The organism is Dorea sp. 210702-DFI.3.125 (assembly GCF_020560945.1).
In the GTDB taxonomy this organism is placed as follows: domain Bacteria; phylum Bacillota; class Clostridia; order Lachnospirales; family Lachnospiraceae; genus Dorea; species Dorea formicigenerans.
On sequence record NZ_JAJCNF010000014.1, the window covers coordinates 1 to 57671 of the forward strand.

Here is a 57671-nt window from a genome sequence, read left to right on the forward strand (position 1 = left end):
CAATGCTTACAAGATCCTTAGTCTTGCTCGTCTGCCAGTTCCGACACTTCCGCATTTATGTAAATCATTTACATGATTACAAACAATATAAAATTTGAAAAGTTAATGCGGAAGATGGGACTTGAACCCACACAAGCGCAATGCTTACAAGATCCTTAGTCTTGCTCGTCTGCCAGTTCCGACACTTCCGCATAAAAGGCTTTTCTCGATTGCCCGAAGATTATATTACTACACTTTCAGGAAAAAAGCAACAACAATTTTTGCTTTTTTTCATCTTTTTTGTTCTTTTGCGAATTGTTTTGACTTCGTCCTTTCCTTCTTTCATTTGGATTGGCAATATCGAGTAAAACACTTGACACGAGTACGAAATCGGACTATACTGTAATAAGTACGAAATCGGACTTGAGGAGAAAAAATAATGGAGTCGAAACAAAAAACACTATACATGAGCCGTCAGCTCATAGAGTTTAATCACATTTATAAAGAGTTTAATGATGTATACCGTGAGGCTGCGACAAAGGTAGGACTGTCATTAAGCGGATTTGATATTCTATACGCCATTTGTGAGATGGGGGATGGATGTTTGCAGCGCGATATCAGTCAGATGTGCTGTATTCCAAAGCAGACAGTGAATTCATCGATCCGTAAGCTGGAACAGGATAGATATCTGATACTGGAAAAAGGAAAAGGCCGTGATATGCATATTCATCTGACGGAAAAGGGACAGAAACTTATGGAAGAGAAGATTTATCCAGTGATAGAGGCAGAGAATCAGGCATTTTCTGGTATGAGTAAGGAAGAATGCAAGAAAATGCTGGAACTTTACGAAAAATACAATATGGAATTAAAAGCGAATATCCATAAGCTTCAAATGTCTCGAGTATAGTTGAGGATTTTATAGAAGCAGAAGTGAATGCACTTCTGATATAGCATCCGGCAGGATTGCAGAGGTATTCTTGAAAAAGAGGAGTAGATTTTTTTTATGGAGATTCAGTTATCAGATCATTTTACTTATAAAAAATTAATAAAATTTGTATTACCGTCTATTGTGATGATGATCTTTACATCGATCTACGGAGTTGTAGACGGTCTGTTTGTGTCGAATTTTGCCGGAAAGACTGCATTTGCAGCAATCAATTTAATTATGCCGATTCTGATGGGACTTTCAGCTCTTGGATTTATGATCGGTACCGGAGGCAGCGCGATTGTAGCAACAACTCTTGGAGAAGGAAAAAAAGAAAAGGCAAATGAATATTTTTCCATGTTAGTCTATGTTACGATCATTGGCGGCATAGCAGTTAGTATTCTTGGAATGATTTTGATTCGTCCGGTAGCAGTGATGCTTGGCGCAGCTGGTGAACTGCTTTCAGACTGCGTGTTGTACGGGCGCATCACATTTATTTCTTTTCCGGCTTTTATGCTGCAGAATGTGTTTCAGAGCTTTTTTGTAGCAGCACAGAAACCAAAACTTGGGCTAAAAGTTATCATTGTGGCGGGTGTGACCAACATGGTTCTGGATTATTTGTTTGTGGGACGTCTTGGATTTGGAATTGCAGGGGCAGCAGTTGCGACAGTATGCGGAGAATTTATCGGCGGATTGTTCCCGATTTTTTATTTTGCACGAAAAAATTCAAGTCTTCTGAAACTTGGAAGACCAAGTTTTGACAGAAGAATTTTATTAAAGACATGCAGCAATGGTGCATCCGAGTTTATGACGAATCTGTCCAGTTCAGTGGTAAATTCTCTTTATAATCTGCAGCTTATGAAAGTGGCCGGTGAAAATGGAGTAGCGGCTTATGGATCTATTATGTATGCGAACTTTATATTTGTTGCTATTTTTATCGGATATTCTATTGGAAGTGCGCCGATCGTCAGCTATCATTATGGTGCCGGCAATCACAGTGAGCTGAAAAATATGTTTAAAAAGAGCCTGCGGCTGATTGGACTATGGGGGATTGGACTTTTCATGTTCTCTCAGGTGATTACAACACCGCTTGCAAAATTGTTTGTGGGATATGACGCAGAATTATTTGAGCTGACAAGACACGGATTCAGGATATATTTTATCAGTTTTCTGGTCAATGGATTCAATATTTATGGATCAGCATTCTTTACAGCATTGAACAATGGAATGATTTCGGCTGCGATTTCATTTCTTCGAACATTATTATTCCAGATGGCGGCAGTTCTGATACTGCCTGTATTCTTTGGAGTGAACGGAATCTGGAGTGCCGTTACAGTGGCAGAGCTTTGTACACTTTTTATGACAGCTGCATTTTTTATCAGACAGCGAAAGAAATATCATTATATGTCAGTTACATCAATCAGGTATTCTTGAATCTGTAAGAAAATATAATGTGAAAAACAGTACCAGCAGACGGAATTGTATTGTATAATGAAAGTATGATTATACAAGTGTGAAGATGGAGCGTGATTCTATGATGATTCGGGAGCAGATGGAAGAAAGAGAATTGGAGTATTTAAGTCCTTATGCGACATTGAGTAAGAATTCAAAAGGCAGAAAGATTAAGGAAGAGGAATGTGATATTCGTCCGGTCTTTCAGCGTGATCGTGACCGGATCGTGCACTGCAAGGCGTTCCGCAGACTGAAGCAGAAGACCCAGGTGTTTCTTCTTCCGAAAGGAGATCATTACCGTACAAGGCTGACACATACACTGGAGGTGTCACAAAATGCAAGAACAATCGCGAAAGCACTCCGGCTTAATGAGGAACTAGTAGAAGCAATTGCTCTGGGGCATGATCTGGGACATACACCTTTCGGACATGCAGGGGAGCGTGCGCTCAATGAACTTTGCCCGGGAGGTTTCAAACACAATGAGCAGAGTGTGCGAGTGGTGGAATCTATAGAAAAGGAAGGACGGGGACTGAATCTTACATGGGAAGTCATTGACGGGATCAGGAATCACAAAACAAGCGGACGCCCGTCAACACTGGAAGGACAGATCGTGCGCCTGTCAGATAAGATCGCCTATATTAATCATGATATTGATGATGCAATCCGTGGCGGTATTTTAAGAGAAAAAGATATTCCGAAGAAATATACGGATGTTTTGGGAACTTCGGTGAAAGGACGCCTGAACACACTCGTACATAATGTTATTATCAACAGTGTGGATCGTCCGGTGATTCAGATGTCTGAGGAAGTTCATGAGGCTATGCAGGGTCTTCGTGTATTTATGTTTGAAAATGTTTACCGTAACCCGGTTGCCAAGAAGGAAGAGGGCAAAGCAATCCATATGATTACCAATCTATATGAATTCTATATAAAGAATCCGGAGTTTCTTCCGGAGCAATCACAGAATATGTTAAAAAAGGGAGAAGAGCTGTCCCAGGTCGTGTGCGATTATATCGCAGGAATGACGGATACTTATGCAGTGAAGAAATTTACGGAATTTTTTATCCCAGAATCTTGGAAAAATTAAAGGAAATATAAAGTTTGTGTCGAATATTAATAATAGGGAAGTTTCTTCTTCTGGATTTGAGGAAGAGATGATGAAAAATGAAAGGACGCAGATATGTATTATCCAGAGGAATTAGTGGAAGAAATCCGGTCAAAAAATGATATCGTAGATGTAATTTCCAGTTATGTGAGACTTCAGAAAAAAGGAAGCTCCTACTTTGGATTATGTCCATTTCATAATGAAAAATCCCCGTCATTTTCAGTCAGCAGACAGAAGCAGATGTATTATTGCTTTGGCTGTGGTGCCGGAGGAAATGTATTCACATTTCTGATGGAATATGAAAATTATTCTTTTGTAGAGGCATTGAAATATCTGGCGGATCGTGCAGGCGTAGAGCTTCCGGAACCGGAGTACTCTGGGGAGGCGAAAAAGCGCGCAGATACAAAAGCTATATTACTGGAGATTAATAAGGCAGCAGCACAGTACTTTTATGTACAGCTTTTAAGGCCGCAAGGGGGACATGCCCTTACATACTTAAAAGATCGAAAGCTAAGTGACGATACGATCAAAGCATTTGGTCTGGGATATTCGAACAAGTACAGTGATGATTTGTACAAGTATCTGAAATCAAAAGGCTACAAAGACGATATGATCTCACAGGCAGGTCTGATCAGTATTGATGAAAAATACGGAGTTCACGATAAGTTCTGGAACAGGGTCATGTTTCCGATTATGGATGTAAACAGCCGTGTTATTGGATTTGGCGGCCGTGTCATGGGTGATGCAAAGCCAAAATATCTGAACTCACCGGAGACGATCATTTTTGACAAAAGCCGGAACCTGTATGGACTGAATCGAGCAAGAAAGTCGAGAAAGCCTTATTTTCTACTTTGTGAGGGCTATATGGATGTGATTTCCCTGCATCAGGCGGGATTTACCAATGCAGTAGCGTCACTTGGAACAGCCCTGACACCGGGACATGCAGCGCTTATCAAACGGTATGTCAATGAAGTCTACCTGACGTATGACAGTGACGAGGCAGGAACGAAAGCAGCTCTGAGGGCAGGACCGATTCTGCGTGAAGTTGGGATTACGGCAAAAATCATTCGGATGGAACCGTATAAAGATCCAGATGAATTTATTAAAAATCTCGGTGCAGAAGCCTTTGAAGAACGGATCCAGAAGGCAAGGAATGGATTTATGTTCAGTCTTGAAATTCTGGAACGGGATTATGATATGACGTCGCCGGAAGGCAGAACGGACTTTATGAAGGAAGCTGCGAGAAAGCTTACAGAGTTTGATGAAGAGATAGAGCGCAATAACTACATTGATGCAGTTGCAGGAACTTATCATGTCGGCAGTGAAGATCTGAGAAAACTGGTCGGACGAATGGCAGTTCAGACCGGACTTGCAAAGCCGGTGGAAAGACCGAGATCTACAAGGAGTCAGAACCTGGATAAGGAAGATGGTACACGAAAGTCACAGAAGATTCTGTTGACATGGATGGCATCGGATGAGAATGTATTTGCACAGATCCAGAAGTATATTCATCCGGAAGATTTTCAGGAAGGGATATATCGGACTGTAGCTGAGCTTTTATATGCGCAGCACGAACAGGGAAAGCTCAATCCGGCGCAGATCATGAATCATTTTACAGATGAAGAGGAACATCGTGAGGTGGCAGCGCTTTTTAATACAAGAATCCGGGAAATTAAAACAGCACATGAACAGGAAAAGGCATTAAAAGAGACAATTATCCGGGTAAAGAAGAATAGTATTGAAGAACACTCAGCAAAGCTTGATCCGACCGATATACAGGGATTGCAGAAGCTGATGGAAGCAAAACGGGCGTTGCAGGACCTTGAAAAATTGCATATTTCTATTAATTAAGGATAAAATAAAAACATATAATGGAGGATGGACACCACATGGAAGAAAACATAGCGAAATTTGGGGAAAAGTTAAAACAACTGGTTGCTCATGGAAAGAAGAATAAGAGTATCCTGGAACTTCAGGAAATCAATGATTTTTTCTCAGATATGGAGCTTGATGCAGAACAGATGGAGAAAGTTTATGAGTATCTGGAGGCCAATCATATTGATGTGCTTCGTGTAAGCGGAGATGGGGATGGAATTGAGGAATTAGATGATGTTGATGATTCCGATATTGTTCTGACAGATGAAGACGATGTTGATATGGAGAAAATCGACTTGTCTGTGCCAGATGGAATCAGTATAGAGGATCCGGTCCGTATGTATCTGAAAGAGATTGGAAAGGTACCGCTTCTTTCAGCAGATGAAGAAGTAGAGCTTGCAAAGCGTATGGCAGAGGGAGACGAGGATGCTAAGAAGCGTCTGGCAGAAGCAAACCTTCGTCTTGTTGTCAGTATTGCTAAGAGATATGTGGGACGTGGAATGCTGTTTCTGGATCTGATTCAGGAAGGCAATTTGGGTCTAATTAAAGCGGTTGAGAAGTTTGACTATCATAAAGGATTCAAATTCAGTACTTATGCAACATGGTGGATCCGCCAGGCAATTACAAGAGCAATTGCTGATCAGGCCAGAACTATCCGTATTCCGGTGCATATGGTAGAGACGATCAATAAACTGATCCGTGTTTCCAGACAATTACTGCAGGAGTTAGGACGTGAACCTACGCCGGAGGAAATTGCAGCAGAATTAGATATGCCAGTGGAACGTGTCCGTGAAATCTTAAAGATTTCTCAGGAACCGGTATCACTGGAGACACCAATCGGTGAAGAGGAAGACAGTCACCTGGGAGATTTTATTCAGGACGACAATGTTCCGGTACCTGCTGAAGCCGCAGCTCAGACACTTTTAAAAGAGCAGTTAGATGAAGTGTTAGATACTCTGACAGAGAGAGAGCAGAAAGTTTTAAGACTTCGTTTTGGTATGGATGATGGACGTGCACGTACACTGGAAGAAGTTGGTAAGGAGTTTGATGTAACGCGTGAGCGTATTCGTCAGATCGAGGCAAAAGCACTTAGAAAGCTTCGTCATCCGAGCCGCAGTAGAAAATTAAGAGATTATCTGGATTAAGAAAGAGGCGCCTATGGAACTATCAAAGAGACTTACTGCAGTAGCAGGTCTTGTGACAGAGGGCGCCTCTGTCGCAGATATAGGAACAGATCACGGATATATACCGATTCATTTGATAGAACAGAACTTATCACCGAAAGTGATAGCGATGGATATCAATAAGGGACCGTTGGAACGTGCGAGAATTCACATAGCAGGCTATGGAATGAGTGACCGGATTGAGACAAGGCTGTCGGATGGACTGGCAGCAGTAAAGCCGAAAGAAGTGGAGGAGATGATCGTTGCCGGAATGGGCGGCGGTCTTGTGATTCACATTCTGGAAGAAGGAAAACAAATCGTCAGCACATTAAAAGGCTGCATCTTACAGCCTCAGTCTGAGATACAGAAAGTACGGGAATATCTTGTAGAACATGGGTTTCGGTTCGAAGCAGAAGATATGGTAGAGGAAGACGGGAAATATTATCCTATGATGCGGGTGGTACCACCAGAATATTGTGAACATAAGACGGCCGACCGGCAGGAAGATTGTAAAAAAGAGGAATGGGAGTACCTTTATGGACCACTACTTTTAAAAAACAAAAATCCGATATTATATGAATATCTGAAGCGTGAAATCCGTATTCGTGAAGATATACTTCTCGGTCTTGCCGGAAAAGATGGTGAGCGGATAAAAGAGCGTATGACAGAAATTGAACATGAACTGGAAGTAGCAAAAAAAGCAATGTCTTACTATGAAGAGTAAGAAAAGCATTGTAAGAAAAACATTGTTGAATACTATGTGAATATTAGAGAGGAATGATTGCATGCTATGTAAAGATATTATCAAAATAATAGAACAGGACTATTCACCAAGATATGCTCTTTCCTGGGATAATGTCGGACTGCTGGCAGGAAGAGATGATAAAGAAGTTGCAAAGATATATGTGGCACTAGATGCTACAGATGAAGTGGTAGATGAGGCAATTTTGGCAGGTGCAGATATGCTGGTGACACATCATCCTTTGATTTTTAGCGGTATGAAACAAGTGAATAATCAGAATTTCATCGGCAGAAGATTAGTAAAACTGATTCAGCATGACATTTCTTATTATGCTATGCACACGAATTATGATGTCAAAGGTATGGCAGATCTGGCAGCAGATTATCTGAAACTTGAGAATTGTCAGATACTGGATGTCACCGGAGAAAATGAATCGGGAGAACCGGAAGGTATTGGCCGTGTCGGAGAGATATCATCTGCTTCTGATAATGATGAACAGAGAAATGAAATTTCACTGGCAGATTATTGTGAAGAAGTCAAGAAAGCATTTGCCCTTGATACAGTGAAAGTATTCGGCGATCTGAAGCAAAAGGTTCACCGAGTAGCAATCTGTCCGGGGTCTGGTAAAAGTGATATTGATCAGGCGATTGCAGCAGGGGCTGATGTTTATGTGACCGGAGATATCGGTCATCATGAAGGGATTGATGCACTGGCAAGAGGACTTAATATCATCGATGCAGGACATTATGGGGTGGAGCACATATTTATCGGCGATATGGGGAATTATTTACGAGCACACCTTTTGGGAGTCGAGGTCATAGAAGCCCCAGTGAGTCATCCGTTTACAGTAATATAGGGAAAGCTTTATAGAAGCAGTCATGATATAGGGAGGATCGGAAGATGGAAGAGAAAAGAATGTATCATGTAAAAATTAAAAATGAAGTGAAAGAATATGAAGCTGGTATCACATATCACGACATTGCAAAAGAATACCAGAAAGATTATGAGCATGAGATTGTTCTGGTGTTTGTAGATGGAAAACTTCAGGAACTGCACAAGCGTCTGAAAAAAGATTGTGAAATCAGTTTTGTTACAATAGCGGATCCCATTGGACATGAGGCATACAAACGAAGCATGAGTTTCCTTCTTGTAAAAGCAGTTTATGACGTGGCAGGACATAAGAATATTGACAAGGTTCGGATGCATTTTGCAATAGGACCGGGATATTATTGTACGATTACCGGCGAAACAAGAGTCGATGATGATTTTCTTGAGCGTGTCGAGTCGAGGATGCACGAACTTGTGGAGGCAGATCTATCAATCAAGAAAAGAACGGTTCATACAGATGAGGCAATCGGACTTTTTGGACAGTATGGAATGTATGATAAAGAAGAATTGTTCCGTTACCGCCGTGTATCCAAAGTAAACCTTTACAGCATCAATGAGTTTGAAGATTATTATTATGGATATATGCTTTACAGTACAGGGTATCTGAAATATTTTAAATTATATCGGTATGATGAAGGATTTGTACTTCAGATGCCAGAGATTGATAAGCCGGAGACCGTGCCACATTTTCAGGCGAGAACAAAGTTCTTTCAGGTCATGAAAGAATCTGTGAAATGGGGAGATATTCAGGAGATTGAGACGGTTGGCGGATTGAATCGCAATATTACCAGTGGAGATGTTCAGGAGACTGTGCTTGTGCAGGAAGCAATGCAGGAAAGAAGAATTGCAGAAATTGCACAGATGATTGCTTCCAGACCGGAAATCAGATTCGTATTGATTGCGGGACCGTCGTCTTCCGGAAAGACTACATTTTCACACAGACTGTCTGTACAGCTTCGTGCAAATGGAATGCGTCCTCATCCGATCGCAGTAGATAATTACTTTAAAGAAAGAGAAGAGACTCCGAAAGACGAGAAGGGAAATTATAATTTTGAAGGACTTTGTGCAGTGGATATTGATCTGTTCGAGAAACAAATGCAGGAACTGCTGGATGGAAAAGAAGTGATCATTCCAAATTTTGATTTTGTGAAGGGACATAAAGAATTTGTAGGAAGTCCATTGAAACTTGGAGAACACGATATTCTGGTTATTGAAGGCATTCACTGCCTGAATCCAAAGCTGACAAAAGCATTGGCAGATGAGAATAAGTTTAAAATTTATATCAGTGCACTGACACAGCTTAACATTGATGAGCATAACCGGATTCCGACCACAGATGGCCGGCTTCTTCGAAGAATTGTGCGAGATGCAAGAACAAGAGGTGCTTCTGCAAAAAAGACAATTCAGATGTGGCCTTCTGTACGGAAAGGCGAGGAAGAGAATATTTTCCCATTCCAGGAGGAAGCAGATGTCATGTTCAATTCTGCTCTGATCTATGAACTGGCAGTATTGAAACCATATGTAGAAGCTCAGTTATTCGGAGTTGAAAGAGAGTGCCCGGAATATATCGAGGCAAAGAGACTGCTTAAATTCCTGGATTACTTTGTTGGAATCGGAAGCGAAAAAGTACCGACGAACTCATTGCTTCGAGAGTTCATTGGTGGCGGCTGCTTCCGGGTTTAAAAAAATAAATCCAAACGATTCAAGATATCGTTTGGATTTATTTTTTTATGTAATAGGAAACTTCGTTTCCATTACATAAAAAAACGCTCCGCGAGGATCGCACTGCGGCGGATAAGAAACATGTCGCATATTGCGACCCGCCGCAGGCGGAGAATCTCGCAGGCGAGATTCTTTTTTATTTGGATTTTACCTGACGCCATAATTCATTGTATATGGCATCATTTTCATCTCCCAGGAATTTGAATGTTTCGCAATTTTCCAGTGCTTTATCATCTGGAAATACAATTGGATTATTACGGTATTCCGGATCGAGGAGTTTTCTTCCTTCCTCATTCGGGATGGAATAGGTGATATAGTCGAAGTTCATCTTAGCAATGTCCGGACGGCACATGAAATTGATAAAAGCTTCTGCGTTTTCTTTATTCTTTGCATTTTTCGGGATGACCCAGGAGTCAATCCACATGTTACTTCCTTCTTTTGGAATGACATATTCCAGGTTCGGATTTTCAAGCTGACAGGTGATAGCTTCTCCAGAGTAGATGACAGCGAGAGCAGCCTCATTTCCAATCATTTTATCACGGGCCTGATCGACAACATAGGCCTGGACAAGTGGCTTTTGTTCGATCAGTTTATTCTTAGCTTCAGTCAGTTCATCCAGATCGGTTGAGTTCAGTGAGTAGCCAAGGTATTTTAATGTGATGCCAAATGCATCACGGACACTATCCTGCATGAGGATACTATCTTTGTATTTTTCGTTCCACAGAATTCCCCAACTATCTACAGGATCGTCGACCATAGTTTTATTGTAAAGGATTCCTACAGTTCCCCAAAGGTGAGGAACAGAGTATTTATTCTCCGGGTCAAACTCTTTGGAATGTTCCATATAAGTGCTTCCAATATTCTTGATGTTCGGAATATTGTCAAAATTCAGTTCAGCCAGCAGATCATTTTCAATCATACGCTGGATCATGTAGTCGGACGGGCATACGACATCGTAGGCAATGGCGCCTGACTGTATTTTTGGATACATGATTTCGTTTGTTTCATATTCTTCGTAAACAACATTAATACCAGTTTCTTCTTCGAACATATCTAAAGTTTCCGGATCGATATATTCTCCCCAGTTATACACAATGACCTGTTTGTCACTGGAACTTTTTGAGCGGATACCATAGAAAATTCCACCTGCCAGAATGAGAACGATCATACAGACCGGAACCACTCTCGACATCATAACTTTGCGGAATTTGCGAAGCTTTGGATGCTGACTGGCAACTTTGGAAATTTTAGCATTTTTTGCACCGGCAGCTTTTTCATCTGGTTTCATGTTGATCAATAACAAAAGAATCATGACAACCAGGAACATCAATGTGGACAGTGCATACATGGAAGGATTGATTCCTTTTCGCACCTCACTGTAAATCTTGGTGGACAGAGTGTCGACGCCAGGTCCTTTTGTAAAATGTGTGATGATAAAGTCATCTAAGGACATGGTAAATGCCAGTAAGAAACCGGAGGACACACCTGGCAGAATATCCGGGAATACGACTTTGAAAAAAGCGTATAACGGAGAAGCGCCAAGATCCAGGGCGGCCTCGTAAGTGCTGACGTTCGTTTGCCGCAGCTTTGGCAGAACACTCAGGATTACATAGGGAATGTTAAAGGTAATATGTGCAATCAGGATTGTCTTAAATCCAAGGGAAAATCTACATGCGATGAATAACAGCATAAGAGAGATTCCTGTCACAATATCGGCATTTAACATAGGAATATTGGTTACACCAGTCACGACAGTACGCATTTTCTTTCGCATTGCCTGAATACCGATAGCGGCAGCAGTACCGAGAATCGTAGCAATCAGTGCAGATAACAATGCGATGATCAGTGTCGTATAAAGTGCGTTCATAATGGAATTATTTTTAAATAATTCCACATACCACTTTGTTGTAAAACCTCCCCATTTGGAACGGGATTTTGAGGAGTTAAAGGATAATACCATAAGGGTGATGATCGGTGCGTACAAAATGACGCATATCAGCACCAGATAAAACCGTTTAAAAAAATTCTTGATCAAAATGTAGTTCCCTCCCCGTCTTTATCGTATTTTGCAATCAATGCCATACTGATCAAAATGAAGATCATCAGTACAAGGGACATACCGCTGCCAGAGTGCCAGTTACTTCCTTGTTTAAATTCCTGCTCAATAACATTACCGATCAGGAGAATCTTACTTCCACCTAAGAGATCGGAGATGACAAAAGTTGTTAGTGACGGAACAAAGACCATGGTAATTCCGCTGATGATCCCTGGAACGCTCAGTGGCAGCAGGATTTTTGTAAATGTCTGCACACTGTTTGCACCAAGATCTCTGGCTGCTTCGATAACATTTGTGTCAATTTTGGACAGTACATTGTAAATTGGTAAGATCATAAATGGCAGAAAATCATAGACCATACCAAGTACGATGGCATATGGAGTGTTGATGATTTCCAGTGCCGGTAAATGGAAAAAATGAAGGAGACTGTTGATAACTCCGTTCTTTTCCAACAGGTTCTGCCATGCAATGATCCGAAGCAAAGAATTCATCCACATTGGCAGGATGAAAATCAGTACGATAAAGCTGGACTGATTGACGCCAAGTCCAGTCAGGATCATAGCCAGAGGGTATGCGAGAATCAGGCAGATAATCGTACTGACAAGGGATAACAAAAGTGCCAGTCCCAATGCCTTTAAATTCTCAGGTTCTGTGATCCTGGCAAGATTCATCAGGGTGAATCCACCGTCATTATTCGTCAGACCATAGTAGAATACCATGATAAGAGGAATGATGATAAATGCTGCTGACCAGAGAAGATACGGACCGGCAAGCATCTGTTTTAATAATTTACTATTCTTCAATTGGTACCGCCTCCTCATCTTCAGATTCTGGTTTTTTCATGATCTGAATATCAAATGGGTCTACGCGCAGTCCGACTTCTGCTCCGACTGGGAACATATCGGTGCTGTGCACGAGCCATTCGTAATTATTTGCCATGACTTCCATCTCATAGTGAACACCTTTGAAAATAACATGTGTAACAACGCCTCGGATAATTCCGTCTTCTGGTTTTACAAGGTCGATATCTTCCGGGCGGATTACTGCATCAACAGGCTTCTTCTGACCGAATCCTTCATCGACACACGGAAAGTTGGCGCCGAGGATATTGACGAGCCGGTCATGTACCATCGTGGCAGAAATAATGTTACTGTCACCGATAAAGTCTGCAACGAACGCATTCTTCGGTTCATTATAAATATCTTCCGGTGTTCCTACCTGCTGGATATATCCCTGGTTCATAACGACGATCGTATCGGACATAGTCAGGGCTTCCTCCTGATCATGAGTGACGTAAATAAATGTAATGCCAAGCTCATTTTTTAAGCGGATCAGTTCGTACTGCATATCCTGGCGCAGCTTTAAGTCAAGAGCACCAAGAGGTTCGTCAAGAAGCAGGACTTTCGGTTCATTTACAATGGCTCTTGCAATAGCGATACGCTGCTGTTGTCCGCCGCTTAAGGAAGCAGGAGTACGGTTTTCGAAGCCTTCAAGATTAACAAGTTTTAACGCATAACGAATCTTATCATTGATGTAATTCTGAGATTTTCCTTTAATCTTTAGCCCGAATGCAATATTTTCTGCAATGGTCATATGGGTAAAAAGTGCATATTTCTGGAATACGGTATTTAACTGTCGTTTGTTTGGAGCCAGGTTCGTGATATCCTGACCATCGAAGATGATTTTTCCAGAGTCAGGAGTCTCGAATCCACCAAGAATACGAAGCAGTGTTGTTTTTCCGCAACCGCTTGGTCCCAGAAGAGTTAAAAATTCATTTTCCCGGATATAAAGATTCAGTTCGTCCAGTACGACATTTTCATCAAATGCTTTGGATATATTTACAATATCGATTAATTTATTAGACATGTTCATTGTCCTCCAAAAATGTAATTATAATTTAGAACTTAAGGCCGGCTATCAAGGAAGTCCTGATAGATAAGAAGTCTGCTCAGCCTAAAAGTTCGGCGGGGTGCTGACCCATAAAATAACGGCACCGGATGTGCCAAAAGCTTCTATATAATGTTCAGAGTGAGGTGTGAAATAAAAAGATTCTCCTTTTTTCGCAGTGTAACTTTTATGTCCGATATGAATCTTGATACTTCCTTTTAATACATAACCAAATTCTTCACCTTCGTGTGGGAGATCCCGGTAAGTTAATCCGCCAGGCTTTAGAGTCAGACGGATCGGTTCCATCATATTTTTCTGAGCGTTCGGTATGATCCATTCGGTCTTGCTGCCAAGTTCAGAATCAATTTTCTCAAAATAGTCTTCATTTTGAAATACAATCTGATCTTCCGGCTCTTCCTGAAAAAATTCTGAGACGGTTGTGCCCAGGCACTGCAAAATGTCCATCAATGTCGCAATGGACGGGGAGGTGAGATCCCGTTCCAGCTGGGAAATAAATCCCTTGGACAGTTCACTGCGGTCTGCCAGCTCTTCCTGGGTGAGCCCCTTGGCGACGCGGAGTTCCTTAATCTTTTTGCCGATATCCATCAAAAATCCACCTTTCTGAAAGAATCATTATGGATTCCTTGTGTTGATTTAAAGTAAACATGATAAAAGCCGTCGCCAACAAAAATAAAATTAAACACAAAGTTTAGTATTTGTTAACAAACGACCTGGAAATCATTATACAGGAAAAATACTAAAAATCAACAGTTTAAATGAAAATAATTAAAAAATGAATGTAAAATTTCAGAATGTAAAAATGAGCAAAAAAATGAGCAAAAATGCAGATGAAGGCAGTTTTTTATGGACATGATAAATCATGAATGCTATAATAACTTAGTTTGACAATATGGCAGCTGAGAGGTATGTCATGCAATTGCATGACGCGCACCTCGCAGCAAGAATGCCGAGGCATTCTTGAATTATTTATGGACATAAAGATAAGAATGAAAAGGAACTGGATATGAGAAAAAATCGAAAGAATAATTCCCATACCTATAGGAAAAGAATTTGTATTATGGCAGTTCTTCTGGCTGGCAGTCTTATGCTGGGAGGGTGTGGAGTAAAGAAAGAGAAAGCGGCAGACAACGAACTGCCGGAGATTGTCATTGGAATGGATTATTTTGAACCTTACAGTTATCAGGTGAGTAATGGTGAATATAAAGGTATTGATGTGGAACTTGCCAAGGAAGCATTTCAGAGGCTGGGATACCAGCCTAAGTTCGAGAATATAGTCTGGGAAGATAAAGACGAACTTCTGGCAGATGGAACAATCGACTGTCTGTGGAGCAGTTATTCCATGAATGGAAGAGAAGATAAATATCAGTGGGCAGGTCCGTATCTGTACAGTCGTCAGATGGTGGCTGTAAGAAAAGAGAGTGAAATCAATACTATTCAGGATCTGGAAGGAAAGAAGATTGCGGTTCAGGCGACCACAAAGGCAGAGGATCTTTTCCTTCATAAGATTGCATCAGATCTTCCGCAAATGGGGCAGGTAAACTGTTTTTCTACGACGAATGAACTTTATGCTGCACTTAGAAAAAATTATGTTGATGCGATTGCAGGTCATGAGGCGATGCTGGGCAGTCTGGTGAGAGATGGAGAGGATGCATACCGTATGCTGGACGAGAGTATCTATACTTCAGAACTTGGAATTGCTTTTAAAAAAGGAACCCACGAAGAAGTAGCACAAGAGCTTACAGAAACTCTCGAAGAGATGCGAAATGAGGGCATTACAGAAGAAATAGTCAAAAAGTACGGATTGGATGCGGATGAGATCCTGCCAGGAGGAAAAAGCAAATGAGCAGACAGGTAAGAACGCAGATGCCGCAGACGCAGAAAAAAGATAAGAAGAGTAAAAGCAAAGGAAAGAAATTTGATAAAAATGCATGTTTATTGATGTTTATTCTGCTTTTTTCCGGAATCCTGATTTTTCTTCTGTTGACAGCGAGTGATAATAAAAAACTGAATAGTACGTTGAATGAGACATTTGACTTTGCAAAAACCAGGATTGAAAGGTATGAGAACTATAATACGAATGACCAGGTGAAAAGTCTGGTACGCCTGATGGACAAAACAACAGAATTAAGCCGGGTCATAGCACAAGAAGACAATCTTAGTGAGGAGATGCTGGATGAATATGCAAACGAACAACGTCTGACAGGAATCCTTGTGTTGGATCAGAACCAGAAAGTGACAGAACAGACTGCAAAAGATGGAGATACTATGCTATTATGGCAAAAGCTGATTGAAAGTGATTATGTGTGTGATATTGCCAAGCATCCCCAAAAGACTTATACGACCCGCCTGAGAAATGAAGGAAAGCTCTATGATTTTGCGGCAGTGGCAAGACAGGATGCAGCAGGGATAGTGATCACATATATGCAGAAAGAGGAAGTAAGTGAGTTAAACGGAGACCTGACGATGAAATCGTTATTTGCGGATTTTCCTTTTGAAATGAATGGAAGCATAGTGATCTGTGATGATGACAAGGTTGTCAGTACCAATAAACAGGAGCTTCTTTCGAGTTCTGTAGAAGAATCAAAGTCATTGTATAAAAATGAATTTAAGGCAGGGGGGAATGGAATTGTCTGCCTTCATTCAAAGGCCGGAAACTGGTATGGACGCAAGGAGAAAATCAAAGATTATGATGCATATATCTTTTTCCCGGAAAGCCAGGTTTACATCACACGAAATATCGTATGTGTGATGTATGTGTTACTTGCCTTACTTCTTTTCGCTCTTTATTGGGTGAGCAGGAACAGAACAGAAAAGAGAAGTATCCTTCAAGATCAGAAGAGACTTCGTGTGATCAATGCACTTGGCCATGCATATTCTTCTATTTCTCTTGTGAATATAAAAACAGAGAAAATCGAAATTGTAAAATCTTCAAGGAATATGAAGCCGGATCAGAAAGGGGATATTCTTTCCAAAGCGCACCTGGAAGAACTGATACAGCAGGTTATTACAGAGCCATTTCAGGAGAAATATCGTGAATTTATCAATATGAGTACGGTGACACAGCGTCTGGAAGAACGTGAGACGTTGAGCTTTACAGCTCAGACAGTAGAAGGAAGGTGGCTGACAATAATCATTGTGCCGCAGGGATATGATAAAACTGGGAAACTAAGTACAGTTCTGGTTGCGAACCGTGATGTAACAGAGGAAAAAGAACGAGAGATAGAGCGGGATAAGAATCTGAGAAATGCACTCGCAGCTGCGGAACATGCAAACAGGGCGAAAACAGCGTTCCTGAATAATATGTCCCATGATATCCGTACGCCGATGAATGCGATTATCGGATTTACAGCACTTGCGACAACGCATATTGGCAACACAGAACTTGTTCTGGATTATCTGAAAAAAATCCATACATCCAGTCAGCATTTGCTTAGCCTGATCAATGATGTGTTGGATATGAGCAGAATCGAGAGCGGTTCTGTTCGAATTGAATATACAACGGTACACCTGCCGGATATTTTGCATGATTTAAGAACGATCATTCAGGGATCTGTACATTCCAAACAGCAGGATCTTTATATTGATACACAGGATGTAATTCATGAAGATATCATTACCGACAAGCTGCGTCTGACACAGGTCCTTCTCAATATTTGCAGTAATGCTGTAAAATTCACACCGGTCGGCGGTATGATTAACATTCGTGTTTCGGAGAAGCCATGCAGAAGAGATGGATACATAACGGTTGTTTTCAGTGTGAAGGATAATGGAATCGGAATGTCTAGGGAGTTCCGAAAGCATGTGTTTGATTCTTTTTCAAGAGAGCATACTGTTACGGAGAATGGGATTGGAGGAACCGGTCTTGGAATGGCGATCACCAAAAACATTGTGGACATGATGGGCGGTACAATTCAGGTTGAAAGTGAAACCGGAAAAGGAACAGAATTTACAATTATGCTTGAATGCGAAACATCAGGAGAGACAGTGAAACGGGAACCTGTTCCAGAGCTAAAAGGTGCCAGAGCGCTTGTGGTGGATGATGATGCACAAACTTGTATGAGTGTGAGCAGAATGCTGCGTGAGATTGAAATGACGGCAGACTGGACAACTTCGGGAAAAGAAGCGGTACTTCGGGCAAAAGAAGCGTATGAACAGAATCAGGAATTTAAAGTGTATATCATTGACTGGCTGATGCCGGATATGAACGGAATCGAGACAGTACGCAGGATTCGTATGGTGGTTGGAGAGGAGTATCCGATTATTATCCTGACTGCCTATGACTGGTCAGATGTTGAACAGGAGGCAAGAGAGGCGGGAGTAACTGCATTTGTGTCGAAACCGTTGTTTCTTTCAGAGCTGCGGGAAGTTCTGATGAGTCAGGCGCAAAGAGAACTCCTTAAGAATGAAAAACAGAAGGCTCAGGCGGAAAACCGAAAGAGTTATGCAGGTAAAAAAGTCCTTCTTGTAGAGGATAATGAGTTGAATCGCGAGATTGCAACAGCAATCATGAAAGAAATTGGTCTGGAAGTGGATACAGCAGAGGATGGCACAGATGCTGTGAATATCATGTCATCAGCAGAAGGCAGGAAATATGATCTGATTTTTATGGATATTCAGATGCCGAAGATGGATGGCTATACTGCAACCCGGGAGATACGTACGCTGAACAATCACAAATGTGCGAATATCCCAATCATTGCGATGACTGCAAATGCTTTTGAGGAAGACCGTAAAAAGGCGGTCAAGGCTGGTATGAATGGTCACATTGCCAAACCAATCAGTGCAGATGTAATTCTGGAAAATCTGGATCAGATTTTTGAAGGATAAAGAAGAAAAAAAACAGGTTTTGACAAATCACCTATATTTCCGTAAAATATAATTGGTTATTTATGCAAAATGGATTTTAAAATTTCTGAAAAATCAGGGAGAATGAAGAGAGATTATGATTAAGATCAAGAATTATAAAAAGGTAGAAAACCTGGAAGAAGCCTGGGAGCTGAACCAGAAGCGCACGAACCGGATTATTGGAGGTATGCTCTGGGTAAAGATGAGTGATGCTAATGTGCAGACTGCAATCGACCTGTCTGGACTTGGGTTGGATCAGATTGAAGAGACAGAAGAGGAGTTCAGGATCGGCTGCATGGTCACGCTTCGTCAGATGGAATTGCATGAAGGATTGTCTCATTATACAGAAGGCGCAGTGAAAGACGCGTTTCGACATATTGTAGGAGTACAGTTCCGTAATCTTGCAACAGTCGGAGGAAGTCTGTTCGGCAGATTTGGATTTTCAGATGTGTTGACACTTCTGCTTGCATTAGATTGTGATGTGGAGCTTTACAAAGGAGGAATCATGTCCATTCAGGAGTTTGCGAAACTTAAAAGAGACAATGATATTCTGGTTCACATTATAATAAAGAAGACGCCAGTTCATATTTGTTATCAGTCTGTGAGAAATACAGTGACAGATTTCCCGACACTTAACCTGACAGCAGCAATCTTTGCTGATAAGATGCGTATTAGTATCGGTGCCAGACCGGGAAAAGCTATGTTGTTCGAAGACGCGGCTGGATTGTTGAAGGGGCTGACAGATGGAAGTGTTACAGAAGAAGTGATGCACACATTTGCCAAAGAGATAAAAGAAAAGCTTCCGACTGGAAGTAATATGCGAGGAACTGCTGAGTATCGAAGCCATCTGGCAGAGGTTATGACCGTTCGTGCACTTCGTATACTGGGAGGTGACAGAAATGCAGATTAGTATCGTACTTAATGGAAAGAAAATTCAGGAAGAGATCGAACCGGACCTGCTTCTTATAGATTTTGTAAGAAAGCATGGATGTAAAAGTGTAAAACGTGGATGTGAGACTTCAGGTTGTGGACTTTGCACAGTATTTTTAGATGACAAGCCGGTACTATCCTGTTCTATTCTGGCAGCCAGAGTAGATGGACATAAAGTCACAACGCTTGAAGGGCTTAAGGAAGAAGCGGAAGAGTTTGGCGCATTCATTGCAGACCAGGGAGCAGAGCAGTGTGGTTTCTGTAATCCGGGCATGATTATGAATGCACTGGCATTATTCCGTGAAAATGAATTTCCGAATGAGGAAGAGATAAAAGAGTATCTGGCAGGGAATCTGTGCCGTTGTTCCGGGTATGAGGGACAGCTTCGTGGAATCCAGAATTTCCTTGTCTGGAAGAAAGAAAAAAGAGGGGAGGAAGTATCATGCAAATTGTAAATCAGCCAGTCAGAAAAAAAGATGCCATGCAGCTTGTGACCGGTCAGCCAGTATATATGGATGATATGATCCCGGAAGATTGTCTGATCGTGAAACTGCTCAGATCCCCTCATGCAAATGCGGTGGTGCAGGAGATTCAGACAGATAAGGCAATGAAAGTTCCTGGAATTGAGGCCATCTATACATGGAAGGATATCGACCAGAACGGACGAAGATTTACATGTGCAGGACAGACTTATCCAGAACCCAGTCCATATGACCGTCTGATTCTGGATCGTCATGTCAGATTTGTAGGAGATCCGGTTGCGATTGTGGCAGGAGAGACAGAAAAAGCGGTGGACAGAGCCATTTCCATGATCAAGGTACAGTACGAGGTGTTGGAACCGATCCTTGATTATCATAAAGCTTTGGATAATCCAATTCTGGTGCACCCGGAAGATAACTGGGAGGCGCTTTGTCCGGTAGGAGCAGATAATAAAAGAAATCTGTGCGCACATGAGGCGAGTGAACATGGAGATATTGATCAAGTACTGTCAGACTGTGACATTATCATCGACCAGGTATATCATACAAAAGCCTGCCAGCAGACGATGATGGAAACAATGCGTACATATTGTTCCATTGATACATATGGACGTCTGAATGTATTTAGCTCTACCCAGATTGTGTTTCACTGCAGAAGGATCATTGCAAATGCACTTCATATTCCAAAATCACAGGTACGTGTCAGCAAGCCGCGTATCGGAGGAGGTTTTGGAACAAAACAGACAGCGGTCTGTGAGGTCTATCCGGCATATGTGACCTGGATGACAAAGAAGCCGAGTAAGATTATTTTCACCCGTGAGGAATGTATGACAGCTTCTTCTCCGCGACATGAGATGGAAATGCATGTGAAACTTGGAGCTATGAAAGATGGAACTATCCGTGGAATTGATCTGTACACCATTTCTAACACAGGTGCCTATGGGGAACATGGACCGACAACAGTCGGACTGTCCGGGCACAAATCTATTCCGCTTTACGGAAAAGCAGAGGCATTCCGCTTTGTTTACGACGTGGTTTATACGAATGTTATGTCTTCTGGAGCTTATCGTGGATATGGTGCAACACAGGGACTTTTTGCCATTGAGACAGCAGTTAATGAACTGGCAGAAAAACTCCATATGGATCCGATGAAACTTCGTGAGATGAACATAGTAAAAGAAGGACAGGTCATGCCTGCATTTTACGGTGAGACAAATACAAGCTGTGCCTTGGACCGTTGTATTGCAAAGGTGAAAGAGATGAGTCACTGGGATGAGAATTATCCGGTTCGCGAACTAGGACATGGAAAAGTCCGTGCTCTTGGTATGGGACTTGCCATGCAGGGATCTTGTATCAGTGGATTAGATGTAGGCAGTGCAGCGCTGAAACTGAATGATGAAGGTTTCTACATTATGCGAATTGCAGCAGCAGACATGGGAACAGGTTGTGATACGATTCTTGCACAGATTGCAGCAGAAGTATTGGAGTGTCCGCTTGATAAAGTAATTGTATTTGGAGCAGATACGGATGCATCACCATATGATTCAGGATCTTATGCATCCAGTACGACTTATGTAACCGGAAAGGCAACTGAGCTGTGTGCGAGAAAGCTTAGAGATAAGATTTGTCTTGTCGGAGCTAAGATGCTTGGATGTGATGAGAAAGAAGTAGAATTTGACGGTGATAAAGTCATCTATAGAGGCGAAAAGACTCTGAAAAAAACAGAAGTTTCCCTGTTTGATATTGCAACAGCGTCTATGGCGGGCAACAGTATTGCTCTGGAAGAGACTGTGACCATGAGCCAGCCGACTTCACCACCGCCATTTATGGCAGGCGTGGCAGATGTGGAAGTGGATCTTCTGACCGGACAGGCAAAAGTGATAGATTATTATACTGCTGTTGACTGTGGGACTCCGGTGAACCCAAACCTGGCAAGAGTTCAGGCTGAGGGCGGAATCCTTCAGGGAATCGGAATGGCACTGACGGAGAATATCACTTATGATGCAAAGGGAAGACTTTATGAAAATTCTCTCATGCAATATAAGATTCCGACAAGAGAAGATATCGGTCATATTCATGTAGAGTTTGAGAGCAGCTATGAGAAGTCTGGTCCATTTGGCGCAAAATCTATCGGTGAGGTCGTGATCAATACACCACTTTCGGCAATTGCTCATGCAATTTATAATGCAACCGGACACCGATTCAGGGAACTCCCAATCATGCCGGAACAGATTGCTATGTGTGAAGAAAATCCGATGTGGAAAAAGTAGGGTTATAGTACAGATAAATGAGTTGAAAAGAGAAGTCGTAAGGGTAAAAGCTTAGGACTTCTCTTTTTTTGACGTTATTATTTTTTACAGTAAAATGCTTCTAAGGCATCCATCTTTGCGGACATATTTATCATCATCTGGTCTAAAATTGTGATTGCGGCCATAGATTCTACAACAACAACAGCCCTTGGTACAACAACCGGATCGTGACGTCCGGTAATGGCAATCGTCGTATCTTCGAAAGCCGTATTGATGGTCTGCTGTTCCTTGCTGATGGAAGGAGTCGGTTTAAATGCAGCCCGCAAAATCAGCTCAGAACCATCACTCATACCTCCGAGGATTCCGCCGGCGTGGTTCGTCTTTTTTATAACGGCACCATTCTGACATGTAAATGCATCATTGTTGCTGCTGCCGTGGCTTTTTGAAGCTTCAAATCCGTCACCGATTTCCACACCTTTGACAGCGCCAATGGAAACGACAGCTTTTGCGAGAGAAGCGTCAAGTTTATCAAAGACTGTCTCACCGATTCCGGCCGGCATGCCTTTTACGCGGCATTCCACAATTCCACCGGAAGAATCCTGATTTTTCATGCAGGATTCCAGATAATCGGAAGCTTTTTTTGCATAAGCATTATTTGGCATATATAACATATTTTCGGCAATATCTTCATAACGATATTCCGTTTCAGGAATACAGATATCTCCAATAGAACGGGTAAAGGCAATCAGGTCGATTCCTAATTGTTCCAGGATTTTTTTTGCAATTGCACCGGCTGCGACCCGGCCAATTGTTTCACGGGCAGAAGAACGTCCGCCACCGCGGTAATCGCGGATGCCATATTTTGCATCAAATGTATAATCAGCATGTCCGGGACGGTAACAGTCTTTAATTTTACCGTAATCTCTGGAACGCTGGTCCTGATTGTAGACAATGACAGAGATTGGTGTGCCGGTTGTCTTACCCTCGAAAACACCGGAGAGAATCTGGACAGTGTCGCTTTCATTTCTCTTCGTTGTAAATTTACTCTGTCCAGGTTTTCTTCGGTCGAGCTGTTTTTGTATATCTTCTTCACTTAAGGAAAGTCCTGAAGGACACCCGTCGATCACAACACCGATTGCAGGTCCGTGAGATTCTCCCCATGTGGTGATACGGAACAATGTTCCATAAGTTGATCCAGCCATAATGTCAATTTCTCCTTTGATGTCATAGGTTTTGTTATAGATTTCTTTTTATTATAAAACAATCTTAATAAATTCTTCAAGAATTTTTCGTGAATTAGCTCTGTACTTTTAGAAGAGTGCATATTATAATGATAGCGTGTGAACTAGAAAAGGGGAGTTTGACGAACATGTTTGGAAAAAAGAAGAAAAACGAGTACGAAGAAGAAGTAGTAGAAGAAGGCAGAGACGAGTTTGACGTAGATTATAATGACGATGAAGATTTCGAGACAGACTTTGTATCTCTGGACGAAGATGAAGATGAGAAACCAAAGAGAGGCGGCATTGGCAAGAAGGTAGGTATCACGTTTGGTGTGATCTTAGCAGTTCTGGTAGTTGCTTATGTTGGCATGGCGTTTTACTTTGACAGTCATTTTATGTTCAACACAACGATCAATGGTAATAATTTTGCATTGAAGAGTGTTGCACAGGTGGAAAAATATATGGAACAACAGGTTGCGGATTATACTTTGACACTTCAGGAATCTGACGGCGACAGTGAACAGATTACAGGAAGCGAGATTTCTTTGGAATATGTGCCGGGAGATGAAGTTAAAGAGTTGGCAAAGAAGCAGAACAAGTTTCTTTGGATTACATCTCTGTGGGAGAAGCCGGTGATTGAGGCAAAGATTGGAGTGAAGTATGATGAGAATGCACTTGCAAGGCGTATTGAGAGTTTGAATTGCCTGAAAGAAGAGAATCAGGTGGCTTCTGTAGATGCGCATCCAGAATTCCAGAATACAGAGTTTGTGGTCGTGCCAGAGGTCATTGGTACGCAGATTGATACAGAGACATTTAATAAAGATATCAGAGAGTCGATAGAAGGATTCCAGGATACCTTGAATCTGACAGATACGAACTGCTATATCAAACCGAGATTTTTATCAGATTCCCAGGAAGTAGTGGCAGCAAAGGATACCATGAACAGCTATCTTGGAGCGAATGTTACATATGACTTTAATCCGAATACAGAAGTGGTAGATGCATCTGTCATTTCACAGTGGGTGATTGTGGATGCAGATATGAACGTTACATTTAATCAGGAAGCAGTAAAAGAGTATATTGCTGCTCTTGCAACAAAATATAATACGAAAGGAAAACCGCGTCAGTTTACAACTGCAACAGGCAATACTGTCACAGTTGAAGGTGGCGGTTATGGCTGGAAAATCAATCAGGATGCAGAGTATGATGCATTGATCGCCAATATCCAGAATGCTGAGACTGTAACAAGAGAGCCGGAATATTCCAGTCGTGCAGCCAACCATACTGCAATGGATATGGGAAATACATATGCAGAAGTCGATCTTACCACGCAGCATATGTGGTTTATTAAAGACGGACAGATTGCGCTGGAGACCGATATTGTAACAGGTAATCCGAACAAGGGAAATGCGACACCGCAGGGAACCTATTCTTTGGCATACAAGTCAAAAAATAAGACACTTCGCGGAACAAAGAAACCAGATGGAACTTACGAGTACGAGACATCGGTTGCTTACTGGATGCCATTTAATGGAGGTATCGGATTCCACGATGCAACATGGCAGTCTTCATTTGGAGGCAACAGATATTTAAGTCACGGTTCACATGGCTGTGTTAATATGCCGAAAGATAAAGCGGCGGCACTTTATGACCTGATTCCGGATGGATGCCCGGTAGTATGTCATTATTAAAAAAAGAAAAAGAGAGGGAAAGATCATGTATGAATTATTAAAGACAGATGGTCTTGCCAAAAGAGGAAGATTACATACAGTACATGGGGTCATTGAGACCCCTGTATTTATGAATGTAGGAACTATTGCGGCAATCAAGGGCGCGGTGTCAACAACAGATCTGCAGGAGATTGGGACACAGGTTGAATTATCCAACACATATCATCTTCATGTAAGACCGGGAGATGAGGTCGTAAAGAAACTTGGCGGTCTTCATAAGTTTATGGTGTGGGACAAGCCGATTCTTACTGATTCCGGTGGATTTCAGGTGTTTTCGCTGGCAGGGCTCAGAAGAATAAAAGAAGAGGGAGTATACTTTAACTCTCATATCGATGGAAGAAAGATTTTTATGGGACCGGAGCAGAGTATGCAGATCCAGTCCAATCTGGCCTCCACCATTGCGATGGCATTTGACGAGTGTCCGTCCAGTGTTGCAGACCGGGATTATATGGAAAATTCTGTGAACCGTACGACCAGATGGCTTAAGAGATGTAAAGCAGAGATGGACAGACTGAACAGTCTGCCGGATACAATTAACAAGCATCAGATGTTATTCGGCATCAATCAGGGCGGCGTGTATGAGGATATCCGTGTGCGCCATGCACAGGAGATTTCAGAACTGGATCTGGACGGCTATGCAGTCGGCGGACTTGCAGTTGGAGAGAGTCATGAGGAGATGTACCGGATTCTGGATGCAGTTGTGCCGCATCTGCCACAGAATAAACCGACGTATCTGATGGGAGTCGGAACACCGGCGAATATTCTGGAAGCTGTAGAACGTGGTGTTGACTTCTTTGACTGTGTATATCCAAGCAGAAACGGACGCCATGGACATGTGTATACGAATCATGGAAAGATGAATCTGTTCAATGCCAAGTATGAGTTAGATACAAGACCAATTGAGGAAGGTTGTAACTGCCCGGTATGCAGAACCTATTCCAGAGCTTATGTGAGACATCTTCTGAAAGCAAAGGAGATGCTCGGTATGAGATTTTGTGTACTTCATAATCTATATTTCTATAATAAGATGATGGAAGAGATCCGCGAGGCAATTGAGGCAGGAAGATACAAAGAATATAAAGAAGAGAAGCTTCGCAGAATGGCAGAGGGCGAGTAGATCACAGGCAGATCAGAAAAATCGCAGATGATATCAGCGGGGAGATGACTCCCACCTCGCAGCAAGAATGCCGAGGCATTCTTGAATTGGTACAGGAACGGGCAGAATTTTCAGGTGAGAATTGTAAAAATAGAAAATATTTATAAAATCGCGTAGAAATGATGAAAATATCTTGATGAAAATGTCAAATTCCTGTATAGTAGAAACAGTGTTTAATGAAATTTAGGAGGAAATATTATGTACGCATTGGCAGCACAGAGCGCAGGAACAAACTGGGTAGTACTGATTTTGGTATATGTAGTAATATTCGGTGGATTTTATATGTTATTCATGCGCCCACAGAAAAAAGAGCAGAAGAGAATCCAGGAGATGATCGCAGAGATGGAAGTCGGTGATACCGTACTTACAACAAGCGGTTTCTACGGAGTAATCATCGACATTACAGATGATGATCTTATCGTAGAGTTTGGTAATAATAAGAACTGTAGAATCCCGATGCAGAAAGCAGCAATCGCACAGGTTGAGAAAGCATCTGCTGAATAGGAAGATGAGGAGTGAAGAAGAATCCCGGGACCGGGGTTCTTCTTTTTCTATATGGCGATCAATCATTCTATGAAGAAGATTTTAAAGGCACTGTCGTTTGACGGGATTGAGGTGGAGGCAGCCAGACATCTTGCCAGCCTCAAAGCGATAGACCCAATGAAAATCTTTCACAAAACAATCGATTACAAGATATATAACGGAGATTATGAAGTGCCGGTGCGTATTTATCTGCCGAGAGAAAAGGTGACGGAAGATCTTCCGGTCTTTTTGTTCTTCCACGGTGGCGGCTGGGTAACGGATTGTATTGATAATTATGAAAGAATCTGTGCAAGACTGGCATCCGCGACAGAACATATTGTGGTGTCGGTAGAATACAGACTGGCGCCGGAACATCCATTTCCAACAGGTTTTATGGACTGTTATGCAGTGGCCAAAGCCATTTATACAAATCGGTTTATTTTAAATGTGAATCCTCAACGCATTACATTGATCGGTGACAGTGCTGGCGGAAATCTTGCGGCAGCAGTTTCACTGAAAGCAAGAGATGATGGGATTTTTAAGCCTCAAAGACAGATTTTGATCTATCCGGCAGTGAATAATGACTACAGTGATACTTCCAGGTTCCAGTCTGTAAAAGACTGTGGAAGTGATTATCTTCTGACAGCAGGAAAGATGTGTGATTATATTGATTTTTATGCGGCCAGAGAAGAGGATAAGAAGAATAAATATTTTGCACCACTGATGGAGACGGATTACAGAAATCAACCGGATACATTAATTCTGACAGCAGAGTTCGATCCACTTCGAGATGAAGGGGAAGAATATGGAAAACGGCTAAAGGAAGCCGGTAATTACGTGGAGGTTCATCGAATCAAAGATGCGCTTCACGGATATTTTGCGCTTGGGATCCGGTATTTCCATGTGCAGGAAAGTTTTGAACTGATCAATCAGTTCTTAGGTAGGAGGGAATAAAAGTGTTCCAGCAAAGAAGAGCATATTGGCGGAATCTGGACAATGCGGCAAAAATGTTTTCCGCTGCCAGCAGCCCGAAGGATACAAGGGTATTTCGCTTTTACTGCGTATTAAAAGAAAAGATTGACGGAAGTATTCTTAAGATGGCATTGGATCAGACAATCCAGAAGTATCCGGTCTTTCTGTCAGTCATGCGAAAAGGACTTTTCTGGCATTATCTCGAGAAAAGTGATCTGCGGCCGGTCGTAAGGGAAGAGTACAAGGAACCGTGCAGCCATCTTTATATAAGAGATAAAAAAGAATTATTATTTGAAGTCACCTATTATAAGAACCGGATTAATTTTGAAGTGTTTCATGCACTGACAGACGGGACGGGAGCAACTGAATTTTTGCGTGAGCTTGTGAAGAACTATCTTTATCTGATGCATGAAAAGGATGGTCTGGAAAATGTGATCCTTACGGAGCAAGATCTGACAGTAAAAGATCAGGAGGAGGATGGTTTTGGCCGTTACTACAATCCAGATGAGCGTGGCACGAGAAAGAAAAAGAATCATGCTTATCAGATTCGCCGGGAGAGTAAGGAATATGAAGAACTTCAGATTGGAGAGACGACTGCCTCAGTAAAAGAACTTCTGGAAGTATCAAGAAAACATGGCGTATCCATGTCTGTATTTTTGACGGCAGCGATGATCTGTGCGATTCATGAAGAACAAAGTAAGATTCAGGAAAAAAAGCCTGTAATTTTAATGGTTCCAGTGAATTTGAGAAAAATTTTTCCATCTGATTCTATGCTGAATTTTTTTAGTTATATTGAACCGGGATATCGTTTCGGGGAAGGCAAAGATTCTTTTGATGATGTGCTGGAAGCAACAAAGCAGTATTTTGAAGAAAATCTGTCAAAAGAAAAAATTGCGGAACGTATGAACAATTTGATTGCCTATGAGAAACATAAAATTTTAAAATGGGCGCCACTGGAACTGAAGAACCGTTGTATCAAGATGGGAGCGAAGCTTGCAGAGCGGGAAGTGACAGCAGTATTGTCCAATATGAGTGTGGTGAAGATGCCGCCGGAATATGCAAAATATATTGAACGTTTCGGAGTTTACACAAGCACCATGCGTACAGAGCTTTGCGTATGCTCTTTTGGAGATACATTGTCATTTGCGTTTACTTCCAGATATGACAGCACGAATATTCAGCGTAATTTTTATCGCATATTGAAGGAACAGGGAATCTTCGTAAAAAAAGTGGAAGCAGATTACCCGAAAGAGGCTAAACCCAATTATGAAGGAAAGAAAGTATTTCAGATTTTTAATTTCTGCTGTATTGCAGCAGTTGTTCTGTGTATCATGTTAAATCTGATCCTGACACCAGATTTACACTGGTGGATATTTGCGGTAGCAGGAGGATTTAGTATGTGGCTTGCATTTGCAACCGGATACCTGAAACGTTATAATTTACTTAAGAATGCGATGTGGCAGTTGCTTATTGTGAGCATAGGAAGTATTTTGTGGGATATTTTCACAGGGTGGCACAGGTGGTCGGTAGATCTGGTATTGCCGCTAGTCTGCCTGATCGTGGAGATATTGATGGAGTTGATTGCAAGGATCCAGTCACATCCGCCAAAAGAATATATGATTTACTATGTAATGGCATCGGTCTACAGCATGGTATTGCCTCTGATTCTGATGGCGACAGGTGTGATCTTGTACCGTGCATTTGCAGTTATCTGTGTGGGCTTAAGCTTTTTATTCTTTATAAGACTACTTCTATTTAGAAAAAAAGAATTTAAAGAAGAAATGTATAAAAAGTTTCATGTGTAATGATGCGAAGGAGGTATGTCATATGATTAATTATTCAGAAGACAAAGACAGACAGTATCACGTACAACTGGAAGAAGGGGATGTTGGGAGATATGTGATCCTGACCGGAGATCCAAAGCGCTGTCAGAAGATTGCAGAACATTTTGAAGATGCTCTGCCCGTAGCAGACAGTCGTGAATTTACAACTTATACCGGCTATCTGGAAGGGGAGAAAGTCAGTGTAACGTCGACCGGGATTGGAGGTCCGTCTGCGGCAATCGCACTGGAAGAACTGGCAAATGTAGGAGCCGATACATTTATCCGGGTGGGAACAAGTGGAGGTATGCAGTTAGAGGTAAAAAGTGGTGATCTTGTCATTGCTACAGGAGCAGTCCGCATGGAAGGAACAAGCAAAGAATATGCGCCAGTTGAGTTTCCGGCAGTATCGGATTTTCATATCACGAATGCGCTTGTAGAAGCAGCAGAAAATCTGAAAATTCCTTATCATGTGGGGGTGGTGGAATGTAAAGATTCTTTTTATGGGCAGCATGCACCACAGACGAAGCCTGTTGGATATGAACTGTTAAATAAATGGAATGCATGGGTTCAGTGTGGCTGCCTGGCCTCAGAGATGGAATCAGCAGCACTATTCGTTGTGGCAAGTTACAGGAAAGTACGGATTGGAACGGTTCTTCTTACAATGGCGAACCAGGAGCGGGCAAAGAAAGGACTGGATAATCCAATCGTGCATGATACAGAGGCATCGATTCGTACAGCAGTAGAAGCACTTCGTATACTGATCAGAAAAGAGAGGAGATAATGCTATGGGAACACCACACAATGAAGCAGAAAAAGGAGAGATTGCAAAACGAGTTCTGATGCCGGGAGATCCGCTTCGTGCAAAATATATTGCGGAACATTTTTTGGAAGATGCAGTATGTTTTAATACTGTGAGAAATATGCTCGGATACACGGGAACTTATAAAGGAGAGAAGATTTCTGTTATGGGAGGCGGTATGGGAGTTCCGTCGGTCGGAATCTATACTTATGAACTGTACCATGAATATGAAGTGGAAGAAATTATCCGCATCGGCTCGGCAGGAGCCCTTCAGGATGATGTGGATCTTCGGGATGTGGTCATTGCTGTAGGTGCCTGTACAGATTCGAATTATGCCGCACAGTATAATCTTCCGGGAACATTTGCACCGATTGCGGATTATGAATTACTGGAAAGTGCCGTAAACACGGTAAGAGAGAAAGGTCTGACAGTCCGTGCCGGAAATGTACTTACTTCCGATGTATTTTATAATGATGATCCGACAGTCAATGACCGTTGGCGCAAGATGGGAGTACTTGCAGTGGAAATGGAAGCAGCAGCACTTTATATGAATGCAGCAAGAGCAGGAAAAAAGGCACTCTGCATGCTTACAATTTCCGATCATTTATACAAAGATGAAAAATTATCTGCCAGGGAGCGGCAACTGGGATTTGATAATATGATACAAATTGCATTAGATATGTGATTTTGATGGAGTATTTGCTTATTTTCTAGGTGCCGGAGCAGTTTTTTGATAGGTTTAGCGTATTAAAGTATTGAAATCTGTTAAAAAATAGGCTAATATAAAAAACATAGATTTTTTTGCAGCACTAGTCTAGGAAGGAAGATACATATGAATTTAAAAATTGGCGTGATCAAAGGGGACGGAATTGGCCCGGAAATCGTAACAGAGGCGATGAAAGTATTAGATAAAGTAGCCAAGCGTTACGGTCATAATATAGAGTACAGACAGTTACTGATGGGTGGAGCTTCCATCGATGTGCATGGTGTTCCTCTTACAGATGAGACAGTAGCAGAGGCAAAATCCTGCGATGCAGTTCTGATGGGATCTATCGGTGGAAACACAAGTACATCACCATGGTATAAATTAGAGCCATCTAAAAGACCGGAGGCAGGACTTCTCCGTATCCGTAAAGAGTTGAATCTTTTTGCAAACTTAAGACCGGCAATTCTTTACGATGAATTGAAAGGAGCATGTCCGTTAAAAGAAGAGATCACAGAAGGCGGATTTGATCTGATGATCATGAGAGAGCTTACCGGTGGACTTTACTTTGGAGAGAGAAAGACAGAAGAAGTCGACGGAGTGATGACTGCATTTGACAGTCTTACATATAATGAGAATGAAATCCGCAGAATTGCAAAGAGAGCATTTGACATTGCAATGAAGCGCAGAAAGAAAGTTACAAGTGTAGATAAAGCAAATGTTCTGGATTCTTCCAGACTCTGGAGAAAAGTAGTGGAAGAAGTTGCAAAGGATTACCCGGAAGTAACTTTGGAGCACATGCTTGTAGATAACAGTGCAATGCAGTTGGTAAAAGACCCGAAACAGTTCGATGTTATCCTGACAGAGAACATGTTCGGAGATATTCTTTCTGACGAGGCAAGTATGATCACAGGATCCATCGGAATGCTTGCAAGCGCAAGCCTGAACGAGACAAAATTTGGTCTTTATGAGCCAAGCGGCGGATCTGCACCGGATATTGCAGGACAGGGAATTGCAAATCCAATTGCAACAATTCTTTCTGCAGCAATGATGTTAAGATTTAGTTTTGACCTTGACAAAGAAGCAGACGCAATTGAGGCATCTGTGGCAAAAGTATTAAAAGATGGATATCGTACCATTGATATCATGTCTGAAGGAAAGACTCAGATCGGAACAGCCCGGATGGGTGATGAAATCGCAGCAAATATATAGAATAAAGTGTGGTATGAAAGAATAATACAAAAAGGAGAACAAAAACATGAGAAGTGATACAGTAACAAAAGGAAAACAGCAGGCACCACATCGTTCCCTTTTTAATGCACTGGGAATGACACAGGAAGAGATGGACAGACCATTAGTTGGTATTGTAAGTTCTTATAATGAAATCGTTCCAGGACATATGAATTTGGATAAGATCGTAAATGCAGTAAAACAGGGTGTTGCAATGGCTGGTGGAACACCAGTTGTATTTCCGGCAATCGCAGTCTGTGATGGAATTGCGATGGGACATATTGGAATGAAGTATTCTCTTGTAACAAGAGATCTGATTGCAGACTCTACAGAGGCTATGGCAATGGCGCATCAGTTCGATGCACTTGTTATGGTTCCGAACTGCGATAAGAACGTACCGGGACTTCTGATGGCAGCAGCCAGAATTAATATTCCGACAATCTTTGTCAGTGGAGGACCGATGCTGGCAGGACATGTAAAAGGCCAGAAGAGAAGTCTTTCCAGCATGTTCGAGGCTGTTGGAGCGAATGCAGCAGGAACACTTTCTGATGAAGATCTGTGCGAATTTGAGAACAAAGTATGTCCAACATGCGGATCTTGTTCTGGTATGTATACAGCCAACAGTATGAACTGTCTGACTGAAGTGCTTGGAATGGGACTTCGTGGAAACGGAACAATCCCGGCTGTATATTCTGAGAGAATTCGTCTTGCAAAACATGCAGGTATGAAGGTTATGGAATTATTGGAGAAAAATATCCGTCCAAGAGATATTATGACAGAGGATGCAATCTTGAATGCATTGACGGTTGATATGGCACTTGGATGTTCTACAAACAGTATGCTTCACCTTCCGGCAATCGCACATGAGATTGGTATGGATTTTGAGATTGATTTCGCAAATGGAATCAGTGAAAAGACTCCAAACCTTTGCCACCTTGCGCCGGCAGGTCCGACTTATATGGAGGATCTCAATGAGGCAGGTGGTGTCTATGCGGTTATGGCTGAACTGAACAAAAAAGGACTGCTTCATACAGACTGCATGACAGTTACAGGTAAGACAGTAGGCGAGAACATTGAAGGAGTGCAGAACAAAGATCCAGAGGTTATCCGTCCAATCGACAATCCGTACAGCCAGACAGGCGGACTTGCAGTATTAAAAGGAAATCTTGCACCGGACGGAAGTGTTGTAAAGCGTTCTGCAGTAGTAGATGAAATGCTTGTACATGAAGGACCGGCAAGAGTCTTCGAATGTGAGGAAGATGCAATCACAGCAATCAAAGGCGGCAAGATCAACCACGGTGATGTTGTTGTTATCCGTTATGAAGGACCAAAGGGCGGTCCTGGTATGAGAGAGATGTTGAACCCGACTTCTGCAATCGCAGGAATGGGACTTGGTTCCAGCGTTGCTCTGATCACAGACGGACGTTTCAGTGGAGCTTCCAGAGGAGCATCTATTGGACATGTTTCACCAGAGGCTGCAGTTGGCGGACCAATCGCACTTGTAGAAGAAGGAGACATCATTAAGATTGATATCCCGAACATGAAGCTTGAGTTAGATGTATCTGATGAAGAACTGGCTAAGAGAAAAGAAAAATGGCAGCCAAGAGAGCCGAAGGTTACAACTGGATACCTTGCAAGATATGCAGCTATGGTTACATCCGGAAACCGGGGAGCAATCCTGGAAGTACCGAAAGCTAAATAATGATAGAACAGGAGTTATAAAGTATGCAGTTGACAGGATCAGAAATCGTAATCGAATGTTTGAAAGAGCAAGGCGTGGATACTGTATTTGGGTATCCTGGCGGAGCAATTTTAAATGTGTACGATGAATTATATAAACATCAGAATGAAATCAAGCATATCCTGACTTCCCACGAACAGGGAGCAGCGCATGCAGCAGACGGATATGCGAGAGCAACGGGTAAAGTTGGTGTGTGTCTTGCAACGAGTGGACCGGGAGCTACGAATCTTGTAACAGGGATTGCTACGGCATATATGGATTCCATTCCGATTGTTGCAATCACATGTAATGTAGGAGTTTCCCTCCTTGGAAAAGACAGTTTCCAGGAGATTGATATTACAGGAATTACGTTACCAATTACAAAGCATAACTTTATTGTAAAGGATGTAAATAATCTGGCAGCGACGATCCGTAAGGCATTTGCCATTGCGAAAAAAGGCCGTCCGGGTCCGGTTCTGATTGATATTCCGAAAGATGTCACTGCAAATAAGGCAGAGTATGTAAAAGAAAAGCCTGTAGCTGTAGAGCCATCACAGAATATCTGTGAAACACAGCTTGATACAGCAGTAGAGATGATAAAGGAGGCAAAGAAGCCTTATATCTTCGTTGGTGGAGGAGCAATTTTATCCGGAGCCAGCGAAGAACTTTATACATTTGCAAAAAAAGTGGATGCACCGGTAACAGATTCTCTTATGGGAAAGGGAGCATTTCCTGGAACAGACCCGTTATATACAGGAATGCTTGGAATGCATGGAACAAAAACCTCCAATTACGGTGTCAGTGAGTGTGATCTTCTGATTGTGATCGGAGCAAGATTCAGTGACCGTGTAACCGGAAATGCACAGAAATTTGCACAGAATGCAAAGATTATCCAGATTGATGTAGATGTTGCCGAGATGAACAAAAATGTGATGATTTCTGCAGGTGTTGTAGGAGACATAAAAGTCGTTCTTGACAGATTGAATGAGCGCCTGGAACAGCAGGATCATGCAGAATGGGTGACTAAAATTCAGGAATACAAAGAAAAATATCCACTAGTTTATCATAAAGATGTATTGAGTGGTCCGTTCGTAGTAGAAGAGATTTATCGCCAGACAAAGGGCGAGGCTATTATTTCTACAGAGGTCGGACAGCATCAGATGTGGGCAGCACAGTTTTATAAATATACAAAACCAAGAACATTCCTGACATCAGGAGGACTTGGAACCATGGGATATGGTCTTGGCGCAGCTCTTGGAGCGAAGAGTGGAAGAGAAGACAAAGTGGTTGTCAATATTGCAGGAGACGGTTGCTTTAGAATGAATATGAATGAGATCGCAACTGCAGTCCGCCACAATATTCCAGTGATTCAGGTAGTCATCAACAACCACGTTCTTGGTATGGTACGACAATGGCAGAATCTGTTTTACGGACAGAGATACTCTGCGACAGTACTGAATGATGCAGTAGATTTTGTAAAACTTGCAGAAGCAATGGGTGCAGAAGGCATCCGCGCAACAACACAGGAAGAATTTAAATCAGCTTTTGAAAAGGCAATGAATCTTGGAAGACCGGTTGTCATCGATTGTCAGATTGACAGTGATGATAAGGTATGGCCAATGGTTGCGCCTGGAGCGGCAATCAGTGAAGCGTTTGATGAAGCAGATTTGAAGAATAAATAATAAACAAATTAACAGCTCAAAAAGAGCAAGGGAAATGGAGGCAATACTATGAGTAGAGTGTACAATTTTTCAGCAGGTCCGGCAATGTTACCGGTGGAGGTCCTTAAAGAAGCAGCATCAGAGATGCTGGATTATCAGGGTTCAGGAATGTCCGTGATGGAAATGAGTCACCGCTCTCAGGTATTCCAGAATATTATCGATGAGGCAGAAGCAGATCTTAGAGACTTACTGAATATTCCGGACAATTATAAGGTACTGTTCTTGCAGGGAGGCGCATCCCAGCAGTTCGCTGCAGTTCCTATGAACCTGATGAAAAATGGTGTCGCAGATTATATTGTGACAGGTCAGTGGGCGAAAAAAGCAGCACAAGAGGCAGAAAAATACGGCAAGGTGAATGTCATTGCATCTTCCGCAGATAAGACATTTTCTTATATTCCGGATTGTTCCGATCTTCCGATTGATGACGATGCAGATTACGTATATATCTGTGAGAATAATACAATCTATGGAACGAAGTACAAAGAACTTCCGAATACGAAAGGCAAGACGCTGGTTGCAGATGTATCTTCCTGTTTCCTGTCAGAGCCTCACGATGTAGAAAAATACGGTGTTCTCTATGGTGGAGTACAGAAAAATATCGGACCTGCCGGAGTTGTGATTGCAATTATCCGTGAAGATTTGATTCGTGATGACGTACTTCCGGGCACACCGACTATGTTAAAATATAAAACACAGGCGGACAAAGGTTCTCTTTATAACACACCTCCGTGTTATGGAATTTATATTTGCGGCAAAGTCTTCAAATGGTTGAAAAAACAGGGCGGACTTGCTGCAATGAAAGAACACAATGAGAAAAAAGCAAAGATTCTGTATGATTACCTGGATCAGAGCAAGATGTTCAAAGGAACTGTTGTACCAAAAGACCGTTCTCTTATGAATGTTCCATTCGTAATTGGTGACAAAGATCTGGAGGCTAAATTCGTCAAAGAAGCAGATGCAGCCGGATTTGTAAATTTAAAAGGGCACCGTACTGTCGGAGGTATGCGTGCTAGTATTTACAACGCGATGCCAATCGAAGGCGTGGAAGCATTAGTCGAATTCATGAAGAAATTTGAAAAGGAGAACGCTTAATATGTACAAATATCATTGCTTAAATCCAATCGCAGATATTGGATTGAATAACTTTACAGAAGATTATACAAAGATTGATACTGCAGAAGGTGCAGATGCGCTTCTCGTAAGAAGTGCAGTTATGCATGACATGGAGTTTGACAAAAACTTAAAGGCTATTGGAAGAGCAGGAGCTGGAGTTAATAACATTCCTCTGGATACATGTGCGGAGCAGGGAATCGTTGTATTCAACACACCGGGAGCAAATGCAAATGGTGTAAAAGAGCTTGTGATCGCAGGTATGCTTCTTGCGTCTCGTGATATCATAGGAGGAATCAACTGGGTCCAGGAGAATGAAGAAGACGGCAATATCTTAAAAGATGCCGAAAAGGCAAAGAAACAGTTTGCCGGTTGCGAAATCGAAGGTAAGAAGCTGGGAGTCATTGGACTTGGAGCCATCGGTGTTCTTGTTGCTAATGCAGCTGTACATCTTGGAATGGAAGTTTACGGATATGATCCATATCTGTCTGTGGATGCAGCATGGAGACTGTCCAGAAATATTCATCATGCAAAGACCGTTGATGAGCTTTATAAAGATTGTGATTATATCACGATCCATGTGCCGGCTATGGATAGTACAAAAGGTATGATTGACAAGAATGCGATTGGTCTTATGAAAGATGGTGTTGTCATTCTGAATTATGCAAGAAATGTCCTGGTTGATGAAGAGGCAGTAGTAGATGCACTTGTTTCCGGACATGTTAAGAACTATGTGACAGATTTCCCAACACCAATCGTGGCAGGAGTCAAAGGTGCAATTATCACACCACACCTTGGAGCTTCTACAGAAGAGTCTGAAGATAACTGTGCGAAGATGGCAGTTGCAGAAGTAAGAAATTATCTGGAAAATGGTAACATCCAGCATTCTGTAAACTATCCGGACTGCGACATGGGAGTCAAAGGTGAAAATACAAGAATTACATTACTTCACCATAATGTACCGAATATGATCGGACAATTCACGAAGATCCTTGCAGATGATAATATGAATATCGCAGATATGACGAATAAAAGCAAAGGTGCGTATGCATATACGATGATTGATATAGATTCTGATGTGACAGACAGTGTTATCGAAGATCTTACAAAAGTCAAAGATGTGTTAAGAGTACGTGTGATTCGTTAATTGGTACAATTGCAGGTTGATCAAACATAATCAGAATATAAAAAGGAATAGTGATGGAAGAGATTCTTGTAACTATTCCTTTTTTGATGTTCAAAAGTTCATAGTCTTATTTCCAATCATGAAAAATAGAACCGCCAGCTATTAACTGGCGGTCTATAAAAATGCACATATATCTGATTATGAGAAAAATCCTATAAATTTTTCTCTGCTAAATCTTTTCTGTGTCTTTCAAGAAGAGTGTGTAATCTGTCAGTCGGACTTAATACAGAACTGATAGATACATCGTGGTTCATGGAATCGATGATCAGCGCGATGAATTTACTCATATCTGCAACTGTGAAGTAGTCTCTCTCATAGAATGCAGGTGGGAGGTAAGTCAGGTTCGTAGTGATCACGCGATCAATATAACCTTTCTCATGGAATTCGTCAAATTTCTCAAATCCATCTGTGAAAAGACCAAATGTTGTACATACAAATACCTGTTTTGCACCACGGTCTTTCATCTGTTTAGCTACGTCCAACATACTTTCACCGGAAGAAATCATATCATCGATGATGATGACAGATTTCCCTTTGATATCAGAACCTAAGAACTCATGTGCTACAATTGGGTTCTTTCCATTTATGACTGTTGAATAATCACGTCTCTTGTAGAACATACCCATGTCAACTCCGATAACGTTGGAGAAGTATACGGCACGGGACATTGCACCTTCATCCGGACTAATGATCATCAGGTGATCCGGGTCAACAGAAAGGTTTGGTTCTGCGCGAAGCAGTGCTTTCATGAACTGATATGGCGGGTTGAAACTGTCGAATCCGTAAAGCGGGATTGCATTCTGTACACGCGGATCGTGGGCATCAAATGTGAAGATATTGTCTACGCCCATGTCAATCAGTTCCTGAAGTGCCAAAGCGCAGTCCAGAGACTCGCGTTTTGTACGTTTGTGCTGACGGCTCTCATACAAAAACGGCATAATAATGTTAAGGCGGTGTTCCTTACCATTAGCAGCGGAAATCAGACGTTTCAGATCCTGATAGTGATCGTCCGGTGACATGTGGTTCACATATCCGTTGACGGAATATGTCAGGCTGTAATTACATACATCTGTCATAATAAACAGGTCTTTTCCACGGACAGATTCGTTCAGGACACCTTTTGCTTCACCGCTTCCAAAACGTGGGCAATGTGCATCTACCAGATAATTGTCCTGAAGATAAGTTGCATACATTGGTGATTTTAATTCTTCACGGTAAGAGGACTGTCTGAAGTTGACAATATAGTCATTCACTTTCTGTCCCAGTTCTTTGCAGCCTTCCATAGCAATGATCTTCAGAGGGGCTCTTGGGAAAAGCTTTTCCATCTCCTTGATATCATTACTGTTACTGTTAATCGTAATGTTGTTCATAACGCTCTCCTGTTACATATAAATATTTCATTTTTTTTAATGATATTTTGTTCTAACATAACTCACATTACAGTTATATCATTTTTACCTATGTAAGGTCAATGGTATGTTTTCTATTTTATAAACTTTACAAGTTGAAGCAGATATTGTAAAATCAAGTGGATAAGATGAAAAATCGAATATTTACAGAAATGGAGATAAATATATGAGTAAACCAGTAGTAGCGATTGTGGGTAGACCGAATGTGGGTAAGTCCACACTTTTTAATGCGCTGGCAGGAGAGAAGATTTCAATTGTAAAAGACACACCGGGAGTTACCCGTGATCGAATCTACGCAGATGTCAGCTGGCTTGATAAAGATTTTACATTGATTGACACCGGTGGTATTGAACCGGAGAGCAAGGACATTATTCTGTCGCAGATGCGTGAACAGGCTCAGATTGCTATTGATACATCAGATGTTATTATTTTTATTACAGATGTAAAGCAGGGGCTTGTGGATTCCGATTCTAAAGTTGCAGATATGTTAAGAAGAAGCGGAAAGCCGGTCATTCTTGTTGTAAACAAAGTAGATAATTTTGATAAATATATGGCAGATACTTATGAGTTCTATAATCTTGGAATCGGTGATCCGGTGCCAATCTCTGCATCATCAAGACTCGGACTTGGAGATATGCTTGATAAGGTGATCGAACATTTCCCGGAGCATGCAGGAGAAGAGGAAGAGGACTCTCGTCCGCGTGTGGCAATCGTAGGAAAACCGAACGTAGGTAAGTCTTCTATTATTAACAAGCTTCTTGGAGAGCAGCGTGTGATCGTCAGTGACATTGCAGGAACAACAAGGGATGCCATTGATACGGAGATCGTGCACAATGGAAAAGAATATGTCTTTATTGATACAGCAGGGCTTCGCAGAAAGAATAAGATTAAAGAGGAACTGGAGCGATACAGTATTATCCGTACCGTAACAGCGGTGGAGCGTGCAGATGTGGTCCTTGTCGTAATTGATGCGACTCAGGGTGTGACAGAACAGGATGCCAAGGTGGCAGGAATTGCTCATGAGCGTGGAAAAGGTGTTATCATCGTGGTAAATAAGTGGGATGCTATTGAGAAAAATGATAAGACCATGCGTGAGTACGAGAATGAAGTGCGCCGTGTCCTTTCATTTATGCCATACGCAGAGATTATGTACGTGTCTGCAGTGACAGGTCAGCGTCTTCCAAAAATGTTCGATATGATTGATATGGTTATTGAGAATCAGACACTGCGTGTTGCAACAGGGGTACTTAATGAGATTCTGATGGAAGCAACAGCAATGCAGCAGCCGCCGTCAGATAAAGGAAAGCGTCTGAAGATCTATTACATGACGCAGGTAGCGGTAAAGCCGCCTTCATTTGTAATTTTTGTCAATGATAAAGAACTGATGCATTTCTCCTATCAGAGATATCTGGAGAATAAGATCAGAGAGTCCTTTGGCTTCAAGGGAACATCACTAAAATTCTTTGTGAGAGAAAGAAAAGAAAGGGATAATTAGAAAATGGAACGTTTTATATGTCTACTGATCGGGTATGCATTTGGACTGATCCAGACAGGATACATCTATGGTAAGATGAGAGGAGTTGATATCCGAAAAGAGGGAAGCGGCAATGCAGGAAGCACTAACGCTCTTCGCACGATGGGAATCAAAGCGGGACTTGTCACACTTCTTGGAGACTGCTTTAAATGTGTCTTTGCAGTTGTGACGGTTTACCTGATTTACGGAAAGACTTACGCAGACATTTTCCCACTCCTTGCCATGTATGCAGGGATGGGTGCGGTACTTGGGCACAACTATCCATTTTATCTGAACTTTAAAGGTGGAAAAGGAATCGCAGCGACAGCCGGACTGATCTTAAGTACGACAAATGTATGGATGGTTTTGATCTGTTTATTTGCATTTCTCGGAATCGTGGCAGTGACACGTTATGTGTCTCTTGGCTCCCTGGCAGTTGTGATCATTTATCTGATCGAAGTGGTTGTGTATGGCCAGATGGGCGGATTTGGTGTAAAACCGCCGTATCTTTATGAAATGTATGGAATTGCGGCATTTCTGATGTTATCCGCATTTTATAAACATAAGGCAAATATTGTAAGACTCATGAACGGTACGGAGAATAAGATCAGTATCGGAAAGAAATAATAAGGAGGAAGATTATGGCAAAGGTAAGTGTGATAGGGGCAGGAAGCTGGGGGACTGCACTGGCGCTTCTTCTGAGTAAAAACGGTCACGATGTGACTATGTGGTCAATTCTGGAAGATGAGATCCGGATGCTGGATAAAGAGCGTGAGCACAAATCAAAGCTTCCGGGCGTGAAGCTTCCGGATACAATGAAATTTACAACAGATCTTAAGAAAGCTGTAGAAGGAAAAGATTTCCTTGTACTGGCAGTGCCATCTACATTTACAAGAGGAACAGCGAAAAATATGTGCCCATATGTAGCGGAAGGTCAGATCATTGTTGATGTTGCGAAAGGAATCGAAGAGGCAACTCTGATGACACTTTCTCAGCAGATCGAGGATGAAATCCCACAGGCTGATGTAGCAGTCCTGTCCGGACCAAGCCACGCTGAGGAAGTAGGAAGAGGACTTCCGACTACTGTTGTTGTGGGAGCAAAGACGGAAAAGACAGCCGAGTATCTGCAGCAGATGTTCGCAAGTGAAGTGTTCCGTGTATATACAAGCCCGGATATGCTTGGCATGGAACTTGGCGGCTCTTTGAAAAATGTCATCGCTCTGGCAGCAGGTATTGCTGACGGAATGGGATATGGAGATAATACAAAGGCTGCACTCATCACAAGAGGAATTGCAGAGATTGCAAGACTAGGTGTGAAAATGGGCGGCGCAGTTGAGACATTTTCCGGACTTACAGGAATCGGTGATCTGATTGTAACGTGTGCCAGTGTCCACAGTCGTAACCGCAAAGCAGGTTATCTCATGGGGCAGGGCAAATCCATGCAGGAAGCAATGGATGAGGTTCAGATGGTAGTAGAAGGAGTGTATTCCGCAAAAGCAGCAGTAAAACTTGGCGAAAAATATGGAGTATCACTTCCGATCATCAATAAAGTCAGCGAAGTATTGTTTGATGGAAAAGACCCGAAAGAAGCAGTTAATGAACTCATGCTCAGAGATAATAAGGCGGAGCATACAGCACTTCCGTGGGAGAAATAATTGTAAAAGATATTAAAACAGGACGAACAACAAGAACATAAAATAGGACGAACACCTGGTATATCGAATACACTTGCTTCATGTACGAAACATTCCAATGAGCCTCTAAGGCAGTCAATCTTATCTGCAAGGGCAGTTAAGATTGACAGAGTCTCATTTCCATCGTACATAAGGCGCACGTGTTATTTGATATATCAGGTGTTCTGTATTTTTAAGAGTAAGTTTCATGCCTTCCTGCTTAAAAAGGCTCATCGGAATGTTCCTTGCAATGGAGCAAAAAACACTACGATCCGTAAATCCATAAGCAGAAAATTCATACATAGTAAGCAGAATTCTATACATACTCGGAATGTTTCCTGCATAATCTGTTAACAGTAAAACAAGTTCATGCATGGGGGTATTTTGATGGATAGATTTCAGGTATACAAAGATATCGAAACGAGGACGAATGGAGAAATCTACATTGGTGTTGTGGGACCGGTCCGGACGGGAAAGTCTACATTTATTAAAAGATTCATGGATGTGCTGGTGCTTCCGGAAATGGAAGATGAACATGCCAGAATGCGTACGCAGGATGAACTGCCGCAATCTGCTTCGGGACGCACGATTATGACAACGGAACCAAAGTTCGTGCCGAAGGAAGCAGCAAAAATCCGGCTTGCTGATGACGTGGATGTGAAGGTGCGTCTGATTGACTGCGTCGGTTATATGGTAGAAGGTGCTGCCGGTTATATGGACGGGGATTCCCAGAGACAGGTGAAAACACCGTGGTTTGCTTATGAGATTCCATTTGCAAAGGCTGCCGGGATTGGAACTAGAAAAGTAATTCATGATCATTCAACCATTGGAATTGTGATTACGACAGACGGTACCATCACAGACATTCCAAGAGAAAATTACAAAGATGCGGAGCGTATGACGATACAGGAATTAAATGGAATCGGAAAGCCGTTCATTGTACTTGTGAATTCAAAAGAGCCGCAGGGAGAACGGGCGCAGAATACCGCGAAGAATCTGGAACAGGAATATGGAGTACGGGCGCTGCCGGTCAACTGTGAAAAACTTACCAGAGAGGATATCTGCCAGATTTTATCGGAAGTCCTTTTTGAGTTTCCGATATCTGAAATTCAGTTTTTTGTTCCGAAATGGGTGGAGATGCTTCCAAGAGACCACAAGATCAAACAAGATCTGATTGAACATGTGAGAGTGATTCTGGAACGACTTACCAAAATCCGGGATGCTCTTGGAAGTATAGATGTTTCTGAGAGTGAGTACATAGATTCCTGCAAAGTGGATCAGATTGGAATGGGTCAGGGCTGTGTGAATATCAGCATTTCTATACCAGAAAGATATTATTACGAAATGTTAAGCGAGATGACGGGAACGAAGATTGCAGGACAATATGAGCTGGTTGCAACAATTCAGGAACTTGCGAAATTAAAGGAAGAATATGAAGGAGTCCGGGACGCATTTACAACTGTTCGAATGAAAGGATATGGGGTGGTCAGTCCGGTAAGAGATGAAATTACACTTTTGGAGCCGGAGCTTATCAAACAGGGAAATAAATATGGCGTGAAGATACATTCAAAGGCCCCGTCTATCCATCTGATCCGGGCGAATATTGAGACAGAGATTGCACCGATTGTCGGAACAGAAGATCAGGCGAAAGATCTTCTTACATTCATTAAGCAGGAAGCAGAAACCGAACATGGAATCTGGGAGACGAACATTTTCGGAAAATCTGTGGAAGAATTAGTGATGGATGGTATCCGGAGTAAAATTGCCATGATCGGGGATGAAAGCCAGACAAAGCTTCAGGATACAATGCAGAAGATTGTCAATGACAGTAATGGAGGACTGGTGTGCATCATCATATAAAAATGATTTACCCCCTGCATAATTTGTGCTATACTATTTTATGAATGTCAAAAAGGAACTTAAGAAAAAAAGATAAGATTTTGAATGAGATAGAAAAAATGTATGGAGGTACAATTTGATGAAAGTAGCGATTATTACTGCAAGTACAGCAGTTTATAAAGGAGAGCAGGAGGATGCAAGTGGAAAAGTAATCCGCAAGATGGTGGAGGAAGCAGGGCTTGACGTTGTGTTCATGAAGGCTCTCCCGACAGACAAAACTGTATTATCTACTGTTTTCCAGAGAATGGCAGACGGAAATCTTGCAGACCTGATCCTGACAACAGGCGGAGCAGGCTGCGGACCGGAAGACTGCACACCGGAGGCAACTATGGAAGTTGTAGACAGACCACTTCTTGGAATCCCGGAAGGTATGCGTGCACACATGCTTACACTGACAAAAAGAGCTATGTTGAACCGTGCAGCGGCAGGAATCCGTGGAAAGGTTGTGATTGTAAATCTTCCTGGAAAAGCAGGAGCTGTAAAGGAATGTCTTGGATACATCTTGCCAGAGGTCATGCATGCAGTTGAAGTGGCACAGGGAATAAAATAATGATTAAAATTACTTACCTGGAACATAGCGGATTTGCTGTTGAGTGTGACGATTATGTATTGATTTTTGATTATTATAAAGGAAATCTGCCACAGTTTGATAAAGATAAAAAAATCTGTGTATTTGCAAGTCATGTGCACTACGATCATTTTAAAAAGAAAATATTTACGTGGGCAGAAGAATATGAGAATATCCACTATATTTTATCTGATGACATTGAGGCGGCAGGACCAAAAGCTCAGACGGAACATATAGGTGCAGATGCAGATTTTAATATTTGGGATTTAAGGATTCATACACTGAAATCCACCGATGAAGGTGTGGCATTTCTTGTAAGGGTGAAAGAGAAAACATTTTTTCATGCAGGAGATCTGAACTGGTGGTACTGGGAAGAAGAGGATGATGAGACCTGGAATGAACCGATGAGACAGGCATATCAGAAAGAGATTGCAAAAATCGAGGGTGAAGAAATTGATTATGCATTTTTCCCGCTTGATTCCAGACAGGGAGAAGAGTCTGTACTTGGTATCAATTATTTTATGCAGCATACGAATACAAAGATTGTATTCCCAATGCATATGTGGGGGTATGACATTTTAGATAAGTTTTTGAAAAATTCAGTGTCGGAGCCGTATAGAGAGCGGATCATGAAGGTGAAAGAACCGGGGCAGAGCTTTTATTTCGAGGAGGAAAGATAGATGCTGGTCAGTATATACACCGATGGAGCAGCCAGAGGAAACCCGGATGGACCGGGAGGATACGGAACCATTTTAGAGTACGTAGATTCAAAAGGCGAACTTCATATAAAGGAATTGTCAAAGGGATATGAGAAGACAACGAATAACCGCATGGAGTTGATGGCAGTCATAGCTGGACTGGAAGCATTGAACCGTCCGTGTGATGTGAAGTTGTATTCTGATTCAAAGTATGTGGTAGATGCATTCAATCAGAACTGGATCGGAGGGTGGCTGAAGAAAGGCTGGAAACGTGGAAAGAATGAGCCTGTAAAAAATGTGGATCTCTGGAAACGGCTTCTGGAAGCGAAAGAGCCACACAATGTGACATTTATCTGGGTGAAAGGACATGATGGACATCCTCAGAATGAGCGATGCGATGAACTCGCAACTTCTGCGGCAGATGCAATGAGGTAAAAAAAGTTCTTTCTTTTTAGAAAAAATATGATATAATAAATACTTGCAAGTAAGACAGGTGATCGCGGCTGTAATTGCCGAAAGGCAGCAGGTGAGGAAAGTCCGGGCTTCGCAGGGCAGGGTGCCGGATAACGTCCGGTGGAGGCGACTCCAAGGCCAGTGCAACAGAAATGTACCGCCTGACAGACTCTTATGAGAATGGACAGGTAAGGGTGGAAGGGCAGTGTAAGAGACTACCGCCCGGCCGGTAACGACCGGGGCACATGTAAACCCCACTCGAAGCAAGACCGTGCAGAGACAATTTGGCGGCCCGTCAAGTCTCAGGTAGGTCGCTGGAACCTGATGGCAACATCAGGTCTAGATAGATGATCACTCAACGACATAACCCGGCTTATCGTCTTGCTTGCTTTTGTTTTATTCCAATATGGTAATAAAAAAGATTTTCAGCTTCGAAAATTGAAACTGAAAATCTTTTTTTATACATTTAATTCAATGTTTATCATCAATTCATAAATAAAAGATAACTGTCTGCATAGTTAAAACAGGAAGTTTTATTTGCGTTTACCAAGTCTTCCCTGATATTTTTCTTCGCAGTATTTGCAGCGGTATACTTCTTCGTCCGGATCGGTCAGTACGAAGACATGATCCAGTCCCTGCTCAATAGAAGTGATACAACGAGGATTTTTACAGCGAATCACATTGCGGATTTCGCGAGGAAGGTGAAGACATTTTTTTGCAACAACCTTCTCATTCTGGATAATGTTGACAGTAATGTTGTGATCAATGAAACCAAGGATGTCAAGATCCATAAAATCGATCGGACATTCGATTTTCATGATATCCTTTTTGCCCATACAGTTACTTTTTGCATTTTTGATAATTGCAACACAGCAGTCCAGTTGATCTAAGTGAAGATATTTGTAAATATCCATACTTCTTCCTGCCTGGATGTGATCCAGTACAAATCCTTCTGAGATCTGACCTACATTCAGTGTATTCTTAACCATAGTATATTCCTCCTTAGACTTCGATTTCCAGTAATGTCAGAATCAGAGCCATTCGAATGTATACTCCGTACTGAGCCTGAGCGAAATAAGCAGCTCTTGGGTCATCATCAACTTCAACAGCAATTTCATTTACTCTAGGAAGTGGGTGAAGTACATACATATCCTTTGGCGCAAGCTCCATCTTCTGAGCATCCAGTACATAAAAATCTTTCATACGGATATAGTCTTCTTCATTGAAGAAACGTTCTTTCTGTACACGGGTCATGTAGAGAATATCGAGCTTTGGAAGCGCATCTTCCAGACGAACGACCTCTTCGTACTGTGCATGTTCTTTGTCGAGAACATCATTGCGGATATAACTTGGAACACGAAGTTCTTCTGGTGAGATTAGAATGAATTTTACATTTTTGTAACGCACCAGAGCGTGAATCAGAGAGTGAACGGTACGGCCAAATTTTAAATCTCCGCAAAGACCGATCGTGATATTATCAAGATGACCTTTTAAAGAACGGATCGTAAGCAGATCGGTCAGGGTCTGTGTCGGATGCTGATGTCCGCCGTCTCCTGCATTGATGACAGGGATTCTGGAATGCTCGCTGGCTACCAGCGCAGCTCCTTCTTTCGGATGTCTCATTGCACAGATATCCGCATAACAGGAAATCATACGAATCGTATCTGCAACAGTTTCCCCTTTTGTTGCAGAACTGGAATCGGCAGAAGAAAAACCAAGAACACTACCTCCGAGATTAAGCATTGCTGCTTCATGACTGAGTCTAGTACGTGTACTTGGTTCAAAAAATAAAGTTGCTAATTTCTTTCCATCACATGCATGAGCATATTTCTTAGGGTTCTTTTCGATGTCCTGGGCTAAATCCATAAGATTGTCTAATTCTTCCACTGTGAAATCAAGTGGACTCATCAAGTGTCTCATAAAATCCTCCTTCGCGACGTTTACTTAAAAGTCTCTGTACATAATATAACAAACCTGTCAGATTTTCAATGTAAAAATTATTTTTTTTGAATGTAAAAAATAATTTTTTTGAATCTGTCATCAGGATAAGAATGTAAGGTGGATTTTAGATATGAAATGTATTATAATGCAATAGTGTCAGTATAGAGAGGCGAAGGATGCAAGTGATACTGACTATGGTATTTGTAAAGGAGACAAGATGGATGGCTACATTAGAAGAATTAAGAGGACAGTTAGATGTCGTAGATGATCAGATCGTGAAGTTATATGAAGAGCGAATGAAAATATGTGAACAGGTTGGAGAATATAAGGTCGAAGCAGGAAGAAAGGTATTTGACCGTGTAAGGGAGAAAGAAAAGCTTCAGAATGTGGCATCAAAAGTTTCTTCTGATTTTGATAAAAAAGGAATTCAGGAATTGTATCAGCAGCTTATGTCCATGAGCCGCAAGTTACAGTATCAGCAGCTTGTGAAGGCAGAAGCTCTTGGAAGACTTCCTTTTATAGAGATTGATTCACTTGGCGTGGAGAAAGCGAGAGTCGTATTTCAGGGCATGGAAGGTGCTTATGGACAGGCAGCTATGAAGACCTATTTCGGAGAGGACTGCAACAGTTATTCCGTCCGTACATTCCGGGATGCAATGGAAGCAATCGAGGAGGGCGCCGCAGATTATGCAGTGCTTCCAATCGAAAATTCTACAGCAGGTGCGGTAAATGAAGTCTATGACCTTCTGGTAGAATTTGAAAATTATATTGTAGGAGAAGTCATAATTCCAATCACGCATACACTGGCAGGACTTCCAGGGACACAGCTTTCTGAATTGAAGCGTGTGTATTCTAAAGCGGAAGCGCTGATGCAGACGACCAGGTTTTTGGAAGAACACAGTGACTGGCAGCAGATCAGCGTGGCAAATACAGCTATTGCAGCAAAGAAAATCCTGGATGACCAGGACCGGACTCAGGCAGCAGTCTGCAGTGCCTATGCGGCAAAAGTCTACGGACTGGAAGTGTTAGACGACAACATTAATGATGAATCCGGAAACTGTACAAGATTTATTATTGTGACGAACCAGAAGGTGTTCTTGAAAGGGGCAAAGAAGATTAGTATTTGCTTTGAGGTTCCACATGAGAGTGGATCGCTGTATCATTTACTGTCACATTTTATTTATAATGATTTGAATATGTCAAAAATCGAGTCCAGACCAATTGAGGGAAGAAGCTGGGAGTACCGTTTCTTTGTAGATTTTGAAGGCAATCTGGAAGAACCAGGTGTGAAGAATGCACTTAGGGGCTTGCGGGAAGAGAGCAGAAGCCTGAAGATACTTGGAAATTACTAATACCAGTGTGGGAGTGCCGAACATAGAGTAATCCGTTAGAGGATTTGTATAATAGAAAAACATAAAATGACATAAAAAAGGAGACATCGAGGAAATGAGAACGAATGAATTGATTTTATATAAAGATATGGAAGACGGGGAACTTCTCCAGGACATGACATTTCTTATGGAGAACTATAATAATGAATATTACAATGAGGACGATATGAAGAGTCTTCTGTATTCTACTATTGGTGATCTGACAGAGTTATCAGTCAGTCACGGATTTGAAGGAAATCTGTGGCATACTTATCTGACTTACCTTATGGTCAGTCATGAGAATGCATACAGCACTTCCTGTGAGATTGTCGGACCGGTCGAAGGAAGTATTAATATTGCAGCACTGCATGATTTTAAGATTTTTAAAGAACTGTTTGACTATGATTTCCAGAATCTTGGAGAGGTACTTGGAGAAGACGGACTTGCCATGATCCGGGATTACAAGGGGGTCAATGGACATGGACAGGTCTTCAATGAGAGAATCCGTGACCGTATCTGTGACCTTGCAAAGGCACTTGATGGAACGAAATGTGCAGAAGAATTTAAAGAGAAAGTAACACAGTTCTACAAGGAATTTGGCGTTGGCAAACTGGGGCTTCACAAAGCATTTCGTATTGAGCATACCGAAGAAGGGGCAAGAATCGTGCCGATCACAAAGATTGCTCATGTGCACCTGGGTGATCTGGTGGGATACGAGATGGCAAAGAAAAAACTGATCGACAATACAGAAGCATTTGTTATGGGAAGAAAATCCAATAACTGTCTGTTATTTGGAGATGCCGGAACCGGAAAATCTTCTTCTATCAAGGCAATCCTGAATCAGTATTATGATCAGGGCCTTCGTATGATCGAAGTCTATAAGCATCAATTCCAGGATCTCAATGATGTAATTGCGCAGATCAAGAACCGTAATTACAAGTTCATCATATACATGGATGATCTGTCATTCGAGGAATTTGAGATTGAATATAAATATCTGAAAGCGGTCATCGAGGGAGGACTTGAGAAAAAACCAGATAATGTGCTTATTTATGCAACATCTAACCGAAGACATCTGATCCGTGAGACATTTAAGGATAAAGAAGATAGAGATGAAGAATTACATACAAATGATACCGTACAGGAAAAGCTGTCACTGGTAGCAAGATTTGGTGTGACGATCTACTTTGGAAGACCACAGAAACGAGAGTTCCAGGAAATCGTGTGTCAGCTTGCCAAGAGAAATAATCTTAATCTAACGGAGGAGGAACTCCTGGCAGAGGCAAATAAATGGGAGTTAAGTCACGGAGGAATGTCAGGAAGAACTGCACAGCAGTTTATTGATTATCTGGCAGGAAAAGAGGCGTAATCATGAATGTATTTTTGCCGGCAGATATTCTGATCCCGGATGTAGAAAGCATGGAGAAGTGGTCGGTGATTGCATGCGACCAGTTCTCTTCGCAGCCAGAATACTGGAAAGATGTAAAGGAGACGGTAGGGGATGCTCCATCTTCCTTTCATTTGATCTTTCCGGAAGCAGAATTGGAAGATGTGGACGAGAATGAAAAGATAAAGACAATCAATTGGAATATGCAATCATATCTTGAACAGGGAATTTTTCAGAAATATGAAAAATCCTATGTTTATGTAGAGAGGACCCTTAAAAATGGCAGTATTCGAAGAGGGCTGGTCGGGATGATTGATCTGGAAGCATATGATTATTCGGAAAATAGTTCTTCCAGAATCCGTGCGACGGAAAAGACAGTGACCTGTAGAATTCCGCCAAGAGTCAGAATCCGTGAGGATGCGCCTGTCGAATTGCCACATGTATTACTTTTGTGTGATGACAGAAGTGATGGGTTGATGGAATGGCTGAGCGGGAAAAAGGAAGAAATGCGTAAGATTTATAATTTTAATCTTATGAAAGAAGGCGGACATATCAGTGGTTGGCTGGTGTCTGGAAAACTCGCAAAAGATTTTGAAAAGAAGATTACATCTTATGAGAATATAAGTGCAGAGATGCCCTATGCGGTTGGCGACGGGAATCATTCACTGGCTACAGCAAAAGTATGTTATGAAAATTATAAAAAAACACATTCCGATACAGAAAATGCAAATGCTCCGGCAAGATATGCGATGGTGGAGCTGGAAAATATTCACGACAAAGCGTTGGAATTTTCTCCGATTCATCGAATTGTTACAGAGACAGATGAAGAAGCATTATTGGATGAGCTTCAAAAAACATGTTGCGCCCCGAATGGATATCCAGTACAATGGTATACGAAAGAGCGCCAAGGTGTTCTTTATTTAAATCCGAATAAAAGTAGGCTTGCAGTCGCAATTTTACAGAATTTTTTAGACGAATATCTGAAAAACCATAGAGGACAGATGGATTATATACATGGAGAAGAGGCATTAAAGAACCTGGCAGAGAAGGAAAATGCGGTTGGCTTTTTATTGCCTGCAATGGAGAAAAGAGAGTTGTTTCCTTACGTGACTGAAAGTGGAACACTTCCAAGAAAGACATTTTCCATGGGACATGCGACGGAGAAAAGATATTATTTGGAAGCAAGACAGATTCGCTGATATGACTAGAAAAGATAAAATCATAATAATGATATGGAGGGAAAAGGATGAAAACATCATTAGTTATTATGGCTGCCGGGATCGGTTCCAGATTTGGTGGAGGAATTAAGCAGTTAGAGCCGGTTGGAATGCATGGAGAGATCATTATGGACTATTCCATTCATGATGCAATCGAAGCTGGATTTAACAAGATTATATTTATTATCCGCAAGGACATAGAGGAAGCCTTCCGGGAGGTTATCGGAGAGAGAATCGAAGCTATCTGTAAACAATTAAACGTAGAGATTGACTATGCATTTCAAGCAATGGACGATCTTCCGGAAGGAGTAAAATTACCAAAAGACCGTACAAAGCCATGGGGAACAGGCCAGGCAGTTCTGGCATGTAAGGGTCTTATAAAAGAGCCATTTGCGGTAATTAATGCAGATGACTATTATGGAAAAGAATCATTTTTTAAACTGCATGATTTTCTGGAGGAGTACACACCGGAGAAACCGACAGATTTTTGTGCGGCAGGGTTTATTCTGAAGAATACACTCAGTGAAAACGGCGGCGTTACAAGAGGTGTATGCCAGGTCAATGAGAATGGATACCTGACCGGAATTGATGAGACAAAGAACATTGTAAAAGTGGGAGATAAGGCAGCAGTCCAGAAAGAAGACGGACAGGAGCCAATTGATGAGAATTCCCATGTATCGATGAATATGTGGGGACTGACACCGGAGTTCGTAGAGACACTGGAAAAAGGATTCAAGGAATTTTTTGAAAAACCAGATGTGGATGTGCTAAAGGGAGAGTATCTGCTTCCGATTTACATTGATGAGTTACTTCAGAAAGGCGAAGTGACTGTAAAAGTCCTTGAAACACAGGATAAATGGTTCGGAGTTACTTACAAAGAAGATAAGGACTCAGTTGTAGAATCTTTCAAGAAGTTGATTGAAGAGGGCGTTTATAAAGAAAAGCTGTTTGATGATATTCTGTAATAAATGATAGAATAAGTGAAAATCGTAAGTACAATACGAAAAAGGTCGTGCGGGAATTAATCCTGCACGACTTTTATGTTGCTGATGTCAGAGTCAATAACGAGAGAGTAGTTTGTATAATAAACCACGAACCCGGGTTTTGCTCCGTTTGGTTTCTTGACATGCTTCTTTTCAATGTAGTCAATCTCGACTTTATCACTGCCGCGGTTCTTAGAATAATAAGCAGCCAGCCGTCCAGCTTCTTCAAAAGTACGGTCCGGAAGTTCATCGCCATTTGTCTTGACAATGACGTGGGATCCGGGAGCACCTTTTGCGTGAAACCACCAGTCACCGCCATTTGCAAAAGAGAAAGTCAGTTCATCGTTCTGGATATTATTTTTACCAACGTAAATGTCATATCCGTCACTGGAGATGTAGTGCATTGGTTTGTTAGTCAGTTTTACTTTTTTCTTTGTGAATTTTCTGCGCACATAGCCGCTGGCAGTCAATTCTTCTTTGATCTGTCCCAGATCCGCTTCGCTTAGAGCAATGTCCAGAGAGTTGCTGACGGATTCCAGATAGCGGATCTCATCAGCTGTCTCCTGGATCAGTTCGGACAGCGCCTCAAAAGTACGCTTCTGCTTATTGTATTTTGCAAAATATTTTTGTGCATTTTCCTGAGGAGTTTTCTGTGGATCCAATGGAATCGTAATATCTTCGTTCGTATAGTAATTCAGGCAGGTCAATGACTTTGCTTCCGAATCCAGGTTGTAACCATAAGTGTTGATCAGTTCTCCGTAAACTTTGTATTTTTCACGGCCTTCAGTTCCTTGTAGTTGTTTGGATTGTAAGTCATATTTTTTCCTTGCACGTTCCAGATTCGTCTGCACAACATGGCGCAGGTCTGCACTTTTCTGACGTATCCGTGTTACGGTGTTGCGAGTCGCATAATAAGTGCGAAGCACCCGTGAGATGGAATCGAAGCATTCTGCCCGGTAATTTCCATAGTGGGAAAATGGAATGGCGGTGAATTCTTTTGGCACTTCGTTGCTATAGTAAATCACTGGGTGGAAATTTCCTTCCTTCAGGTCTTCGATATAGTAGGAAAACTGGCGGTACAGGTGAATGAGCATATCTTCGGAAATGTCGGAAGCCGGAATATCCGTATCTAGTCCGGACTCCGAGACGATATGTTCCGCTACTACAGGACTGATACCGGTAAAGCTTGTGTAGATTGCTTTTCCAAGGGCAGCAGGTTTTTCTCTCAGTGCCAGGACAAAGTTTTTAAAAGAAACTGTGAGCGGGTCCAGTTTAGACATCGTGTCCGGGATGAAATAGGTTCTTCCAGGAAGGACTTCCCGGACAGAACTCATTTGTGCGGAAACATGCTTAATGCTGTCCAGAATCTTATCTTTATCATCGCAGAAGATGATATTGCTGTGCTTGCCCATGATTTCTACGATCAGACGCTTACGGCAAAGGTCCCCCAGTTCATTTAAATGCTCAATATCAAAGAATAAAATACGTTCCAGACCAGGCTGTGAGATAGCTGTGATACGCCCATTCCCAACATATTTGCGAAGAAGCATACAAAAACCAGGTGCAGTCATAGGACTCGGTTTATTCTCATCAGTGAGATAAATCAGTGGAAGAGATGCACTTGCAGAAATATATAGTTTGCGTTGTCCTTCGGGTGTTTTTATTGTGATCAACAGTTCGTCCGGTTCCGGCTGTGCAATTTTGTAGATGCGTCCGCCAAGGATAGAATCGGAAAGTTCTTTTCGGACTGCTGCGATTGTTGTTCCGTCAAATGCCATAATATAAGCACTCCTTTAAAATAATGTTATAAATGTATGATAAATGTTTACTTTTCATATCATACCATAGTTGACTCAAAAATCCAAATGAAGTATAATAAAACGTACGGTTAAAACCGTATTTATTACTGAAAAGAAGAGGTAATACACATGATCAAGAGTATGACCGGTTTCGGAAGATGTGAAATATCAGAGGGAGACCGCAAGTTTACCGTAGAAATGAAAGGCGTGAATCACCGCTATCTGGATATGAGTATCCGTATGCCGAAGAAACTGAATTTCTTCGAGACGGCAATCCGGACAGAGATCAAGAAAAGAATCCAGAGAGGAAAAGTAGACATCTTTATCAGCTATGAGGATTTATCTGACGGACAGGTTTCATTAAAGTATAATGAAAGTCTGGCAGCAGAATATCTTGAATATTTCAAGCAGATGGAAGAAAAGTTTGGCATTGAGAATGATGTCCGTGTGTCTGCACTTTCCAGATATCCTGAGATATTTACAATGGAAGAGGGCAGTGAGGATACCGATGAACTTTGGAAGGGACTTAAAAAAGCACTGGATGGAGCCGTTGACGGATTTGTAACTACAAGGACTGCAGAGGGAGAACATCTTAGAGAAGATATTCTTGCAAAGCTCGATGGAATTCTTGAGATGGTAGCATTTATCGAGGAGCGTTCTCCGAAGATCGTTGCCGAGTATAGAGAAAAGCTGGAAGCCAAAGTTAAAGAACTTCTTGAAGATACGCAGATTGAGGAGAATCGTATTGCAGCAGAAGTTGTGATTTATGCAGATAAGATCTGTACAGATGAAGAGGTCGTACGACTGAAGAGTCATGTCGTACATATGAAAGAGACGCTCCAGTCAGATGAGGCAGGAATCGGACGCAAGCTTGATTTTATTGCACAGGAGATGAACCGTGAAGCAAATACAATCTTGTCAAAGGCAAATGACTTGGAAGTTTCCAATACAGGAATTGGGTTAAAGACAGAGATTGAGAAGGTCAGAGAACAGATCCAGAACATTGAATAAGAGGTATAGCTATGAATAAAGAGGGAATTCTTATTGTAGTATCCGGGTTTTCCGGTGCCGGCAAAGGTACGATTATGAAAGCACTTCTGGAGAGATATGATAATTATGCATTATCCATCTCTGCAACAACAAGAAACCCAAGACCGGGAGAAGAAGAAGGAAAGGCTTATTTTTTCAAAACAACTGAAGAATTTGAAAAAATGATTGCGAAAGATGATTTGATAGAGTATGCTATGTACGTGGGAAATTATTACGGAACACCGAAAGCATATGTGGAAGAGCAGCTTCGTGCAGGGAAAGATGTAATCCTGGAGATTGAAATCCAGGGCGCATTGAAAGTCAAAGAAAAATTTCCGAATACATTATTACTGTTCGTAACACCTCCGAGCGCAGAAGAACTCAGAAAGCGTCTGGAAGGACGGGGGACTGAGACACAGGAAGTCATCGATGGGCGTATGAAGCGCGCTATTGAAGAGGCGGAATATATGGATCAGTATGATTATCTGGTCGTGAATGATGAATTAGATGTGTGCGTGGAAGAGATGCATCATCTGATTCAGGGAGAACATGAGAGATGTTTCCGTAATCAGACATTTATAGAGCATATGAAGAGAGAGTTGAAAGGAGAATAGTGTACATGTTACATCCATCTTACACAGACTTAATGAAGGTCGTTAATAAAGACGTTGAGGAAGGCGAGACAAAGGTTGTTAACAGCCGTTATTCTATCGTTATGGCTACAGCTAAAAGAGCACGAGAGATTATTGATGGTTCTATGCCATTAGTAGATACAAAGCCGGGTGAGAAGCCGCTTTCTATCGCGATCAGCGAGATGAATCAGGGAAAGATCACTATACTTGCTGAAGAAGAGGCTGCAAAACTTGCGGAACTGGAAGCAAAGCAGGCAGAGGAGAATGCAGAGGAAGATTTCTTGAATATTCAGGAAGAGGATTCAGAGGAAGACGCAGAAGCAGTAGAAGAGTCTGAAGATAACGAATAGAGAGATTACTACACGGTGTGCCGTGTGCCTGAGGCAGATACCGTCTGGTATCTGCTTTTTAAATAAGACATACAAGGAGAACTATATGAATATTTTATTTATATCCCTCGGCTGCGATAAGAACCTGGTGGATTCAGAGGTCATGCTTGGGCTTTTGGATAAAAAGGGATATCAGATCGTAGATTCAGAAGAAGACGCAGATATTATTGTTGTTAATACCTGCTGTTTTATTCATGATGCAAAGGAGGAAAGTATTCAGACCATTCTTGAGATGGCAGAGTACAAAAAAGAAGGGAAGCTGAAAGCTCTGATCGTGACCGGGTGTCTGGCACAGCGCTATCAGCAGGAGATTATTGACGAGATACCGGAAGTTGATGCAGTACTTGGAACTACTTCTTATGATCATATCGTAGAAGCGGTGGAAGAGGCTCTTGCGGGAAATGGACATGTTGTTCTGGAAGATGTGGATGCACTTCCAGATGTAAAAGAAAAGAGACTTGTAACAACAGGCGGGCATTATGCATACATGAAAATTGCCGA

Annotated in this window: 49 protein-coding genes, 1 tRNA gene and 1 other RNA gene (1 of these 51 running past the window's edge); 41 read left to right on the forward strand and 10 right to left on the reverse strand. The window is 41.9% G+C overall.

The window, feature by feature from the left end:
• Nucleotides 1-106: 106 nt before the first annotated feature.
• Nucleotides 107-191: transfer RNA gene (locus LI164_RS08180), tRNA-Leu, on the reverse strand.
• A 227-nt stretch (nt 192-418) separates the two neighbouring features.
• On the opposite strand from LI164_RS08180, the gene LI164_RS08185 reads away from it, so the two are divergent.
• From LI164_RS08185 to LI164_RS08220, 8 genes are all read left to right on the forward strand, one after another.
• Nucleotides 419-886 carry a MarR family winged helix-turn-helix transcriptional regulator gene (locus LI164_RS08185; RefSeq protein ID WP_005331210.1) on the forward strand — a complete coding sequence of 156 codons (468 nt, stop codon included), beginning with the start codon at nt 419-421 and terminating at the stop codon, nt 884-886.
• Between the two features lie 96 nt (nt 887-982).
• Nucleotides 983-2338, forward strand: coding sequence for an MATE family efflux transporter (locus LI164_RS08190; protein WP_227086986.1), 1356 nt, complete (start codon nt 983-985; stop codon nt 2336-2338).
• 100 nt (nt 2339-2438) lie between these two features.
• Complete coding sequence (locus LI164_RS08195) at nt 2439-3443, forward strand: deoxyguanosinetriphosphate triphosphohydrolase (RefSeq protein ID WP_227086987.1); 1005 nt, start codon at nt 2439-2441, stop codon at nt 3441-3443.
• A gap of 93 nt (nt 3444-3536) precedes the next feature.
• Nucleotides 3537-5312 (forward strand): DNA primase, encoded by a 1776-nt coding sequence (gene dnaG, locus LI164_RS08200; protein WP_227086988.1) that lies wholly within the window; start codon nt 3537-3539, stop codon nt 5310-5312.
• A gap of 38 nt (nt 5313-5350) precedes the next feature.
• Nucleotides 5351-6481 carry an RNA polymerase sigma factor RpoD gene (gene rpoD, locus LI164_RS08205; RefSeq protein WP_005336805.1) on the forward strand — a complete coding sequence of 377 codons (1131 nt, stop codon included), beginning with the start codon at nt 5351-5353 and terminating at the stop codon, nt 6479-6481.
• 13 nt (nt 6482-6494) lie between these two features.
• A complete protein-coding gene (locus LI164_RS08210; protein WP_117614052.1) occupies nt 6495-7223 on the forward strand; it encodes a class I SAM-dependent methyltransferase in 729 nt (242 codons plus the stop codon).
• Nucleotides 7224-7284: 61 nt separating this feature from the next.
• Entirely contained in the window at nt 7285-8097 is an 813-nt protein-coding gene (locus tag LI164_RS08215) for a Nif3-like dinuclear metal center hexameric protein (protein ID WP_227086989.1), read from the forward strand.
• Between the two features lie 44 nt (nt 8098-8141).
• Complete coding sequence (locus tag LI164_RS08220) at nt 8142-9812, forward strand: nucleoside kinase (protein ID WP_227086990.1); 1671 nt, start codon at nt 8142-8144, stop codon at nt 9810-9812.
• A gap of 175 nt (nt 9813-9987) precedes the next feature.
• Here LI164_RS08220 and LI164_RS08225 read toward each other — a convergent pair whose 3' ends face one another.
• The 4 genes from LI164_RS08225 to LI164_RS08240 all read right to left on the reverse strand — a co-directional run bounded on the left by LI164_RS08225 (nt 9988) and on the right by LI164_RS08240 (nt 14400).
• Nucleotides 9988-11886 (reverse strand): extracellular solute-binding protein, encoded by a 1899-nt coding sequence (locus LI164_RS08225; RefSeq protein WP_227086991.1) that lies wholly within the window; start codon nt 11884-11886, stop codon nt 9988-9990.
• Complete coding sequence (locus LI164_RS08230; RefSeq protein WP_052302905.1) at nt 11883-12728, reverse strand: ABC transporter permease; 846 nt, start codon at nt 12726-12728, stop codon at nt 11883-11885. Before LI164_RS08230 ends, LI164_RS08225 begins: the two co-directional genes overlap by 4 nt.
• Complete coding sequence (locus LI164_RS08235; protein ID WP_227086992.1) at nt 12700-13773, reverse strand: ABC transporter ATP-binding protein; 1074 nt, start codon at nt 13771-13773, stop codon at nt 12700-12702. The genes LI164_RS08230 and LI164_RS08235 overlap by 29 nt, the downstream gene beginning before the upstream one ends.
• A gap of 87 nt (nt 13774-13860) precedes the next feature.
• Nucleotides 13861-14400, reverse strand: coding sequence for a helix-turn-helix domain-containing protein (locus LI164_RS08240; RefSeq protein ID WP_005331176.1), 540 nt, complete (start codon nt 14398-14400; stop codon nt 13861-13863).
• A gap of 418 nt (nt 14401-14818) precedes the next feature.
• Between LI164_RS08240 and LI164_RS08245 the strand changes: the two genes are divergently transcribed.
• The 5 genes from LI164_RS08245 (at nt 14819) to LI164_RS08265 (ending at nt 22339) form a co-directional block, all read left to right on the forward strand.
• Nucleotides 14819-15658, forward strand: coding sequence for an ABC transporter substrate-binding protein (locus LI164_RS08245; RefSeq protein WP_227086993.1), 840 nt, complete (start codon nt 14819-14821; stop codon nt 15656-15658).
• The gene (locus LI164_RS08250; RefSeq protein WP_227086994.1) at nt 15655-18642 is read left to right on the forward strand and encodes a response regulator; all 2988 of its coding nucleotides are present in this window, start codon (nt 15655-15657) and stop codon (nt 18640-18642) included. The genes LI164_RS08245 and LI164_RS08250 overlap by 4 nt, the downstream gene beginning before the upstream one ends.
• Before the next feature lie 115 nt (nt 18643-18757).
• Nucleotides 18758-19570, forward strand: a complete 813-nt coding sequence (locus LI164_RS08255) for a xanthine dehydrogenase family protein subunit M (RefSeq protein ID WP_005331170.1) — start codon at nt 18758-18760, stop codon at nt 19568-19570.
• The gene (locus LI164_RS08260; RefSeq protein WP_005331169.1) at nt 19560-20045 is read left to right on the forward strand and encodes a (2Fe-2S)-binding protein; all 486 of its coding nucleotides are present in this window, start codon (nt 19560-19562) and stop codon (nt 20043-20045) included. The genes LI164_RS08255 and LI164_RS08260 overlap by 11 nt, the downstream gene beginning before the upstream one ends.
• Nucleotides 20033-22339 (forward strand): xanthine dehydrogenase family protein molybdopterin-binding subunit, encoded by a 2307-nt coding sequence (locus LI164_RS08265; RefSeq protein WP_005331167.1) that lies wholly within the window; start codon nt 20033-20035, stop codon nt 22337-22339. Before LI164_RS08260 ends, LI164_RS08265 begins: the two co-directional genes overlap by 13 nt.
• 77 nt (nt 22340-22416) lie before the next feature.
• Here the strand turns inward: LI164_RS08265 and aroC are convergent, their stop codons facing one another.
• Nucleotides 22417-23520 (reverse strand): chorismate synthase, encoded by a 1104-nt coding sequence (gene aroC, locus LI164_RS08270; RefSeq protein WP_005331165.1) that lies wholly within the window; start codon nt 23518-23520, stop codon nt 22417-22419.
• A gap of 167 nt (nt 23521-23687) precedes the next feature.
• Here aroC and LI164_RS08275 point away from each other — a divergent pair, with 167 nt between their 5' ends.
• From LI164_RS08275 to LI164_RS08330, 12 genes are all read left to right on the forward strand, one after another.
• Nucleotides 23688-25229, forward strand: a complete 1542-nt coding sequence (locus tag LI164_RS08275; RefSeq protein ID WP_227086995.1) for a peptidoglycan binding domain-containing protein — start codon at nt 23688-23690, stop codon at nt 25227-25229.
• A 25-nt stretch (nt 25230-25254) separates the two neighbouring features.
• The gene (gene tgt, locus LI164_RS08280; protein ID WP_117606052.1) at nt 25255-26385 is read left to right on the forward strand and encodes a tRNA guanosine(34) transglycosylase Tgt; all 1131 of its coding nucleotides are present in this window, start codon (nt 25255-25257) and stop codon (nt 26383-26385) included.
• 237 nt (nt 26386-26622) lie between these two features.
• Entirely contained in the window at nt 26623-26928 is a 306-nt protein-coding gene (gene yajC / locus LI164_RS08285; protein ID WP_005331150.1) for a preprotein translocase subunit YajC, read from the forward strand.
• A gap of 51 nt (nt 26929-26979) precedes the next feature.
• Entirely contained in the window at nt 26980-27900 is a 921-nt protein-coding gene (locus LI164_RS08290) for an alpha/beta hydrolase (protein ID WP_117606053.1), read from the forward strand.
• Nucleotides 27901-27902: 2 nt separating this feature from the next.
• A complete protein-coding gene (locus tag LI164_RS08295) occupies nt 27903-29723 on the forward strand; it encodes a DUF6320 domain-containing protein (RefSeq protein WP_117606054.1) in 1821 nt (606 codons plus the stop codon).
• A 22-nt stretch (nt 29724-29745) separates the two neighbouring features.
• Entirely contained in the window at nt 29746-30522 is a 777-nt protein-coding gene (udp, locus tag LI164_RS08300; protein ID WP_117606055.1) for a uridine phosphorylase, read from the forward strand.
• A gap of 4 nt (nt 30523-30526) precedes the next feature.
• Nucleotides 30527-31225 carry a purine-nucleoside phosphorylase gene (gene deoD / locus LI164_RS08305; RefSeq protein ID WP_005331146.1) on the forward strand — a complete coding sequence of 233 codons (699 nt, stop codon included), beginning with the start codon at nt 30527-30529 and terminating at the stop codon, nt 31223-31225.
• Between the two features lie 147 nt (nt 31226-31372).
• Nucleotides 31373-32455, forward strand: coding sequence for a 3-isopropylmalate dehydrogenase (gene leuB, locus LI164_RS08310; protein ID WP_005331145.1), 1083 nt, complete (start codon nt 31373-31375; stop codon nt 32453-32455).
• 46 nt (nt 32456-32501) lie between these two features.
• On the forward strand, nt 32502-34175 hold the full coding sequence (gene ilvD / locus LI164_RS08315) for a dihydroxy-acid dehydratase (RefSeq protein WP_005331144.1): 1674 nt from the start codon (nt 32502-32504) through the stop codon (nt 34173-34175).
• Nucleotides 34176-34198: 23 nt separating this feature from the next.
• Complete coding sequence (gene ilvB / locus LI164_RS08320; RefSeq protein ID WP_117606056.1) at nt 34199-35875, forward strand: biosynthetic-type acetolactate synthase large subunit; 1677 nt, start codon at nt 34199-34201, stop codon at nt 35873-35875.
• Between the two features lie 48 nt (nt 35876-35923).
• On the forward strand, nt 35924-37006 hold the full coding sequence (gene serC / locus LI164_RS08325; protein WP_005331142.1) for a 3-phosphoserine/phosphohydroxythreonine transaminase: 1083 nt from the start codon (nt 35924-35926) through the stop codon (nt 37004-37006).
• Between the two features lies 1 nt (nt 37007).
• Entirely contained in the window at nt 37008-38171 is a 1164-nt protein-coding gene (locus LI164_RS08330) for a phosphoglycerate dehydrogenase (protein WP_117606057.1), read from the forward strand.
• Between the two features lie 191 nt (nt 38172-38362).
• On the opposite strand, the gene LI164_RS08335 is transcribed toward LI164_RS08330, so the two are convergent.
• The gene (locus LI164_RS08335) at nt 38363-39580 is read right to left on the reverse strand and encodes a ribose-phosphate pyrophosphokinase (RefSeq protein ID WP_117606058.1); all 1218 of its coding nucleotides are present in this window, start codon (nt 39578-39580) and stop codon (nt 38363-38365) included.
• 205 nt (nt 39581-39785) lie between these two features.
• Here LI164_RS08335 and der point away from each other — a divergent pair, with 205 nt between their 5' ends.
• From der to rnpB, 8 genes are all read left to right on the forward strand, one after another.
• On the forward strand, nt 39786-41114 hold the full coding sequence (der, locus tag LI164_RS08340) for a ribosome biogenesis GTPase Der (protein ID WP_005331138.1): 1329 nt from the start codon (nt 39786-39788) through the stop codon (nt 41112-41114).
• A gap of 3 nt (nt 41115-41117) precedes the next feature.
• On the forward strand, nt 41118-41759 hold the full coding sequence (gene plsY, locus LI164_RS08345) for a glycerol-3-phosphate 1-O-acyltransferase PlsY (RefSeq protein ID WP_117606059.1): 642 nt from the start codon (nt 41118-41120) through the stop codon (nt 41757-41759).
• Nucleotides 41760-41773: 14 nt separating this feature from the next.
• Complete coding sequence (locus tag LI164_RS08350) at nt 41774-42787, forward strand: NAD(P)H-dependent glycerol-3-phosphate dehydrogenase (RefSeq protein ID WP_117606060.1); 1014 nt, start codon at nt 41774-41776, stop codon at nt 42785-42787.
• Nucleotides 42788-43192: 405 nt separating this feature from the next.
• Nucleotides 43193-44665 carry a stage IV sporulation protein A gene (gene spoIVA / locus LI164_RS08355; protein WP_215684076.1) on the forward strand — a complete coding sequence of 491 codons (1473 nt, stop codon included), beginning with the start codon at nt 43193-43195 and terminating at the stop codon, nt 44663-44665.
• A gap of 118 nt (nt 44666-44783) precedes the next feature.
• Nucleotides 44784-45254 (forward strand): molybdenum cofactor biosynthesis protein B, encoded by a 471-nt coding sequence (locus tag LI164_RS08360; protein ID WP_117606063.1) that lies wholly within the window; start codon nt 44784-44786, stop codon nt 45252-45254.
• Nucleotides 45254-45952: an MBL fold metallo-hydrolase gene (locus LI164_RS08365; protein ID WP_117606064.1), complete on the forward strand. Its 699-nt coding sequence runs from the start codon at nt 45254-45256 to the stop codon at nt 45950-45952. Before LI164_RS08360 ends, LI164_RS08365 begins: the two co-directional genes overlap by 1 nt.
• Nucleotides 45953-46405, forward strand: coding sequence for a ribonuclease HI (rnhA, locus tag LI164_RS08370; protein ID WP_005331130.1), 453 nt, complete (start codon nt 45953-45955; stop codon nt 46403-46405).
• Nucleotides 46406-46451: 46 nt separating this feature from the next.
• Nucleotides 46452-46815, forward strand: an RNA gene (rnpB, locus tag LI164_RS08375) — RNase P RNA component class A.
• A 141-nt stretch (nt 46816-46956) separates the two neighbouring features.
• Here the strand turns inward: rnpB and LI164_RS08380 are convergent.
• The gene (locus LI164_RS08380) at nt 46957-47412 is read right to left on the reverse strand and encodes an aspartate carbamoyltransferase regulatory subunit (RefSeq protein ID WP_117606065.1); all 456 of its coding nucleotides are present in this window, start codon (nt 47410-47412) and stop codon (nt 46957-46959) included.
• A 13-nt stretch (nt 47413-47425) separates the two neighbouring features.
• Nucleotides 47426-48343, reverse strand: coding sequence for an aspartate carbamoyltransferase (gene pyrB, locus LI164_RS08385; RefSeq protein WP_040015297.1), 918 nt, complete (start codon nt 48341-48343; stop codon nt 47426-47428).
• A 242-nt stretch (nt 48344-48585) separates the two neighbouring features.
• Between pyrB and pheA the strand changes: the two genes are divergently transcribed.
• The 4 genes from pheA to LI164_RS08405 all read left to right on the forward strand — a co-directional run bounded on the left by pheA (nt 48586) and on the right by LI164_RS08405 (nt 53303).
• On the forward strand, nt 48586-49716 hold the full coding sequence (gene pheA / locus LI164_RS08390; protein ID WP_117606170.1) for a prephenate dehydratase: 1131 nt from the start codon (nt 48586-48588) through the stop codon (nt 49714-49716).
• A 94-nt stretch (nt 49717-49810) separates the two neighbouring features.
• Nucleotides 49811-51103 (forward strand): ATP-binding protein, encoded by a 1293-nt coding sequence (locus LI164_RS08395; protein ID WP_117606066.1) that lies wholly within the window; start codon nt 49811-49813, stop codon nt 51101-51103.
• A 2-nt stretch (nt 51104-51105) separates the two neighbouring features.
• Nucleotides 51106-52320 (forward strand): DUF1015 domain-containing protein, encoded by a 1215-nt coding sequence (locus tag LI164_RS08400; RefSeq protein WP_215684075.1) that lies wholly within the window; start codon nt 51106-51108, stop codon nt 52318-52320.
• A gap of 47 nt (nt 52321-52367) precedes the next feature.
• On the forward strand, nt 52368-53303 hold the full coding sequence (locus LI164_RS08405) for a sugar phosphate nucleotidyltransferase (RefSeq protein ID WP_117606067.1): 936 nt from the start codon (nt 52368-52370) through the stop codon (nt 53301-53303).
• A gap of 56 nt (nt 53304-53359) precedes the next feature.
• On the opposite strand, the gene LI164_RS08410 is transcribed toward LI164_RS08405, so the two are convergent.
• Nucleotides 53360-55099, reverse strand: coding sequence for an NFACT family protein (locus LI164_RS08410; RefSeq protein WP_117606068.1), 1740 nt, complete (start codon nt 55097-55099; stop codon nt 53360-53362).
• 150 nt (nt 55100-55249) lie between these two features.
• Here LI164_RS08410 and LI164_RS08415 point away from each other — a divergent pair, with 150 nt between their 5' ends.
• The 4 genes from LI164_RS08415 to rimO form a co-directional block, all read left to right on the forward strand.
• Nucleotides 55250-56131, forward strand: a complete 882-nt coding sequence (locus LI164_RS08415) for a YicC/YloC family endoribonuclease (protein ID WP_005331095.1) — start codon at nt 55250-55252, stop codon at nt 56129-56131.
• Between the two features lie 11 nt (nt 56132-56142).
• Complete coding sequence (gene gmk / locus LI164_RS08420; protein WP_005331094.1) at nt 56143-56763, forward strand: guanylate kinase; 621 nt, start codon at nt 56143-56145, stop codon at nt 56761-56763.
• 5 nt (nt 56764-56768) lie between these two features.
• Complete coding sequence (gene rpoZ, locus LI164_RS08425) at nt 56769-57131, forward strand: DNA-directed RNA polymerase subunit omega (protein WP_117495505.1); 363 nt, start codon at nt 56769-56771, stop codon at nt 57129-57131.
• Between the two features lie 85 nt (nt 57132-57216).
• Nucleotides 57217-57671, forward strand: the 5' end (the start) of a protein-coding gene (gene rimO, locus LI164_RS08430; RefSeq protein WP_005331092.1) for a 30S ribosomal protein S12 methylthiotransferase RimO. Its footprint extends 868 nt past the window's final position; only the first 455 of its 1323 coding nucleotides appear in the window; its start codon is at nt 57217-57219; the stop codon falls past the right edge of the window.

Bases quoted from the DNA above. Each gene is read 5' to 3' on its own strand.
- der (WP_005331138.1), top strand. From the start codon at position 39,786: ATGAGTAAACCAGTAGTAGCGATTGTGGGTAGACCGAATGTGGGTAAG.
- LI164_RS08215 (WP_227086989.1), top strand. From the start codon at position 7,285: ATGCTATGTAAAGATATTATCAAAATAATAGAACAGGACTATTCACCA.
- gmk (WP_005331094.1), top strand. From the start codon at position 56,143: ATGAATAAAGAGGGAATTCTTATTGTAGTATCCGGGTTTTCCGGTGCC.
- LI164_RS08415 (WP_005331095.1), top strand. From the start codon at position 55,250: ATGATCAAGAGTATGACCGGTTTCGGAAGATGTGAAATATCAGAGGGA.
- LI164_RS08330 (WP_117606057.1), top strand. From the start codon at position 37,008: ATGTACAAATATCATTGCTTAAATCCAATCGCAGATATTGGATTGAAT.
- LI164_RS08290 (WP_117606053.1), top strand. From the start codon at position 26,980: ATGGCGATCAATCATTCTATGAAGAAGATTTTAAAGGCACTGTCGTTT.
- LI164_RS08210 (WP_117614052.1), top strand. From the start codon at position 6,495: ATGGAACTATCAAAGAGACTTACTGCAGTAGCAGGTCTTGTGACAGAG.
- LI164_RS08405 (WP_117606067.1), top strand. From the start codon at position 52,368: ATGAAAACATCATTAGTTATTATGGCTGCCGGGATCGGTTCCAGATTT.
- LI164_RS08185 (WP_005331210.1), top strand. From the start codon at position 419: ATGGAGTCGAAACAAAAAACACTATACATGAGCCGTCAGCTCATAGAG.
- LI164_RS08335 (WP_117606058.1), bottom strand. From the start codon at position 39,580: ATGAACAACATTACGATTAACAGTAACAGTAATGATATCAAGGAGATG.
- ilvB (WP_117606056.1), top strand. From the start codon at position 34,199: ATGCAGTTGACAGGATCAGAAATCGTAATCGAATGTTTGAAAGAGCAA.
- LI164_RS08365 (WP_117606064.1), top strand. From the start codon at position 45,254: ATGATTAAAATTACTTACCTGGAACATAGCGGATTTGCTGTTGAGTGT.
- LI164_RS08395 (WP_117606066.1), top strand. From the start codon at position 49,811: ATGAGAACGAATGAATTGATTTTATATAAAGATATGGAAGACGGGGAA.
- LI164_RS08350 (WP_117606060.1), top strand. From the start codon at position 41,774: ATGGCAAAGGTAAGTGTGATAGGGGCAGGAAGCTGGGGGACTGCACTG.
- spoIVA (WP_215684076.1), top strand. From the start codon at position 43,193: ATGGATAGATTTCAGGTATACAAAGATATCGAAACGAGGACGAATGGA.
- serC (WP_005331142.1), top strand. From the start codon at position 35,924: ATGAGTAGAGTGTACAATTTTTCAGCAGGTCCGGCAATGTTACCGGTG.
- pyrB (WP_040015297.1), bottom strand. From the start codon at position 48,343: ATGAGACACTTGATGAGTCCACTTGATTTCACAGTGGAAGAATTAGAC.
- LI164_RS08190 (WP_227086986.1), top strand. From the start codon at position 983: ATGGAGATTCAGTTATCAGATCATTTTACTTATAAAAAATTAATAAAA.
- ilvD (WP_005331144.1), top strand. From the start codon at position 32,502: ATGAGAAGTGATACAGTAACAAAAGGAAAACAGCAGGCACCACATCGT.
- tgt (WP_117606052.1), top strand. From the start codon at position 25,255: ATGTATGAATTATTAAAGACAGATGGTCTTGCCAAAAGAGGAAGATTA.
- aroC (WP_005331165.1), bottom strand. From the start codon at position 23,520: ATGGCTGGATCAACTTATGGAACATTGTTCCGTATCACCACATGGGGA.
- LI164_RS08275 (WP_227086995.1), top strand. From the start codon at position 23,688: ATGTTTGGAAAAAAGAAGAAAAACGAGTACGAAGAAGAAGTAGTAGAA.
- LI164_RS08255 (WP_005331170.1), top strand. From the start codon at position 18,758: ATGATTAAGATCAAGAATTATAAAAAGGTAGAAAACCTGGAAGAAGCC.
- LI164_RS08265 (WP_005331167.1), top strand. From the start codon at position 20,033: ATGCAAATTGTAAATCAGCCAGTCAGAAAAAAAGATGCCATGCAGCTT.
- LI164_RS08240 (WP_005331176.1), bottom strand. From the start codon at position 14,400: ATGGATATCGGCAAAAAGATTAAGGAACTCCGCGTCGCCAAGGGGCTC.
- LI164_RS08230 (WP_052302905.1), bottom strand. From the start codon at position 12,728: ATGAGGAGGCGGTACCAATTGAAGAATAGTAAATTATTAAAACAGATG.
- LI164_RS08235 (WP_227086992.1), bottom strand. From the start codon at position 13,773: ATGTCTAATAAATTAATCGATATTGTAAATATATCCAAAGCATTTGAT.
- LI164_RS08410 (WP_117606068.1), bottom strand. From the start codon at position 55,099: ATGGCATTTGACGGAACAACAATCGCAGCAGTCCGAAAAGAACTTTCC.
- LI164_RS08380 (WP_117606065.1), bottom strand. From the start codon at position 47,412: ATGGTTAAGAATACACTGAATGTAGGTCAGATCTCAGAAGGATTTGTA.
- deoD (WP_005331146.1), top strand. From the start codon at position 30,527: ATGGGAACACCACACAATGAAGCAGAAAAAGGAGAGATTGCAAAACGA.
- dnaG (WP_227086988.1), top strand. From the start codon at position 3,537: ATGTATTATCCAGAGGAATTAGTGGAAGAAATCCGGTCAAAAAATGAT.
- leuB (WP_005331145.1), top strand. From the start codon at position 31,373: ATGAATTTAAAAATTGGCGTGATCAAAGGGGACGGAATTGGCCCGGAA.
- LI164_RS08220 (WP_227086990.1), top strand. From the start codon at position 8,142: ATGGAAGAGAAAAGAATGTATCATGTAAAAATTAAAAATGAAGTGAAA.
- LI164_RS08360 (WP_117606063.1), top strand. From the start codon at position 44,784: ATGAAAGTAGCGATTATTACTGCAAGTACAGCAGTTTATAAAGGAGAG.
- LI164_RS08250 (WP_227086994.1), top strand. From the start codon at position 15,655: ATGAGCAGACAGGTAAGAACGCAGATGCCGCAGACGCAGAAAAAAGAT.
- plsY (WP_117606059.1), top strand. From the start codon at position 41,118: ATGGAACGTTTTATATGTCTACTGATCGGGTATGCATTTGGACTGATC.
- rpoZ (WP_117495505.1), top strand. From the start codon at position 56,769: ATGTTACATCCATCTTACACAGACTTAATGAAGGTCGTTAATAAAGAC.
- LI164_RS08260 (WP_005331169.1), top strand. From the start codon at position 19,560: ATGCAGATTAGTATCGTACTTAATGGAAAGAAAATTCAGGAAGAGATC.
- udp (WP_117606055.1), top strand. From the start codon at position 29,746: ATGATTAATTATTCAGAAGACAAAGACAGACAGTATCACGTACAACTG.
- LI164_RS08245 (WP_227086993.1), top strand. From the start codon at position 14,819: ATGAGAAAAAATCGAAAGAATAATTCCCATACCTATAGGAAAAGAATT.
- rnhA (WP_005331130.1), top strand. From the start codon at position 45,953: ATGCTGGTCAGTATATACACCGATGGAGCAGCCAGAGGAAACCCGGAT.
- yajC (WP_005331150.1), top strand. From the start codon at position 26,623: ATGTACGCATTGGCAGCACAGAGCGCAGGAACAAACTGGGTAGTACTG.
- LI164_RS08195 (WP_227086987.1), top strand. From the start codon at position 2,439: ATGATGATTCGGGAGCAGATGGAAGAAAGAGAATTGGAGTATTTAAGT.
- LI164_RS08400 (WP_215684075.1), top strand. From the start codon at position 51,106: ATGAATGTATTTTTGCCGGCAGATATTCTGATCCCGGATGTAGAAAGC.
- rpoD (WP_005336805.1), top strand. From the start codon at position 5,351: ATGGAAGAAAACATAGCGAAATTTGGGGAAAAGTTAAAACAACTGGTT.
- pheA (WP_117606170.1), top strand. From the start codon at position 48,586: ATGGCTACATTAGAAGAATTAAGAGGACAGTTAGATGTCGTAGATGAT.